The sequence below is a fragment of the Desulfosporosinus sp. Sb-LF genome (assembly GCF_004766055.1).
Classification (GTDB): Bacteria; Bacillota; Desulfitobacteriia; order Desulfitobacteriales; family Desulfitobacteriaceae; genus Desulfosporosinus.
This window is the reverse complement of the sequence record NZ_SPQR01000008.1, coordinates 57,672-115,342: the sequence shown is the minus strand read 5'-3', so window position 1 is coordinate 115,342 and position 57,671 is coordinate 57,672. Positions and strand designations below refer to the sequence as shown.

The 57,671-nt window shown below is 43.2% G+C and carries 62 protein-coding genes, 1 tRNA gene and 1 riboswitch (2 of these 64 cut by a window edge); of the genes, 8 read left to right on the top strand and 55 right to left on the bottom strand.

Going from position 1 to position 57,671, the window contains the following annotated elements; all coding sequences use genetic code 11:
- A protein-coding gene (locus tag E4K68_RS13455) for a hypothetical protein (RefSeq protein WP_135379454.1) crosses the window boundary here: on the bottom strand, window positions 1-196 show its 5' portion. 50 nt of this gene lie to the left of the window's left edge; 196 of the gene's 246 nt are visible here — the first part of the coding sequence; the start codon lies at window positions 194-196; the stop codon falls past the left edge of the window.
- A 417-nt stretch (window positions 197-613) separates the two neighbouring features.
- Between E4K68_RS13455 and E4K68_RS13450 the strand changes: the two genes are divergently transcribed.
- Complete coding sequence (locus E4K68_RS13450) at window positions 614-874, top strand: hypothetical protein (protein WP_135379453.1); 261 nt, start codon at window positions 614-616, stop codon at window positions 872-874.
- Between the two features lie 54 nt (window positions 875-928).
- Here the strand turns inward: E4K68_RS13450 and E4K68_RS13445 are convergent, their stop codons facing one another.
- A complete protein-coding gene (locus E4K68_RS13445) occupies window positions 929-1,834 on the bottom strand; it encodes an NAD(P)/FAD-dependent oxidoreductase (RefSeq protein WP_135379452.1) in 906 nt (301 codons plus the stop codon).
- A gap of 355 nt (window positions 1,835-2,189) precedes the next feature.
- On the opposite strand from E4K68_RS13445, the gene E4K68_RS13440 reads away from it, so the two are divergent.
- The 3 genes from E4K68_RS13440 to chrA all read left to right on the top strand — a co-directional run bounded on the left by E4K68_RS13440 (window position 2,190) and on the right by chrA (window position 4,795).
- Entirely contained in the window at window positions 2,190-2,591 is a 402-nt protein-coding gene (locus E4K68_RS13440) for a PadR family transcriptional regulator (protein WP_135379451.1), read from the top strand.
- Window positions 2,588-3,412: an extracellular solute-binding protein gene (locus E4K68_RS13435; protein WP_135379450.1), complete on the top strand. Its 825-nt coding sequence runs from the start codon at window positions 2,588-2,590 to the stop codon at window positions 3,410-3,412. The genes E4K68_RS13440 and E4K68_RS13435 overlap by 4 nt, the downstream gene beginning before the upstream one ends.
- A gap of 120 nt (window positions 3,413-3,532) precedes the next feature.
- Window positions 3,533-4,795 carry a chromate efflux transporter gene (gene chrA / locus E4K68_RS13430; protein ID WP_135379449.1) on the top strand — a complete coding sequence of 421 codons (1,263 nt, stop codon included), beginning with the start codon at window positions 3,533-3,535 and terminating at the stop codon, window positions 4,793-4,795.
- A gap of 118 nt (window positions 4,796-4,913) precedes the next feature.
- On the opposite strand, the gene E4K68_RS13425 is transcribed toward chrA, so the two are convergent.
- From E4K68_RS13425 to E4K68_RS13415, 3 genes are all read right to left on the bottom strand, one after another.
- On the bottom strand, window positions 4,914-5,636 hold the full coding sequence (locus tag E4K68_RS13425) for an amino acid ABC transporter ATP-binding protein (RefSeq protein WP_135379448.1): 723 nt from the start codon (window positions 5,634-5,636) through the stop codon (window positions 4,914-4,916).
- Complete coding sequence (locus tag E4K68_RS13420) at window positions 5,633-6,316, bottom strand: amino acid ABC transporter permease (RefSeq protein WP_135379447.1); 684 nt, start codon at window positions 6,314-6,316, stop codon at window positions 5,633-5,635. The genes E4K68_RS13425 and E4K68_RS13420 overlap by 4 nt, the downstream gene beginning before the upstream one ends.
- A 91-nt stretch (window positions 6,317-6,407) precedes the next feature.
- A complete protein-coding gene (locus E4K68_RS13415; RefSeq protein ID WP_135379446.1) occupies window positions 6,408-7,235 on the bottom strand; it encodes an ABC transporter substrate-binding protein in 828 nt (275 codons plus the stop codon).
- A gap of 149 nt (window positions 7,236-7,384) precedes the next feature.
- Window positions 7,385-7,573, bottom strand: a riboswitch (Lysine riboswitch).
- 212 nt (window positions 7,574-7,785) lie between these two features.
- Here E4K68_RS13415 and E4K68_RS13410 point away from each other — a divergent pair.
- Entirely contained in the window at window positions 7,786-9,435 is a 1,650-nt protein-coding gene (locus E4K68_RS13410; protein ID WP_135379445.1) for a M20/M25/M40 family metallo-hydrolase, read from the top strand.
- A 97-nt stretch (window positions 9,436-9,532) separates the two neighbouring features.
- Here the strand turns inward: E4K68_RS13410 and E4K68_RS13405 are convergent, their stop codons facing one another.
- The 26 genes from E4K68_RS13405 to E4K68_RS20395 all read right to left on the bottom strand — a co-directional run bounded on the left by E4K68_RS13405 (window position 9,533) and on the right by E4K68_RS20395 (window position 29,310).
- The gene (locus E4K68_RS13405) at window positions 9,533-9,919 is read right to left on the bottom strand and encodes a DUF302 domain-containing protein (protein WP_135379444.1); all 387 of its coding nucleotides are present in this window, start codon (window positions 9,917-9,919) and stop codon (window positions 9,533-9,535) included.
- Between the two features lie 70 nt (window positions 9,920-9,989).
- Window positions 9,990-10,163, bottom strand: coding sequence for a hypothetical protein (locus E4K68_RS21110; protein ID WP_243450363.1), 174 nt, complete (start codon window positions 10,161-10,163; stop codon window positions 9,990-9,992).
- Complete coding sequence (locus tag E4K68_RS21105) at window positions 10,156-10,356, bottom strand: 4Fe-4S binding protein (protein WP_243450362.1); 201 nt, start codon at window positions 10,354-10,356, stop codon at window positions 10,156-10,158. The genes E4K68_RS21110 and E4K68_RS21105 overlap by 8 nt, the downstream gene beginning before the upstream one ends.
- A gap of 182 nt (window positions 10,357-10,538) precedes the next feature.
- The gene (locus E4K68_RS13395) at window positions 10,539-11,174 is read right to left on the bottom strand and encodes a tRNA-uridine aminocarboxypropyltransferase (RefSeq protein WP_135379443.1); all 636 of its coding nucleotides are present in this window, start codon (window positions 11,172-11,174) and stop codon (window positions 10,539-10,541) included.
- A gap of 52 nt (window positions 11,175-11,226) precedes the next feature.
- A complete protein-coding gene (locus tag E4K68_RS13390) occupies window positions 11,227-12,723 on the bottom strand; it encodes a hypothetical protein (RefSeq protein ID WP_135379442.1) in 1,497 nt (498 codons plus the stop codon).
- 1 nt (window position 12,724) lies between these two features.
- Window positions 12,725-13,090, bottom strand: coding sequence for a hypothetical protein (locus tag E4K68_RS13385; protein ID WP_135379441.1), 366 nt, complete (start codon window positions 13,088-13,090; stop codon window positions 12,725-12,727).
- Between the two features lie 12 nt (window positions 13,091-13,102).
- Window positions 13,103-13,795: a cytochrome b N-terminal domain-containing protein gene (locus tag E4K68_RS13380; RefSeq protein ID WP_135379440.1), complete on the bottom strand. Its 693-nt coding sequence runs from the start codon at window positions 13,793-13,795 to the stop codon at window positions 13,103-13,105.
- Entirely contained in the window at window positions 13,792-14,235 is a 444-nt protein-coding gene (locus tag E4K68_RS13375) for a ubiquinol-cytochrome c reductase iron-sulfur subunit (RefSeq protein ID WP_135379439.1), read from the bottom strand. Before E4K68_RS13375 ends, E4K68_RS13380 begins: the two co-directional genes overlap by 4 nt.
- A 41-nt stretch (window positions 14,236-14,276) precedes the next feature.
- Window positions 14,277-15,173 (bottom strand): NrfD/PsrC family molybdoenzyme membrane anchor subunit, encoded by an 897-nt coding sequence (gene nrfD, locus E4K68_RS13370; protein WP_243450361.1) that lies wholly within the window; start codon window positions 15,171-15,173, stop codon window positions 14,277-14,279.
- 23 nt (window positions 15,174-15,196) lie between these two features.
- On the bottom strand, window positions 15,197-15,772 hold the full coding sequence (locus E4K68_RS13365) for a 4Fe-4S dicluster domain-containing protein (RefSeq protein ID WP_135379437.1): 576 nt from the start codon (window positions 15,770-15,772) through the stop codon (window positions 15,197-15,199).
- Between the two features lie 11 nt (window positions 15,773-15,783).
- Window positions 15,784-17,994: a molybdopterin-dependent oxidoreductase gene (locus E4K68_RS13360; protein WP_135379436.1), complete on the bottom strand. Its 2,211-nt coding sequence runs from the start codon at window positions 17,992-17,994 to the stop codon at window positions 15,784-15,786.
- Window positions 17,995-18,027: 33 nt separating this feature from the next.
- Window positions 18,028-18,606: a YeeE/YedE thiosulfate transporter family protein gene (locus tag E4K68_RS13355; RefSeq protein WP_158291419.1), complete on the bottom strand. Its 579-nt coding sequence runs from the start codon at window positions 18,604-18,606 to the stop codon at window positions 18,028-18,030.
- Between the two features lies 1 nt (window position 18,607).
- Window positions 18,608-19,138: a YeeE/YedE thiosulfate transporter family protein gene (locus E4K68_RS13350; RefSeq protein ID WP_135379435.1), complete on the bottom strand. Its 531-nt coding sequence runs from the start codon at window positions 19,136-19,138 to the stop codon at window positions 18,608-18,610.
- A gap of 2 nt (window positions 19,139-19,140) precedes the next feature.
- The gene (locus E4K68_RS13345; protein ID WP_135379434.1) at window positions 19,141-20,004 is read right to left on the bottom strand and encodes a cytochrome c3 family protein; all 864 of its coding nucleotides are present in this window, start codon (window positions 20,002-20,004) and stop codon (window positions 19,141-19,143) included.
- Between the two features lie 439 nt (window positions 20,005-20,443).
- The gene (locus tag E4K68_RS13340) at window positions 20,444-20,893 is read right to left on the bottom strand and encodes an iron-sulfur cluster assembly scaffold protein (protein WP_135379433.1); all 450 of its coding nucleotides are present in this window, start codon (window positions 20,891-20,893) and stop codon (window positions 20,444-20,446) included.
- A gap of 234 nt (window positions 20,894-21,127) precedes the next feature.
- Window positions 21,128-21,982, bottom strand: a complete 855-nt coding sequence (locus E4K68_RS13335) for an Mrp/NBP35 family ATP-binding protein (RefSeq protein ID WP_135379432.1) — start codon at window positions 21,980-21,982, stop codon at window positions 21,128-21,130.
- A gap of 175 nt (window positions 21,983-22,157) precedes the next feature.
- Entirely contained in the window at window positions 22,158-22,538 is a 381-nt protein-coding gene (locus tag E4K68_RS13330) for a NifB/NifX family molybdenum-iron cluster-binding protein (RefSeq protein ID WP_135379431.1), read from the bottom strand.
- A gap of 48 nt (window positions 22,539-22,586) precedes the next feature.
- Window positions 22,587-23,069, bottom strand: coding sequence for a DUF134 domain-containing protein (locus E4K68_RS13325; RefSeq protein WP_135379430.1), 483 nt, complete (start codon window positions 23,067-23,069; stop codon window positions 22,587-22,589).
- A 216-nt stretch (window positions 23,070-23,285) separates the two neighbouring features.
- On the bottom strand, window positions 23,286-23,561 hold the full coding sequence (locus tag E4K68_RS13320) for a metal-sensitive transcriptional regulator (protein WP_135379429.1): 276 nt from the start codon (window positions 23,559-23,561) through the stop codon (window positions 23,286-23,288).
- 55 nt (window positions 23,562-23,616) lie between these two features.
- Window positions 23,617-24,198 carry a lytic transglycosylase domain-containing protein gene (locus E4K68_RS13315; RefSeq protein ID WP_135379567.1) on the bottom strand — a complete coding sequence of 194 codons (582 nt, stop codon included), beginning with the start codon at window positions 24,196-24,198 and terminating at the stop codon, window positions 23,617-23,619.
- Between the two features lie 109 nt (window positions 24,199-24,307).
- On the bottom strand, window positions 24,308-24,922 hold the full coding sequence (coaE, locus tag E4K68_RS13310; RefSeq protein WP_135379428.1) for a dephospho-CoA kinase: 615 nt from the start codon (window positions 24,920-24,922) through the stop codon (window positions 24,308-24,310).
- Between the two features lie 10 nt (window positions 24,923-24,932).
- The gene (gene ytaF / locus E4K68_RS13305; protein ID WP_135379427.1) at window positions 24,933-25,592 is read right to left on the bottom strand and encodes a sporulation membrane protein YtaF; all 660 of its coding nucleotides are present in this window, start codon (window positions 25,590-25,592) and stop codon (window positions 24,933-24,935) included.
- A 63-nt stretch (window positions 25,593-25,655) separates the two neighbouring features.
- Window positions 25,656-27,497, bottom strand: a complete 1,842-nt coding sequence (locus E4K68_RS13300; RefSeq protein WP_135379426.1) for an ABC-F family ATP-binding cassette domain-containing protein — start codon at window positions 27,495-27,497, stop codon at window positions 25,656-25,658.
- A 40-nt stretch (window positions 27,498-27,537) separates the two neighbouring features.
- Entirely contained in the window at window positions 27,538-27,975 is a 438-nt protein-coding gene (locus tag E4K68_RS13295; RefSeq protein ID WP_135379425.1) for a GNAT family N-acetyltransferase, read from the bottom strand.
- A gap of 55 nt (window positions 27,976-28,030) precedes the next feature.
- Window positions 28,031-28,708 carry an alpha/beta fold hydrolase gene (locus tag E4K68_RS13290; RefSeq protein ID WP_135379424.1) on the bottom strand — a complete coding sequence of 226 codons (678 nt, stop codon included), beginning with the start codon at window positions 28,706-28,708 and terminating at the stop codon, window positions 28,031-28,033.
- A 428-nt stretch (window positions 28,709-29,136) separates the two neighbouring features.
- Window positions 29,137-29,310 (bottom strand): hypothetical protein, encoded by a 174-nt coding sequence (locus E4K68_RS20395; RefSeq protein WP_158291418.1) that lies wholly within the window; start codon window positions 29,308-29,310, stop codon window positions 29,137-29,139.
- Window positions 29,311-29,373: 63 nt separating this feature from the next.
- Here E4K68_RS20395 and E4K68_RS13285 point away from each other — a divergent pair, with 63 nt between their 5' ends.
- A complete protein-coding gene (locus E4K68_RS13285; protein ID WP_135379423.1) occupies window positions 29,374-29,640 on the top strand; it encodes a DUF4405 domain-containing protein in 267 nt (88 codons plus the stop codon).
- Window positions 29,641-29,873: 233 nt separating this feature from the next.
- Here the strand turns inward: E4K68_RS13285 and E4K68_RS13280 are convergent, their stop codons facing one another.
- From E4K68_RS13280 to polA, 5 genes are all read right to left on the bottom strand, one after another.
- Window positions 29,874-30,398 carry a hypothetical protein gene (locus tag E4K68_RS13280; protein WP_135379422.1) on the bottom strand — a complete coding sequence of 175 codons (525 nt, stop codon included), beginning with the start codon at window positions 30,396-30,398 and terminating at the stop codon, window positions 29,874-29,876.
- 74 nt (window positions 30,399-30,472) lie between these two features.
- Window positions 30,473-30,880 carry a hypothetical protein gene (locus E4K68_RS13275; RefSeq protein WP_135379421.1) on the bottom strand — a complete coding sequence of 136 codons (408 nt, stop codon included), beginning with the start codon at window positions 30,878-30,880 and terminating at the stop codon, window positions 30,473-30,475.
- On the bottom strand, window positions 30,880-31,083 hold the full coding sequence (locus E4K68_RS13270) for a helix-turn-helix transcriptional regulator (protein WP_135379420.1): 204 nt from the start codon (window positions 31,081-31,083) through the stop codon (window positions 30,880-30,882). The genes E4K68_RS13275 and E4K68_RS13270 overlap by 1 nt, the downstream gene beginning before the upstream one ends.
- A gap of 356 nt (window positions 31,084-31,439) precedes the next feature.
- The gene (gene mutM / locus E4K68_RS13265; protein ID WP_135379419.1) at window positions 31,440-32,261 is read right to left on the bottom strand and encodes a bifunctional DNA-formamidopyrimidine glycosylase/DNA-(apurinic or apyrimidinic site) lyase; all 822 of its coding nucleotides are present in this window, start codon (window positions 32,259-32,261) and stop codon (window positions 31,440-31,442) included.
- 12 nt (window positions 32,262-32,273) lie between these two features.
- Complete coding sequence (gene polA / locus E4K68_RS13260) at window positions 32,274-34,898, bottom strand: DNA polymerase I (protein WP_135379566.1); 2,625 nt, start codon at window positions 34,896-34,898, stop codon at window positions 32,274-32,276.
- Between the two features lie 177 nt (window positions 34,899-35,075).
- On the opposite strand from polA, the gene E4K68_RS13255 reads away from it, so the two are divergent.
- Complete coding sequence (locus tag E4K68_RS13255; protein ID WP_135379418.1) at window positions 35,076-36,005, top strand: DMT family transporter; 930 nt, start codon at window positions 35,076-35,078, stop codon at window positions 36,003-36,005.
- 126 nt (window positions 36,006-36,131) lie between these two features.
- On the opposite strand, the gene E4K68_RS13250 is transcribed toward E4K68_RS13255, so the two are convergent.
- The 6 genes from E4K68_RS13250 to E4K68_RS13225 all read right to left on the bottom strand — a co-directional run bounded on the left by E4K68_RS13250 (window position 36,132) and on the right by E4K68_RS13225 (window position 43,544).
- Window positions 36,132-37,040 (bottom strand): hypothetical protein, encoded by a 909-nt coding sequence (locus E4K68_RS13250; protein ID WP_135379417.1) that lies wholly within the window; start codon window positions 37,038-37,040, stop codon window positions 36,132-36,134.
- Window positions 37,041-37,457: 417 nt separating this feature from the next.
- Window positions 37,458-39,029: a glycosyltransferase family 39 protein gene (locus E4K68_RS13245; protein WP_135379416.1), complete on the bottom strand. Its 1,572-nt coding sequence runs from the start codon at window positions 39,027-39,029 to the stop codon at window positions 37,458-37,460.
- 16 nt (window positions 39,030-39,045) lie between these two features.
- Window positions 39,046-39,948 (bottom strand): UTP--glucose-1-phosphate uridylyltransferase GalU, encoded by a 903-nt coding sequence (galU, locus tag E4K68_RS13240; protein ID WP_135379415.1) that lies wholly within the window; start codon window positions 39,946-39,948, stop codon window positions 39,046-39,048.
- 17 nt (window positions 39,949-39,965) lie between these two features.
- Window positions 39,966-40,352, bottom strand: a complete 387-nt coding sequence (locus E4K68_RS13235) for a GtrA family protein (RefSeq protein ID WP_199241767.1) — start codon at window positions 40,350-40,352, stop codon at window positions 39,966-39,968.
- Window position 40,353: 1 nt separating this feature from the next.
- Window positions 40,354-41,322 (bottom strand): glycosyltransferase family 2 protein, encoded by a 969-nt coding sequence (locus E4K68_RS13230; protein ID WP_135379414.1) that lies wholly within the window; start codon window positions 41,320-41,322, stop codon window positions 40,354-40,356.
- A gap of 17 nt (window positions 41,323-41,339) precedes the next feature.
- Window positions 41,340-43,544 (bottom strand): glycosyltransferase family 39 protein, encoded by a 2,205-nt coding sequence (locus E4K68_RS13225; RefSeq protein WP_135379413.1) that lies wholly within the window; start codon window positions 43,542-43,544, stop codon window positions 41,340-41,342.
- A gap of 339 nt (window positions 43,545-43,883) precedes the next feature.
- Here E4K68_RS13225 and E4K68_RS13220 point away from each other — a divergent pair, with 339 nt between their 5' ends.
- Window positions 43,884-45,239 (top strand): Na+/H+ antiporter NhaC family protein, encoded by a 1,356-nt coding sequence (locus E4K68_RS13220; protein ID WP_135379412.1) that lies wholly within the window; start codon window positions 43,884-43,886, stop codon window positions 45,237-45,239.
- A 49-nt stretch (window positions 45,240-45,288) separates the two neighbouring features.
- Here the strand turns inward: E4K68_RS13220 and E4K68_RS13215 are convergent, their stop codons facing one another.
- The 13 genes from E4K68_RS13215 to E4K68_RS13155 all read right to left on the bottom strand — a co-directional run.
- Window positions 45,289-46,770, bottom strand: coding sequence for a HAMP domain-containing sensor histidine kinase (locus E4K68_RS13215; RefSeq protein WP_135379411.1), 1,482 nt, complete (start codon window positions 46,768-46,770; stop codon window positions 45,289-45,291).
- Between the two features lie 50 nt (window positions 46,771-46,820).
- Window positions 46,821-47,501 carry a response regulator transcription factor gene (locus tag E4K68_RS13210; RefSeq protein ID WP_135379410.1) on the bottom strand — a complete coding sequence of 227 codons (681 nt, stop codon included), beginning with the start codon at window positions 47,499-47,501 and terminating at the stop codon, window positions 46,821-46,823.
- A gap of 290 nt (window positions 47,502-47,791) precedes the next feature.
- A tRNA-Leu gene (locus tag E4K68_RS13205) sits at window positions 47,792-47,877 on the bottom strand.
- 45 nt (window positions 47,878-47,922) lie between these two features.
- A complete protein-coding gene (locus E4K68_RS13200; RefSeq protein WP_135379409.1) occupies window positions 47,923-48,921 on the bottom strand; it encodes an acetyl-CoA carboxylase carboxyltransferase subunit alpha in 999 nt (332 codons plus the stop codon).
- 1 nt (window position 48,922) lies between these two features.
- Window positions 48,923-49,822: an acetyl-CoA carboxylase, carboxyltransferase subunit beta gene (gene accD / locus E4K68_RS13195; RefSeq protein ID WP_135379408.1), complete on the bottom strand. Its 900-nt coding sequence runs from the start codon at window positions 49,820-49,822 to the stop codon at window positions 48,923-48,925.
- 2 nt (window positions 49,823-49,824) lie between these two features.
- Window positions 49,825-50,025, bottom strand: a complete 201-nt coding sequence (locus E4K68_RS13190) for a DUF2007 domain-containing protein (RefSeq protein WP_135379407.1) — start codon at window positions 50,023-50,025, stop codon at window positions 49,825-49,827.
- A gap of 73 nt (window positions 50,026-50,098) precedes the next feature.
- On the bottom strand, window positions 50,099-50,605 hold the full coding sequence (gene coaD / locus E4K68_RS13185) for a pantetheine-phosphate adenylyltransferase (RefSeq protein WP_135379406.1): 507 nt from the start codon (window positions 50,603-50,605) through the stop codon (window positions 50,099-50,101).
- A 77-nt stretch (window positions 50,606-50,682) separates the two neighbouring features.
- The gene (locus E4K68_RS13180) at window positions 50,683-54,180 is read right to left on the bottom strand and encodes a DNA polymerase III subunit alpha (protein WP_243450360.1); all 3,498 of its coding nucleotides are present in this window, start codon (window positions 54,178-54,180) and stop codon (window positions 50,683-50,685) included.
- A gap of 247 nt (window positions 54,181-54,427) precedes the next feature.
- Complete coding sequence (locus E4K68_RS13175; protein WP_135379405.1) at window positions 54,428-55,750, bottom strand: DRTGG domain-containing protein; 1,323 nt, start codon at window positions 55,748-55,750, stop codon at window positions 54,428-54,430.
- A gap of 71 nt (window positions 55,751-55,821) precedes the next feature.
- On the bottom strand, window positions 55,822-56,001 hold the full coding sequence (locus tag E4K68_RS13170; protein WP_199241766.1) for a small, acid-soluble spore protein, alpha/beta type: 180 nt from the start codon (window positions 55,999-56,001) through the stop codon (window positions 55,822-55,824).
- A gap of 1 nt (window position 56,002) precedes the next feature.
- Window positions 56,003-56,143, bottom strand: a complete 141-nt coding sequence (locus E4K68_RS13165) for a cleavage protein (protein ID WP_135379404.1) — start codon at window positions 56,141-56,143, stop codon at window positions 56,003-56,005.
- Between the two features lie 117 nt (window positions 56,144-56,260).
- Window positions 56,261-56,959 (bottom strand): metal-dependent hydrolase, encoded by a 699-nt coding sequence (locus E4K68_RS13160; RefSeq protein WP_135379403.1) that lies wholly within the window; start codon window positions 56,957-56,959, stop codon window positions 56,261-56,263.
- A 29-nt stretch (window positions 56,960-56,988) separates the two neighbouring features.
- Window positions 56,989-57,671 carry the 3' portion of a glycosyl hydrolase family 18 protein gene (locus E4K68_RS13155; protein WP_135379402.1) on the bottom strand. The gene runs 268 nt beyond the window's last position, so 683 of the gene's 951 nt are visible here — the last part of the coding sequence; its start codon lies beyond the right edge, outside the window; it ends in the stop codon at window positions 56,989-56,991.

The window sequence follows — 57,671 nt, the reverse complement described above, 5'->3', positions numbered from 1 at the left end:
GAAATCCATCAATTGGGGTACCAATATTAGAGTGAAGTTGTGCATTGGTTAAAAGTGCGACACCATCTTGAATTCCTCCAAATTGGCCAATCCAGAAGCCAGCATCCATACCTATCCGAAGTGTAGCACCAATTGGATAAGTGTCAAAAAGTCCTACGATAGGCGAAACTGGTGAAAAAGGTACTCCAAACCCCATATTAGACAACCCCTTTTCTTAAATTTTGGCCAATCAAGTGGCCTAGAAGATAGAGCGGACTTTGTCTTGACTTCTAAACAGTACCGGGGTTATCTCTCTTTCTAATTTCATCATATGATTCTTGTCCTAAAAATGTGCAGCTTAAGAGCAACTGCTTACTATTTTTCAGCACACATGTGTCTCTTAACAATCATAATTGAAATAAAGCTTTCCCAACTAATTCTAACCATTGTAGTGTAGCAGGCCTCTGTTTGTAACACCGACATCAATCCGAAATAGATGGACGAAAATACAGCTTGTAACATTATAGGACTCGCTCTCATATGCTGATATTAGTAATAATCCTAATTGGTAAATCCCTAAGTTTTCTAATCTTATTGCCATTTATGGCTAATAAACAGAAAGGGGATCAACCATATGCTTTTTGGAACACCGTTTTCACCTATAGGAGTACCTTGTAGGCCTGCGAAGATAGCATTATTTGACGCTTACCCTATTGGAGCGCGTTTGGCTGTTGGAATGGACTCTGGTTTCTGGGTTGGGAACTTTGGAGGATTACAAGATGGCGTAGCATTATTAACTAATGCGCAACTGTTTTCCAATGTTGGTACTCCTATTGATGGACTTCGCCCGGTGGTTCGTATTCCGATTAGGAATATTACGTTTGTGTCTCAATAATATTGGGTAAGGGTAGGAGAAATCCTACCCTTTCTGCTCTGAAAAATTCCTTGCCTAGAGAATAGGAACTTTAGGATCGGGTGATTTCAAGTTATCTAAATACTTTACGGCTTGCAGCGCGGCTGTTCCGCCTTCTCCCGCCGCTTTAATGAGCTGAAAGGGTTGCCCTGTGCAGTCTCCTGCAGCAAATAGACCAGGCAAATTTGTCTCAAGTTTATGATTGACCCTGATTGCCCCCTCTTCCATTTCCAAGCCGGATATAAGCTGTTCAGCAGGAAGGGTTTCTCTCAGAATAAACACTCCGTCCACCGGCAATTCTTCTTCCCCTACATCAAGCCTTTCTACCGTGCTCTCTCCCACAATACCCTTAACCTTGCCTTTATAGACCTCAATTCGTGGATCAAGCCTCTTAAGATCACTGTAATAGGGAATGTAAAGGACCTTGGAACAGATATCCGCCATAAAATTGGCCTCATCTTCTCCTGCCTGTTCGTAGGAAATGATTGCAACCCGTTTATTTTTGTATAATGGACCATCACATGTTGCGCAATATCCAACTCCACGACCCAATAAGTCTGCTTCGCCAGGAAATAGTTTATTCACGGATACGCCTGTTGCCAGAACAACAGCATCCGCTTCAAAGGATTGATCCTTGCCCACGAGCGTATAAGGCGGCCCGGGATAAACATTTGTAACTTTAAATTCAACAATATTTATCGCTTGTTCTTTCAAGTGATTTAAAAATCGTTGACGCAATTCTTCCCCGCCAATCTCCGGGAATCCAAGCCAATTATCGACTTGTGGGGCTTTCGAGAGCTTGGGGCTGCAAAATCCAGATCCTAATAAGATGAAATCGCGTTTCCGGATTTTAGCGTTAAGAGCCGCGGCCATTCCTGCTGGCCCACATCCAACGATTGCTAGTTCATAGTGTTTTTTCAAAACCTGAAGATCCTCTGACATTTTGGAAAACCTCCTCTGGTATGAATTCCTCTTACTTTATTAGAGTGTTCCCACAATAAAGTTAAAATACCAGACTATATAGCAAAGAATAATAGCTAACAAAATCCTTTCCATATGTAGCCAGATATTATTAGAATTAATTGAACCGTTGTCCATTTTCAATCCGGATATCAGCTGCTCGGCAGGAAGTGTATCTCTTAGTGAACGGAGCAAAGTCTACCTTCATTTCCGTATCCAATTCCGTAATATCTGACCCTGACTAAATCATTTTAACTGTTGACGGATATTATTTGAAGCTGTAGAATATATACAATTTAAACCTATATGCACAGTGATAGTAATTGAGGTGTACACTATGAATGAAGATACAATCCAAAAATTCGAACTCACGATTCCCGTCGAGCGTTCTATCCAAGCGGAATTACTTCTCCTTTTAGGTCAGAAACCTTCACACGGTTATGAATTGATTCAACGCCTCAATGACGCCGATTTTAAAAGCGGAGAGGCGGATGCCGCAACCGTTTATCGTAATCTAAGGCGTATGGACAAAGATGGGTTAATCAAATCCCATTGGGAAGTCGGTGAATCAGGCCCAGGTAGGCGACTTTACGAATTGGCCCCTCAAGGAAAGGAATCCTTAGTGTTATGGTCACAATACATCGCCCAGCAAAAAACAAAATTAGAGAACTTCTTACACACCTATTGCCAATATGAAAAGTCTTTGTCCAAGACGGAAGATGGGGTGAACAAACCATGAGTGGTTCGAATAAGGCTCTTAAAATTATTCATGCTGGCGCCTTGCAACGTGTTGTTGAAACGTGTCTTGAACACTTTTCAAGACAACACTCTAGTCTGAAATTAGAGATAGAAGGGGTTGGTTCAAGGGAAGGTGCCAAACGGTTATTATCAGGAGAACACTACGACATCCTTGCTTTAGCTGACCAAGCACTCTTTGCAGAACTGCTAGTACCCGATTTGGTAGAAACTTATTTCGTCTTCGCTGCTGACCAAATTGTCATTGGCTATGATCGCTTTTCAAGAGGGAGTAAAGAAATCACTCCCAACAATTGGGTCGATCTGTTACTAAAACCTCAAATTCGTTTTGCCCGTTCTGACCATCATCTCGATCCGTGCGGCTATCGAACCTTGATGGTTTGGCAATTGGCTGAAAAAATTTATAACAAACCTGGTCTCTACTCAGCGCTGGAAACAGCCTGTATTCCTTACTCTACATACCCTAAATCCTTGGATCTGGCAAAGGCTTTATTTCAGGGTAAGGTTGATTATGCTTTTTTGTATTCCTCACAGGCAACACAACTAGGACTTCCCTATCTAACTCTACCCTCAAAAATTAACCTTTCCAACCCTGCTCACGCTGATTTTTATGACCTGGCTTCTGTTTCCGTTGAAAGCAAGCTTCCGGGTAACTACATCATTATTCACGGAAAGCCTATAGAATTTGCCATTGGCTTATCTAAGAACAGCCCACACCCTGAACTAGCTCGATCGTTTGTCGATCTTCTGACTGGACCAGAAGGGTCTATAATTTTGGAGGAATGTGGTCTGATCCCCTGTTAAATTCAATTCGGCAAAGATTCTTAAAACCCCAGACCATGTATAGCGTTAGTCTTGGTGACCAGAGATATTTCTCTGATCGGGAAAAATCCTAACTATATTAGTGCGTTAGGGGGCTAAATCATGGAAGACAAACCGGCAAGCGAAATCAACCCATCATCTGAACAACCCAGGTTGGTAAGCCTCTTGGAAATTGCTAAAACATTTCTGCACATCGGGTTTGTATCGTATAGTCTAGCTGCACTTGGGGAGGCCAAAAAGGCCCTGGTAGACAAAAAAAACTGGATGACCGACGAGGAATATTTGAACGGTCTAGCTCTGTCACAACTCCTACCCGGGGCACCTACCGTCAATCTAAACACCTACATCGGATATTTCCTCAGAGGATTTCCTGGCGCCCTAGTTGCGAGTATCTTTTTTGTAATTCCTTGTTTTCTCCTAATGGTCGTTCTCGCCCACCTTTATCTAAACTATAACGACATACCTTTAGTATCCTCGTTATTTAAGGGAGTAGGCGCGCTAGTCGTAGGTCTGGTCTTAAACACCATTTTAGATCTCTGGAAAAAGGGAGTAAACTCCCCTCAATTGACGATTCTGGCTGTCAGCGGATTTATCATGGTGTATTTTTTGAAAGTCAACATTATATCACTCCTTTTCGTTGCGGGAGTCGTCAGCCTAGTCTTTACCTTTCTGACGTTTAAAGTTCCTAGGTGGAAAGCCATCATGGATAAAAAGTTTTGGGTTGCCAAAAAGTCTTCCCCCAGAGCTGTCTCTGCCATTAAGTTTGAGTTCAGCAAAAAGAAATACGTGGTTATGTTAATGATGGTTGCCGTTCTACTGATTATCAATTTTGCGATTAACTTTATCAATCCCACCTATCGACAACTGGGTAATACGTTATTTGGAATCGGTGGGTTAACCTTCGGAAGTGGCTATGCAATGTTACCGTTTATCCAAGATGCCATGGTTAATCAATACCATTTTGTCACAGATAAGGAGTTCGGTATCGCATTAGCCTTAAGTTTACTAACACCTGGTCCAGTGACTGTTATTTCCGCCTTTATCGGCTATAAAGTTGCAGGTATTTTCGGAGCAGCCTTGGCTATGGCCAATATGTATCTACCTGCCTTTACCTTTGTGAATATTATCTCAGATCTCTACAATCGTGCTCGTAAGGTTGATAAATTTAAAATGGTTATCACTGGAGTTGTTGCCGCCTTTATCGGTACACTATGGGCTGTGATCTTTAAATTGACGGGTAGCTCGTTAGTCGATTTGCCGACCTATGGAATGGCTATAGCAGCCTTTGGAGTACAGCGTTTTACCAAGATCGATACGCTGTGGATCATCATCGCCGGAGCGTTGGTGTCGCTGGTTATTTTCTAACAACACATTTGCCTACGGATTAAAGAATTGAGTAAAACGCAATGTCCAAATCAAAACGAAGGGCCCTGACTCAAGTAGATTTATTCCACTTAAGCCAGGGCCCTTTATGAACAAAAACTTATAACACCTGGTTCAGAAAACGTTTGGTTCTTTCATGTTTGGGATTCCCAAAAAACTCTGTCGGATGCCCTTCCTCGATCACTTTACCTTCGGAAAGCATGAGTACTCTATCCGCGACTTCTTTGGCAAAGCCCATTTCATGGGTCACTATAACCATAGTCATTCCGTCCTTCGCCAGATCTCGCATTACTGAAAGAACTTCCCCGACAAGCTCTGGATCTAAAGCGGATGTTGGTTCATCAAAGAGCATCACGTCCGGCTCCATGGCAAGGGCTCTGGCAATGGCAACCCGTTGCTTTTGCCCACCTGATAATTGTTCCGGATAATGTTCCGCCTTTTCTGCCAGGCCAACCTTCGCTAAAAGCTCTAAACCCTTTTTTCGGGTCTCAGCCTTATGCTTCTTCTTGACGTAGATGGGAGCTTCCATAAGGTTTTCGATCACGGTTTTATGGGGAAAAAGGTTAAAATGCTGAAACACCATGCCCATGTGTTCACGAATCATATTCAGATCGGTCTTATGCGGATTCACAAGCTGTCCGTTTATGCTAATTTGACCGCCATTAGGAATCTCTAAAAAGTTGAGACAACGCAAAAGTGTGCTTTTACCGGAACCACTAGGGCCGATGAGTACAACCACTTCATTATTCTTAACTTCCAGATCAACATCTTGTAGAACCTGAAGACTGCCAAACGACTTTTCTAATTTTGTCACTTTAATCATGCCACTGTCACCCTCCCTGCTTTTGAGGTATCAAGGCGGGCCTCAATCTTATTAAGAATAAAGGTAAAGATCAATACGAGAGCTAGATAGTAAAGTCCCACAACAAAATAGGTCTCAAAGGGCATGTAGTTTTCGCCCTGCGCAGATAAAGCGGTATTATATAGTTCTGTTACTGCGATATAGGCCACCAACGAAGAATCTTTAAGACCTATAATAAACTGGTTCCCCAAGGAGGGAATTGCTCTTTTAAAAGCCTGGGGAAATACAATTCGCCGCATTGCCAAAGGATAAGGCATTCCAAGTGAACGAGCCGCTTCCAGTTGACCTTTGTCAATGGATTGAATGGCCCCTCTAAAAATCTCCGCGATATAGGCCCCTGAATGGATACCTAGAGCTAGTGCCCCAGCCGTAAAATCCTGGAGTACCAAAACGCTGGAAATCCCATAGTATAGAAACATTAGCTGTACAATCAAGGGAGTACCACGAACTAAGCCAATATAAATATCCGCAATTTTTTGTAAAACTTTATTATGAGAAATTTTAAAAAACGCAAAGATTAAACCGATAAAGGTAGCAATAATCAATGAGACCGCAGTCAGAGAAACCGTAATACCAGTCGCCTTTATGAACGCCATCCCATGATGTTGAAAAATTGATGAGATATTGTGTAGGAAATTCATTCGTTTCGACCCCTTCAATATACAGTGCGCGATGAACGCGCACTGTAGTTACTTCAACTTGATTGGCATAAAGACTCTGGAAACTCGACAATTACTTCAAAACGTTATAGCCAAACCATTTGTCACTAATTTTTGCATACGTACCATCCGCTACCATACCTTTGATGGCGTCGTTTAATTTCTTCATGAGTTCTGGATTACCCTTGTTAATACCAATACAAATTTTATCTTCAGTGAGCACAGAGTCAATTGGTTTGAGCTTCAAACCTTGTTCTTTGATAGCCGATATCCCTACAATTTTATCGGTAATGACCGCATCAATTCGACCAGAGGGTAGATCCTGAAGAGCAAAAACGTCACTGGAGTAGGGCTTGATTTTGTCTGTGTACTTTTCCGCAAGGTCTTTCCAAGTGCTAGACTGAATAACTCCGATTACTTTACCTTTTAGATCGTCTTTAGTCTTGATAGTCGTGTTCCCTTCCGCAACAAAGATTTGAGCCCCAGAAATATAGTAAGGATCAGAGAAGTCGATTTGTTGCGCACGTTCTGGAGTAGCCGTCATACTTGCGATAATAGCATCATACTTGTTACCTTTGAGGCCTTGAATAATGGTTTCCCATGGATTCGTCACCGGATTGGGCTTTAATCCAATTCTTTTGGCTACCTCGTTTCCGATTTCTACGTCAAAGCCAACTAATTCCCCGTCTTTTTTATAGTTTAGCGGTTTGTAAAGTCCAGTCATAGCAAAGGTTAACGAGCCTTCTTGAATGGTTTTTACGGTTTGCGCTTGTGTGGTCGGTGTTGAGGCGCTTTCCTTAGCTGTTTGCGGTTTGGAGCCACATCCACTCAGCGATAGTAACATCATCCCCGCTATGGCAATTGCTACAACTTTTTTAACGTTCATTTTAGTTTTTCTCATTTCTTTTCATCCTCCCAAGTTATTCTGATTCTTGCATAACCTTAAACACACTTACAAAAATAAAAATCCCCCTTTTTGTTCGAAGGAGGATTAAGCACAAAGTAAGCACCTGAAAAGGTGACAGTTCATCCCCTGCGCCTAATACCTTCATCGAAGATAGCTCTCCACAGCGGATTGGCATGCCGGCTGTGACAGTCTTGCCCCTATTTGGAAACAATCCCAGCCCCTATACACAGCAACGTATAGAAACTTCGGCAACGTATCCTTTCGTTCACTTTCCATGGCTGTGCTGAGCCTCAAGCAAACTACTTTTATAAGCTGCGACCTCTACCTCACCTGAAAACTAGGCGAGGAAACTTATGGAATTCTAACATCTCGATTATAGTCTGAAATAAAGAGCAAATCAAGACTTGATTTGCTCTTATAAGTATGTATATTATATAATTTAACAGAATTCAACAAAAGTCGATACATAAAGGCTGATGATTTACGACAAGTACCTAGTAGCTTATTTGATGATAGAATGCGCTAAAAAAGGAGAACTATTTATATGTTAAAGTGTCTTGATGATGTATTGAAGATTACCAAAGAATTAGTTAAGGTTCCTAGCGTTGTTAATACTTCTGGTGAAAAGGATATGGCAACTAGCATCCATCATATGTTAGAAGCATTTCCTTATTTTGTTGCCAACCCAGAGCATTTGGTGTTAGCTCGCACTGTTGACGATGAAATCGAACGCTATAACGTGATTGCTTTTGTGCAAGGGACTAAAAAAGTATCGACCGATACAGTTATTTTAATGGGGCATCTTGATACTGTCGGAATTGACGACTATGCCCAGTTAAAAAATGTTGCGTGTAATCCTGAGGCATTAGAGACTGCATATAAGTCGGAAAAACTCCCGGCTATAGTTGAGCAACACTTAAACTCTGACAAATGGCTGTTCGGTCGCGGGGTCTTGGATATGAAAGGTGGCTTAGCCAGTCACATTTATTTGCTAAAACACTATTCAGAACACCCAGAGACCTTAGCCGGGAACCTCTTACTCATCGCGGAGTGCGATGAAGAGGACAGCTCCCACGGCATTCTTTCTGCTTTAAAGGTACTGAAACAATGGAAAGAGAGCTATCGTTTTCGTTATATTGCGGCAATCAACGCAGATTTTGTCTCCCCCAGGTATGATGGAGATAAAAATCGATATATCTACAAAGGAACCGTCGGAAAACTCTTGCCTTCCTTCTTCATTACTGGGAAGGAAACTCATGTTGGTTCTTGTTTCGAAGGACTTGATCCCAATTTTCTTGCTGCCGAACTCACTCGAGAAATTAACTACAACCCGTTCCTCAGTGACAAGGCCTATGGTGAGACACCTGCTCCTCCGGTCTCACTAAAGCAAACAGACTTAAAACCTTCCTATACCGTTCAAACCGCTCTGTCTGCTTACGTTTACTATAACTTCTTTATTTATTCATGGAGCCCAAAAGATGTCCTAGATAAGCTCAAACACCACGCAGAAATTGCTTTTGAGAGGGCTTTAGAGACTTTTATAGAACGTTATAAGGCTTATTGTGAACTAAGTGGGGAAACCTATCAGCCTATCCCTTGGGATGTGCGAGTGTTTACTTATGAGGAATTTCATCAGCAATTAATTGACCAAAACGGCGAAACTTATACAAAACACATGAAAGAATTCACTGATGACCTTTTAACGGACGCCACCTTAGATATTAGAATGTTTTCTGCCAGGGTGGTTGAAGAAGCGTGGAAATTTATGAAGGATAAAAGTCCTGCAATGATCCTGTTCTATTCCTCTCTCTACTCTCCACGAATCGAACTCACAGGAAAAACCGAGCAAGAAAAACGGTTAATCGAAGCACTAGAGGGAGCCGTCGCCAAAATCCAGCCTAACTACCCGAACCCCATTGTTACTCGGAACTTCTTCCCCTATATTTCAGACATGAGTTTCGTGGCCTTAAGTGATGATGAAGCTGGGATCCAAGCGGTTTGCTTAAATAATCCAGCATGGGGAACAAAACACTATGTAGAATACCAAGATGTACGGGATATCAATGTTCCCGTGATCTGTATCGGACCGTATGGGCTCGATGCTCACAAAAAGCATGAGCGGGCTGAGATTGCTTACTCCTTTGAGATTGTTCCCAACCTCATTAATGAGGTCATCCAAGATATCTTGAAATAAGTCTCAAATTTCTATTATTTCCCAAGTAGTGTTGGGAGACAAAAAAGAGGATTATTCACTTTCAAGAAAGTGAATAATCCTCTTTTGCAAATATCTGCTAGATCGCCTCATCTATAGCTTTCTTCAACACTATTTCTACCTGTTGTGCAATATTTAGTAGTTCTTCTTGCCCCAACATGCCAATCATAGAAGTAGGACGCATCATTCCCATATAAACACTGTTTTCTTTTTCATACACAACCATTTTACACGGTAAAAAGTATCCAACTTCAATATGACAATCCAATACCTCTTTAGCTTGTTGTGGATTACATACCTCTAACACCTTAAAATTCTGCTTAAATTCTAATCCCTTTTCCTCTAACTTTTCCTTAAAATTGAGCTCCCATAATACCCCAAACTTATTTTCACTTAAGCTTTTTTTCAAATCTTCAACGGCTGTTGAAAAGGTTTTACTAGTCTTTACCTCATATTTTATATCCAAGATAAATGTCCCCCTTAGTCGTTTTCTTTATATTCATGATTAGTCTTTACAGAACTGAGTAATTCAACTATCACGCTGGATTGATTATGCCTAATAAGCGGTCTCGTTCCTCTTCCAAGTCCTCGCGTTCTGCTACCATCTTAGGTTGCACAGAATGAAACGGCCAGCGTGCCTTTAAATCTGCTAACTTTTTTTCTACAGCGTCAAGCTGCAGGCTAAGTTCCTTCTGTCGATCTTCATCCATTCGTTTTTTCCTCCTCTATTGATTTGAATGTAATAGCGCCATGTATGCATACTTCCATACATGCTTCGCATTCCGTACATAGATTGGGGTCGACAACCGTGAGATGTGCGACCATTCTAATCGCTTGAACCGGGCAAGCGTTGACACAGTGTTTGCACCCCCGACACATTCTCTCCAAAATAAACGCAGGCATATTCACTCCACCTTTTAGGCATTTTTATCGACTAAACTAAAAAGGTATTTTCAATAAAAATTTTTGTTATAAATACCAGATCTCTTCTGCCTCCGTGAATTTAATTCCTCCATTTCTCATGAAGCAAAAGCGCATGCGAAAACTAGATCCCCTATAATAACTCATGTGCTTTGCAATAGTCATCAATCTATTTTCGGCAAATGCGAACTTGTGCCCGCCTTATAATGTTTTAGAAACAAATCGAAATATTCTCCAATAATTCGTTCTTGTGCTATTTCGCCTGTAAGTTTTAAAATTTCCATTGCTGCTTCTATCGTACAAATTGTGCCTTCCACCCTGCCCCTTCGCAAACTAAATCTAGATTCATAATCCGGTTTAAGAGAAACAAGGGGCAAATCCTTTAAATAGTCGCTCTTTCGAACTATTTTTCTAGCTTCCTTCCATGTACCATCAATTAACACAAAGGCAACTGGTCCTTCTTCAACCTCACCTACGGATCTAGCTACCATATCCGTACTCTCCGCCGGAAACAACAAATACGCTTTTCCTCGATATTTCTGAATATTCGCCATTAGTCCGGGAGATGGGTTGGTTCGTTCCCATAGGAAAATCTCAGTTGAGCCAGGATTTATCAACTTAAGCAATCTACCTGTACTGGAAGCTCTATAAAACTCTCTTTCACTTGATAGGATCAAAAACTTTGCTTTCGTGTTTATAGGAGAGACGATATTGCAAATGCAAGTTAATGTGGGTAAACCACATCGGTTACAACTCTCGTACAATCGTGTTATTTGTTTAACCTTAATGGGTCTGTTCATTTCTTGTATCTCCTTATAAGCTCCTCGATGACCTCATGAGGGCTTGCCCAATTTATGGGTGTAAGGCACTTCGGTTATGGCATTTATGGCACGAATCCGCTCCCTGTTGCATGAGGGATTGCTGGCACTTGCTTCCATAGACTAAGGGTATTTTGAAGGTCTTGCCTGTTACACGGCTACTCTGTACCCAATCGCTTCCTTGATGGCGACTGAAGGGCAATTCCTCTCCTTTTACCGTCATCAGGATTTCATCCCCATTTTTCAACTCTGGGAATTTCGGATTTGTTATCTTCTCCTCAAACGCTAGGTCATTAGGATCCTCGATTTGCTTGGTTCGGGGAAGGGCTTCCTTGGTACCATGACAATCTTGACACTGCAGATGCACCGCATCATATTGAGAGGTATGGAGCTTGTTATCTCCCATAACGTCTTGTCTTGTGTGACAATCGATGCAGTCCAGACTCACTTCACACTGAGCAAAAATTTCACCGGGTAAATAGTAATCTTTGAGGCGATCTAGCCAATTTATATCTCCAGCTTTCCAGTCGCTAACGACCTCTGTCATATCTGTACGAATAGCAAAACTCATTTTTAAAGGATCATGGTTCCCTTGGTTATGACACTGATTACACTGGGTATAAGGGATTTGAGTCGTTAGACTATGGACCATTCCTCGCCCAATCTTACTGGACTTTATGGTCGTATCGGCACCAATGTAAGTATGAGTAGGATTAGTCAAGACATGACATACCTCACAGCCATTCCCTTGTATATCCTTCGATTCGACCTGTCCCTTACCTTGAGTTCTCTCTGGGTTAGGATTCTTTGTCGATATAGAAGTTGGAAGAACCCCTCCGCTTTGATGACACTGACTGAGGCAGTTCTGTCGGAAATCTTTTTCGTTCGGTCGTCCCTGCAGCGGGTTAGGATAAAGAAATCCTACCTGCCCCTTGGTGAGTCCCGGTATATCCTTGGATTTATCGTATCCGAACATCATTCGCACAACACTGAGTTCTCCTGCCTTCGTGGACATGATCGAGGTCTTCACGAGATCGGCTTCATTTTTGGCCTGTTCATGATTACCTGCGTGACAAGATACCCCATTCGCCCCTGTTCCTCCGCAGCTTAAAGAGACGACATCGAGTGAACCCGGATGCCCTCCCCCATACATTTGGGCATGGGTCGTCGTTTTGTCAAGCGAGAGAGGGTTTCCGCCATGGCACACCGCACACCCAAACGTATTGCTGGGATGAGAGTTCGATATTTCTTCAATTCCAATGTGGCAAGTTTTGCAACGCTCGACCTTTCCATTGGGAAGAACAATGTTGATGATCTCAGGCTTACGCTTTTGATAACTTGCAAGTTCTTGCTGAAGCTGGTCTTTCTTAGTTGGATCGTCTACAGTACCGAGCTGAACTTGCAAGTTTGAGATTTGCTCCGTAAAATATTCTTTTTGATAACGAGTCCAACTTGGCGTGTTCTCTTGGTTCAGTGCTAGAATCACGATCAGTATTAATAAAAGACTTGCAAGCAAGAATGTTTTTTTCATATTAAATCCACCACAATTCTTTGACCATAAACCACAGCAGAAGGAGTAGGACAAATCCGTAGAGAGTGCTGAAGATCACTTGACCCCACTTGGTTCCGATATAATCCACGAGCCAAGGTAACCCTAAAAGTCCGGCTATGATTAGAATCGGGACAATTAGTGCGCCTAACCAAGGAGGAAGGTACAATAAAAGAACTTGAAACGGTCCAAAAATCCAAGGAGCAACGGCATGTGTAACGGCGGAAGCCAAATTGCTCGTTCCGACACTAGGCGAAAATTCTAAGGCCAGAGCAATACAAACTACGAGAAAAAACAGTGTAGCGATCCCTTCTTTTTCCTTGAGGTGTCTTATTTGTGAGCGGGCCATTTGGTTTCCCCCTTAGAGCGGACGAACTCCCCCATCACGACGAATCCGCCAGAAATGATAGAACTGTAGTATCAACGCAATCATAGGTAGACCGACACAATGCCATACATACACCACTAGAGTACTTCCGCTTAATGACGAAGGTTCGCCGAGCGAAATCTGCCCCAGTGCAACACCGAAGCCAGGGATTAACCCCAAAATATTGACGGCCACGGTTGCAGCCGCACCACTTTCTTGGGATCCGATCAGTAAGTATCCGGTAAAATCCAAAACCAAGATGAGAATTAGCAGTCCCACGCCGACCAACCAATTGAGTTGCCTAGGTGACTTGTAGGAATGGGTCCAGACGACCCGTAGCATATGTAGATTTACGGTAACCACCATGAGCTGGCCAGCCCAGTAGTGTAAATTCCGAATGACCCCACCGTATGGAATCACGGAAGCTAACGTTAAAATACTGTTGAAACCAGTGCTTTCTCCTGGTTGATAGTGAAACATTAGCAGAAGTCCCGTTACCCCCAAAACGATAAAGGCTAGGAAAGACAACCCACCTAGACAAAACGTATAGAGTACGGATAAGACTCCGTCAGGGACAAAACGGGGTCTAATATGGTTTACAAAGTTTTTCTTGTAACGTTCAGTTACTTGTTCCGAGATTGATTCTGTTACGATATCCTCACTCGTTATCGTAATTTTGTCTTTCATAGCCATGCATCCAATCCAACTTGTTTCGAAGTATTGATGATAAGAGATCCATCCGCTTTGCGTTCTACCGCCACTCTCGTCATAGCTTTAGGGGCAGGTCCCGATATTGGCCTGCCCTCTGAGTCATAAATGCTACCGTGACAAGGACAAAGCCATTCTTTCTTTTCCGGATGATAATTCACTTCACAGCCCAGATGAGTGCAAGTCGCAACCAAGGCCATAATGCCCGATGTGTCCCGCTTTACCCACACCCGAGAAGCGGAGGTGTACTGCCAGTCACTATTTTCATCAAGTGGTTTGTCATAGAACACTAAAGGAGATCGCACGCGGTCCTCATTACTGGTGAGGTACTCTGCAAGAGGCTTGATTGTCAGGGCACCAGCAGCGACAATTCCAACCCACGCTAAACGCAACACCGCGCGTCTTGTCCATTCTGGCATATTGTTCCCCTGCCTCCTCTCACAAACCCTCACCACTTAAACTAAAACCAGCTACTCCATTGCCCAGCGTAAGTTATAATATAACGTACAAAAAATCCACCAAAAAGAACTAGAAAACTGCTACTGATAGTCACAGGTAACGTCCAACGAACAGGAATTTTGTCCTTCAATTCCAGGTACTCCAACGAAAAGGGGACAAACAACCCGAGTCCGACACTCATAACCCAGAAAATTACTGCGAACTCTCCGTATAACAGACTTCCAAAGGCATTCGAGACGCTAGCCGAACTGAGTCTGCCCATTACGATCATTATTAATAGTATAAAGCATTCCAGAATAATGAGCAAAGCGTCAGCCTTGGTCAAAACATGCAATTCTTTGTGCCTTGCACGTTGCCATGGACTTAGAGCAGCAAAGAAAATCACGGACGCAACCCCTGTCGACAAAGCAGAGACTAAAAATAACACGGGCAACAAGGGAACAGTCCATAAGGGACGTACGGCGGCATTAAGCAGAAGTCCGGTATACGATGCCACACCTACTGATAAGAAAGGCATCCCTTTAGCTAAGCCCTTTTTCCATTTTTCCAAGGATTTCTTCTGCCCAAAAATCCGAAATTTTTCCGGAAGCCAGAGATAAAGATAGATAACACTCAATAATGAGAATAAGAGAATTGCCCAACTTCCATAAGACATCGGGGACCTGACCTGCAACGTCATGAATAAGCGATAAAAGTTAAATGGACTCCCTAGATCTAGTAAAAGAACCCCTAAACCAAAGGAAATGGGGAAGGGTGAAATAAAGGCACCCCAACGGCCAACGCGCTCATAATCTTGGCCGCCATAGAGCAAGGCAAGATTGGACGTAACCATGGCTCCTGCACTTATTCCTGCTGTGAAGAGGTAAATAACAATCAATAAGCCCCATGTTATTTCCACGTGAAAACTCCCTCCTAAGCCCGTTATTTGCCCACGGGTATTTCTGGAACCACGTCATCAATATAATATATATTTGGACCCGTTCCCACTTGTTTAAGCAACTGACGGGTCGGATATTTTTCGATCAGTTTCGAAACGACACTATTCGGGTCATTTAGGTCGCCTGCCTGGCGGGATTTTCCTAAGCATGTTTGAACACACGCTGGCTGAAGTCCTTGCTCCAAGCGCTGTAGACAGAAAGTACACTTGTCAGCCTTTCCCGTTTCAGGATTAGCAAAGCGAGCATCATACGGACAAGCCGTGATACAGTATTTACACCCAATGCATTTACGGGCTTCGACTAAAACAATCCCATCTGGACGTTTATAAGAAGCCCCAGTCGGACATACGGAGACACAAGGAGGATGCTCACAATGCATACAGTTTCCAGGACGAAAGACTTCCTTAACATTGGGGAACTTCCCCTGAACTCCGCTACTTTTCACCCAATTTCGCGTTTTACCAATGGGCACGTCATTTTCCGCGCGGCAAGCCACCATGCAAGCATCGCAGTCGATACAGCGCGAGGTAATGATGACAAATCCCATGCGAACAGCCATATTTTCTCCTCCTACGCCTTACTCACTGTTACAAAGGTTTCACTCAAGGCCGAACCTCCCGAGATCGGGTCTGTGATGGTCTTGTGTAGGGCTGAATCACTTGCTCCAAGCTTATAAGCAGATTTAAGTCCTTTGCTTATGTGCCCAAACCCTCCGACCATGAAGATACAGTCCGGACGTATACCCTCTGTTACATAGGCTTTAATACTCACCTTGCCGACTTCACTCTCCAACACCACTTGATCATCCTTCTTAACCCCGAGCTTGGCGGCTACTGAAGTGTGCAACCAGGCCCGATTTTCAGGAAAGACTTCCAGTAGCCAGCGATTGTTCTGTGTGAACATCTGAGAGTGCTGGGCAGTTTTTCCCGTCAAGAGATAATAGTGATCTAACGCTGGGCGGGGCGGTTCATTCCAGGTGGGTACCGCTTTCTTGCCCATCTGAGCCATTATACTTGAGGAAATTTCCACTTTTCCGCTGCTAGTTTGAAATTCGAAGTCCTTGGAATGGTCTTCCTTTAGATTTTTAACGACATAGTGCCCTGCACGCTGTAGTTCCTCTAAGCTTACTGAAAACGGTTTGAGTTGCCGTGTTAAGAGATCCTTTTCATCCTTATAGGGCAGGAACTCTCCCAGTCCTAACTTATCCGCCAGTTCCTTATAGATCATTAAGCTACTTTTGGTATCATATAAAGGCTCTATCACGGGTTGACGGACAAATATTTTATTCCCAATCGGTACTAAACCGTCATAGCGTTCGAGATAACTAGATTCTGGCAAAATCACATCCGCATAATACGCTGTGTCGCTTGCTTGAATATCGATGACTGCCACAAAATCCAACTTCATAAAAGCATTAATTGTTTTTTGTCGTTCTGGGATCGAGAGGATTGGATTTTGCCTAGAAATTAACCATCCTTTGGCCTCATACGGTTTACCCGTTAAAATATTATCCCGCATCGTCTGGATGACACCATAGGATAAGGGTACCATGGGATACTGCCAAGGAACTCCATCAAGGCGCATTCCCTGAGCCATCGGGAAGGGGGGATGGGACAGAACTCCAAGCTTAGCAGTGTTGATTTCCTGGTCAGGAATGAGTCCGCCCGGCTGTGCCCAGTTGCCCATCAGGGCATTAAGCACGGCAATGGATCGTTCTGTTTGGAACGAATTCACAAAGTTAGACGTTCTCCAGTTAGGATGGGCAATGGCCGCAGGAGCAGCAGCTGCAAACTCCCGCGCGATCCTGCGAATGGTCGTTGCTGCGATCTCACATTTCTGCTCCGCCCATTCAGGCGTATAGTCCTTCACTTCAGTGGTCAGATCTTCGAAACCCTGAGTATACTTTTTGATAAACGTTGTATTGTACAATTTTTCATTTATGATGACATTAATCATTGCAAGGAAGAAGGCCGAATCTGTACCAGGACGCGTTGGCAGCCATTCTGTCGCTTTCGCCGCCGTCTTGCTGAAACGTGGATCAAGTACAACGACCTTAACCCCTCTAGCCACCATTTCGATCATTTCCTGAGTTTCGTTATTGGAAATTCCCTCCGCCAGATTTCTGCCCGTGAAAATCATATACTTGCAATTCTTATAGTCTGTCCCCGGTTGCGGTACACCGTAGGTATACAGAAATCCGGTTGTCATGGCATTAAAACACAAACTTCGCTGCGTGCCGTAATTAGGAGTTCCATAGGCTTTAAGCAGAATCTCAAAAAACGGTTGAGATAAATTATCCGTAGAGTTGAACATCATAGCCTTAGCGCCGTACTTGTCTTTGATTTTCTTCATTTGGTCTGCCGTATAGCTCAAAGCTTCATCCCAAGAAGCCCTACGCCACAAGCCGCTCCCTCTTGCCCCTGCCCGAATCATTGGGAATTTAATGCGATCCGGGCTATACATTGTTTCTATGCCTGCATTCCCACGAGGGCATAGCTTTCCTAAATTATTGGGGTGATCAGGATTCCCTTCCAACTTCTTCACTACGCCATTTTCGACCTTAGCTATTACTCCACACCGCCATACACACTGCTCGCAAATAGTGGTAACCATCTTTGCACCCGTTGCTGATGTCTGCGCTGAATCTTGACTCGCACCAACGCTGGTTCCCGGCGCTAGAAGCCCAAAGCCAGCGGTAGCGCCCAGAGCTGCACCTGCGGCAGTTCCTTTAATAAACTGACGGCGGCTGAACAATTGATTCCAAGTATACACTTTGGACACATGGAGGCCTCCTTTCCTTGGGAGATAGAATGATTAATTCACGTTTAAGTCGTTGACCTGTGTCTTTGAAGCGCCTTTAGACTTCTCCATAATTTTTGAACCCACATAGAACACAATAGTACACAGGACAAAGAGCGAGATGAACAGCCAATGATTGACATTAAGAAGATCTTCCAGAGTTTTTTGACCGTAGGAGCCAATGGTCGATATTTTCATGAAAATCGATTGGTAAGTGGCCCCAAAAATAACCCCACCAACGAGAAAACCTAAAATTCCCGGAATCAAATAGTCTAAATTTCCCTGACCACAACCTGTGATCAATGTACCCGGTCACGTGCCGGCGATGGCCATACCGACCCCAAAAAGCAGCCCACCAAGAAGGTTTCCAACTATATAAGTGGAAGAAACTTGGTCGAGTTGGATAAAACCAAGATCTTTCAGAGTATAGAGACCCACAAGTCCCACTGAGATCCCCGTCATCATAAGTTTCATGATGGTATTATCCTTAAACCGAAATTGATTGACGATCTTATGATAGTGAGCTAGACCCGCCTTTTGAAGAGCGAACGCGAAGAAAAAGCCAATGATTAAGGGGGCAACATACGTTGTCATATTAATAATCACCTCCATACAAAATCTTTGTCGTGATGATACCTGACACGAACAGTCCTGCTATAAAGAGCAGTCCAGCTGGAGATAGTTGCATCGTTCCTGAAATAGCTAAACCACTCGTACACCCTCCGGCAATGCCCGCGGAATACTCGATTATGATCCCACCAAGAAAAATCAACGCCCAACGCTTCAGCTTACTGGGTCCAAAGTTCTGTGTCCATTGCTGATCCGGCATCATTCTGAACTTAAAATCCTTAGACCATTTACTCGACACGAACGCCCCCAGCAGCATGCCTGCAAAGAGTACGATTTGAAAACTAACAACCGGTGGCATCTGGAATTTGAAGTACATAGAATTGGCCAAGTTTAAATGAAATGTTTTTAAAAGGATACTGTCAATACTCTCAATGCCACCTGAAGAGCCAATGGTTTTGTCGACCAAAACATAGGAAGCGATGGCAGTCAGTCCCAAAAGAACTCCTGCTGCCCAAGGGGACCATACTTTTTCCTTCATCTTCTCATTAAAGGACACTGTTAATTCTCCCCCTTTCCATTCTTCTCACCTAACAAGGCCAAAGACTTAAGTTCGTTTTCATCCATCGTTGTGATGGCTTGCAACAATAGACTCCCGTGTTCACGTTCTAGAATTTTTTGGAGAGCCAAGACAGTGTGCATGTCTCCTTTTAGTAATTGGGTGAATACGTCTTGAACTTCCAGTGGCAGAGTGTTAAATGGAACATTCTTGTGCTTTCCTTGCGCGAAGGCCCAGGGCCATAACCCTTTTTTCCATTTCCAGAGCAGGACAGCTAAAACCAAGAGTGCCAAGATGTCTGCGATGACGATCGCCCAAGCCAGCCAGGGTAATTTACCACTTTTGTTGAAATCTAGGATGTCAAAGTTAGGATTTGCGCTGGGCGGAACTTGCGTTGCTGCAGGAGACGGAGTGACTGCTCCAGTCCCTGTCGCGGGAGCCGTTCCAGCCGCTGAGGCGCCTGGTTCTGCAGGGTTAGTTCCTGTAGAAGTTGAAGTTGTTGCAGCTCCGCCATATTTTGCGACCCGAGCTGCTGCATCTGCAGGGTGACAGGATGCACAGGATTGTCCCGGTTGCGCAAGGGGCTTTGCGACGACTCCTACATGAGCTTTAGCCTTGTCCGTTTCCGTTGCTACTCCAACATGACAAGCCTGGCAAAAATCCCCGAAGGCATGCTGGGTATGCCAATCCCCCTTTTTGGAGACGGGATCCGATCCTTGAACCTCATGACAGGTTTTACAGGAGGAGGTTGATGCCCCACAGGCAGCCTGGGTATCTTTTGGCGTCGTTAGCCAAAAAGAACCTAGAAGAACAACACCGAATACCCCAAAGACTAAGGCTAATGTAGACAACTTTTTTCTTTTCACGTTTTCTCCTCACCTCACAAATTGATATTCGTTAGTCTAACGCTCCCCACCCCCCTAGGGAGGGGTATATTTACCCTAAGAATACACCGAAACATTTAAGCGGTCAATATCTTTTTGAAAATCAAACATCTTTTATGGAAATCCTACAAACCTGTAGATTCATGAATACTGCTAAGATGTTTTACTCAAATATATAGCTCCCTGGATACCGTCACAAAGTATGCATCCCAAACTTCGACCTTACGCGAATCCATAGGAGAGTTGAAGGATGAATTGGAACGCCGTAAATAACCGTTTAAAAAGACTGGGACCTCATTAGTGAGGTCCCAGTCTTTAAACGGGCATAATTATTCAACCGTGCCTATTGTATACAATTCCTTATTCATCACACATCATTTTCTCCATCGAAAGAATTTTCACCTGATAAGTCTAAGGAGTCTTAGACTATCTTTTGCCTATGTGCTCTTACTTTCAAGGACGGCTTTGACGTAATGTTATGGTCAATTTGAGAACTATAAATACCCCGTTTTTCAGAATAATTTCCGATGGCTTTGCGCAATACGGCTACTCCCAAATTAGAGCAATACTGTTTATCCTCTGGCAAGCCCTTTAAGGAATTGATGACATCCTGCACGGATATTTTCATTGCTTCGTCAATGCTCTTGCCCTTTGCCAAAACATTAATTACGCTACCTGTTGCTGCAACAGATGCAGTGCACCCCACTGCCAAAAAACTAATCTCTGTGATAATTCGAAACTGTACCTTGACATAAATAGTCAAAGCCCCCCCGTTATTTAGGTCTTCAACAGTTCCTACCCCATCCGCGTCTGGCATACTACCAACATTCTGCGGACAATCAAAATGCTCAACAACTTTTTCTGAATACAATTTCGGTCACCACCTCTATAATTTAATACCTCTAAATATATAGTATGATCTATTAAATATCAATTATTTTTCGTCAATATTCTAGGAAAAAAGATTAATTTGTCGTTTCATGATAGGCTTTAAGAGAAAATCCAGAGGCAAGGTGACCCTACGAAATCTATTGTTAAACGGAAAAGAATAAGATCAGGACTATGTTATGTACGTTGTAACAGTTCCTGATCTTACTTTTTTCAATTAGGCCAGATTCTTATCACCGTTCGATTTGATCTGTTCAGCTAAATGCTTCGCAATTTGATCAAAACCGGAGGATTGGTAATCTTCGATTTTGCCTGCATCCGATAACTCAGCCAATGCTGGGTCAAGCGGAAGCTCTCCCAAATAAGGAATAGAATTACGATCCGCTGCTTCCTGGCCTTTGGGCTTCCCAAAAACTTCGATCCTCTTAGAGCAATCGGGACATTGCACATACGCCATATTTTCGACCAATCCGTAAATTGGCGGTTTATAGTTTCGTACCATTTTGATCGCTTTTCGCACCACCATGTTAGCCAATGACTGTGGACTTGTCACCATAACAATTCCGTTGATAGGTAACGATTGGAATACCGTAATCGGCACATCCCCCGTACCAGGAGGCATGTCAATTAATAAATAATCCAGGTCACCCCAAATTACATCCGTCCAAAACTGGTTGACAAGCTGAGAAATGAGTGGTCCACGTAAAATTACTGGATCATCTTCATTTTCTATCATAAGATTTAACGACATCACTTTAATACCACCGCGGCTTGTTGGAGCAATGATTCCTCCCTCACTGGCACCTGCTTTTCCTGTCACACCGAAGATTTTAGGAATACTTGGCCCAGTTATGTCAGCGTCTAAAACCCCTACTTTATATCCCTGGCGCATTAAGCTTACAGCCAACATACCAGTAACTGAGGATTTACCGACGCCTCCTTTGCCGCTCATGACTGCAATGACCTTGTCAACGTGGCTTGCTTTTTGAGCCTTTGTCTTTTGGGGCTCAGTGGAACAACTTTCAGTGGTACAGGAACCTGCTGCTGAACAGCTATGGCACGACTCGCTCACAGAAAATGCCTCCCTTTCTAATCATCGGCTTTTACCTCTTATAAGGGATAATAAGCCAAATTTATATTACTACCGTGATTCTTCTCTTGTCAAGTTTGTCTCCGTTCCTTCCTTTATTACTTAATTTGCGCTCCTAGGAACTCCAAGAGGATAAAGAAATGCTTAGAACTATAACTTAGTGGTGGTGATGTCCGTGATCATGTCCATCACCATGATCATGTGCGCAGATAGATCCGGTACTCACAATCTTACCCTGGGCATACAAATTTGCTACATCAACCACGTTTCCAGAGGCACCCGATACGACTTCAAGCCCCACAGCATTAAGGCCGTTAATCATGCCCCCACCAATTCCACCGCAGACGAGCACCTCGACTCCTTTACTCTTAAACATATTTGCGAGTCCTGCATGTTGGTGCTGTAGACCTGTTGAACTTAGTAATTCCATAAAACGAGCTTGATCGCCCTCGATTTCGAACACTGAAAATCCCGCTGCTCGTCCAAAATGAGCATCTAGAACTTCACCGTTTGTTGGAATCGCAATCTTTTTTGACATAATGAACCCTCCTATAATAATTATTTTAGGCCCTCTGTTCTAAATCGCTCAAGATGAACAGCATCCACCCTTGCCATGCCCATCATTATGACCACTGCCACAGGCATGCTTAGTCCCATTGTTTAGCTTCATCTTCTTCATGCTCCCACAATTGGGACAAGCGATTTCATATCCGTGTTTACCTCCTAAAGCGCATGGCTCGACCTCCCATACATGGGCGCATCCAACGCACTCAAACACCCGATTTTTCATCAAATAGTTACCACCTCGAATGATAATTGGTCGTCCTTCGACTAAAGCAGTGGCAACTTTCGACCTAGCTGAGCCTAAAATTCGCTGAAACGTAGCTCTGGAAACCCCCATAGACGCTGCACATTCGACTTGATCCAAACCCACTTTGTCTTTAAGACGAATGGCCTCAAGTTCCTCTAGTAGGATTATTATTTCCTGCAAACAGGACTGTCCCAGAGGAATAAATGTTTGGCAAACTATTGCATCGTCGATCAGGCCACAACAACGCTGCCTTGACATTAGATCAGCTCCTTTTGGGCATATGCTCAAATCAAGTATATCCAAAGTTAGGAAATAAATCAATGACAAACCACAAATTCCCTATAATATAACAGTCTTTTATCCCTCATACGTTTAATTTTATCAGTTACGTCGACCCTCAATTCCCAAGATAGTCAAAAAGCCGTCAACTCCGAGAAGTTTGACGACTTAAAACCCAGCTTATAGATATTATTACTAATTGAGTTTCATCAATGTTTCAATCGCCTTGTTAAGAGCCTCTTGACGATTCTCCCCTTGGTCGATTGCCTCAATTATACACGTATTGGCATACCGTTGTGCAACAATAACAGATACTTTATGTATAGCAGAACGAATGGCGACAAGCTGTAGTAATATTTCTTCACAACTCTTCTCTTCTTCCATCATTCGTTCAACTCCCGAAATATGTCCACGCACTGTTTTAAGACGAGTCAGAATCCGTGATACTTCTTCAGGATCTACCTCTTTCACTAGACTTCTTCCTTTCACTACATATGATTAAACCACGACTATTTAAAACCACCAGTTAGTCTCGATAAAGTAAACTATATTTTCGATAACTACTCAAGACACGCCCTACATAATCCCGAGTTTCCCTAAAAGGAATATCCTGTTGAAGCATGTTGGCCGGATCAATTTGACCGGTTTTGATCCATTCTTGCACATGCCCTCTTCCACCATTGTAGGCCGCAATCACTAACATTGTATTATTAGAAAATACCTTTTGCAAACTGGAAAGGTACCAAGTTCCGTATTGAATATTCTTTTCTGGATTATTTAGATCCTCGTCCCGATATGTCTTGTCTCCAATGCTGTCTGCAATTGATTGTGCCGTACTAGGCATTAACTGCATTAGCCCTTTGGCACCTTTATGTGATTCGGATTGGGGAAGGAACTTACTCTCCTCCCGGATCACGGCGACAACAAACAAAGGATCAACTCCATACTGCGCTGCATATTTTTCTATGATAGTCCGGTGTGGATACGGATAAATGATCTTCTCTAAGACTGGGATTTGCAATAGACTATAAGCCGCTAAGATGGTTAGCAAGCTAAAAATGCTTATTCTTTTAACCATCGTCCAACGCTTTGATTTATTTTTACCCATCACCGACATCAGGCGCAGGAAACTCCTCGTTTAAACAAGGGGATGTTACGCCCGTTCCTTTCTATCATAATTTTAGCTATTGGCTAACTGTACTACTAAACATGAGCGATTATGTATCACTGGAGCTTAGCCTTCTCAGTAATTTATTCCACAACTCTTTAAGCTGGCATTCAGTTTCACGCAGATTTCCGGAGTTATCAATTACGACATCCGCTCGGTTACGCTTTTCATCTAAAGACCATTGGGCGGCGATACGGGCTCCCACCTCTGCCTGACTCAGCTTGTCCCGCACAAGAACGCGGTCAATTTGCAGGTTCCGTGGTACCCACACAACCCAAACCTCGTCGACAAACAGCTCGAAACCCGCTTCAAAAAGTAAAGGCACATCCCACACACAAATTTCGATCCCTGTATCCCGAAGCGTGGCCAGCTCATCGTTCATGCATTCCACTACGCGAGGATGTACGACGCGCTCTAAGCGCCTTCGTGCATCCTCATTACCAAAAACTCGAGCACCCAGTTTAGAACGACTAATTTTTCCGTTTTCCTCTAGGATAGCAGGCCCGAATTCTCCAATCAGTTTTGAAATAATCGACAGATCCGATTCTAACAAACGGTGCACCGTTTTGTCGGCATCTAATACCGGAACCCCATGTTTTCTAAACCATTGGGCAACCGTAGATTTACCGCTTCCGATCCCACCCGTCAGTCCGATAGTCAACAAATACCTCACCTCAGATCAATTTACCCAGTCCTATCAAGATTAACACAACGCCCGGTAAAAATTCCGCTTTAGCCGTCCAGTTTTCAGGGATTTTGCCGGCCATCTGTTGGCCTCCACGTAACATCATTATTTGTGTTATGGCCACGACCCCAACGACGGATAGAGTCATTCCTGCCATTGCCGCTCCTATTCCGCTGGCAAAAGCATCCATAGCTAATGCACTGCCAAGGAGCAGACTTTCACGGAAATTAATCCCTCCAGAGCCATCAACATCCGCTATATCCGGTGTCTTTAACACCTGAATCACTAATCCCAAAAAACGAAATTGAAATCGAAAGATCGGCTCCATCACCGGCATCTGAAGTGTCACAGCCATCGCCGGAACCGCTTCCGGGAATATTTCCCGTTTACGATTCCATATTGCCTTGGACAGTTGAAAAACTCCCAGAGCTAGCAAAATGACAGCCCCTAATAAACTTGCTGGAATAAACCTAAGCCATAACATCACCCAACTGCCAAAAAGCATGGATGTACCCATTGCAAAAACGGTACACAGGGCAATGACAATAAGAGAACTCATTGGTATGCGAATGCGGCGTAGCCCATAGGCCAACCCTACACCAAATCCATCTAAACTTAAAGCCACTGCCATAAGTAAAGCTACTCCCATATATGTATCCCTCCACCTTGCGACTTCAGGATAATATATGGGTTTAGACTCTATTTGGTGAAATCAATCGCTACCTGCAACCCATTCTTCTAAGACACTATCTAAGCGTTTCTGAACTTTCTCGGATTCTTCGTGTAGCTTCATGGCTAATTCATAATTAGTATTTGCTAGGGAAAGTTCTGATTCTAAGGTTTGGAGCGCCTCTTCTAGCTCTTCGATTTCTAGTTCCAGTTGCTTCATACGCTTTTTTTCTCGCGCTAAATTACGAGTTTCTTGCTGTTCTTGGTTAATAGGCTTAGAACTTCGTTCGAGCGGTGCTACGACCGTTTCTTCTTGCTGTTTATATTCCTTGAAACCGGTGTAATCTCCTTCATAGAGTGACAGCCCAACTGTTGTTAATTCTGCGATCTTACCAACAACTTTGTCCAAAAAATATCGGTCATGGGAAACAACAAGCACGGTACCGTCATACTCTTGGAGAGCCTCTTCAAGCACTCCACGGGTTTCAGCGTCAAGATGATTAGTAGGTTCATCCAATAACAACAAGTTTCCTTGCTCGAGGAAAAGTTTACACAAAGCCAAACGGCTCTTTTCTCCCCCGCTCAGTACAGAAACGTGCTTAAAAACGTCATCTTGCCTAAATCCATACCGTGCGAGCAAATTCCTAATTTCCGGGTCCTTCAAATTCGAGACATTCCGAATCTCGTCCATTAGGGTTCCCGAACTACCCAAATTCTCATGTTCTTGTGAATAGTAGGCAATCTTTACATTCGCACCTAAGCGAATGGTTCCCTTAAAAGGAGCCTGATGGAGAATCGCTTTCAGAATAGAGGTCTTGCCAACTCCATTTTTTCCCAACAAAGCAACCCGATCTCCCCGTCTCAAATCCAACTGAACTTTTTGAAAGAGGGTACGGGCTCCGTAGGTGATGGTAAGATCATCGATCAAAAGAACACGATCCCCACTTCGTCCCCCACTTTGAAGCGTAATAGCAAGCCCATGATCTACCTTTGTGACCTGGATCGGTTTTAGCTTCTGCAGTTGACTTTCGCGCCCGCGTGCCTGTTTCGAATTTACCCCTGCCTTATTTCTCCGGACATACTCCTCAAGTTTGGCAATTTTCTTCTCCAACCGCTCTGCTTCACGGCCTATTGTTTTACTTTCTATAATGCGCAGAAGTTCATATTCTGAGTAATTACCAGTATATGACTTTAATCCCCCATTTTCCAGGCAAAACACCCGAGAGATGGTACGATCCAAAAAGTAACGATCGTGAGAAACAATGAGCAAGGCCCCCGGATAATCTCGCAAATATCCCTCTAACCACTCTAGAGCAGCGATATCTAAGTGATTTGTTGGCTCATCCAAAATCAGAAGTTCAGGGGATCTAAGCAACAGCTTACACAAGGCTAGTCGAGTCTTTTGTCCCCCACTCAAGGTGGTAACTAGGGAATTTATCTCTGCCTCTAGTCCAAGCCCAGACAAGATTCTCCGGACCAAAGCTTCTAAAGCATATCCCCCCTGCCGCTCAAACAACTCAGTCAAAGCAGCATATTGTTCCATGACTTTCTCACTAGGTGTAAGTGCCATCTTTTCTTCTAATTCACGCAGTTGGTCCTGCATTTGTAACAAATCCGCTCGTTCTTGGATTACACACTCAAAAACGTTCCCCTCATCCTCGACAATCGGAGTTTGAGGAAGATATCCGTACGAGCCAAAAATTTGCACTTCTCCGCTTTCTAAACGTATATCTCCCAAGCAGGCTCGAATTAGGGTAGTTTTACCCGCCCCATTCGGGCCGACCAGTGCAGCCTTTTCTCCATGTTCCAGAGCAAAACTAATCCGCCGAAAGAGCGGATCACCTGAAATATCGACGCCGCAATCCCGGCAAAATAAAACACTCATTTCTCTAGCTAGCCCCTTTTTTTAAAGTGAAGGAGGAAATTTACCGGTTTATCGACATGCTTATATGTTCAATCCCTGCTTCTTCATAAATATCTCCATATGCCTTGTATCCTAATTTCCGATAGAATCCTTCAACTTCCTTTTGAGCATGGACGTGTACTTCACTGGCACCATGATGGATCGCTTTGTCTTTTAATAGGTTAACCACTAAAGCTCCAACATTCTTAGCCCTATGCTCTTTGAGAACTGCTACTCTTCCAATTGAGTATTCTCCATATTTGAAGACTAATCTTCCGGTCCCTATTGGTTGACTATTTTCATAAATAACAACGTGGTCAGAACTCTGGTCATAACTATCTCTTTCTATCGTCTCAGATATGCCTTGTTCATCAATAAAAACTTGCTTTCTGATGAAAAAAGCATCCGTAAGGTCATCAATTCCTCTAAAAAACTTATTGGTTATCATTTTTTCCTCCATTGAGAGCCCATTGAACCTAATCTTTCGCATTTCACTATATCATACCCACTGCTTTCTAACAATCATGCGAATCAGGTTCATCTTGGCCCTGAAAAGTTCCGTTTTGCAAGAAGTTATCTATGAGAATTGCAATATCAAATTTGTGGTGTATTTCCATGTGACCAAACCGTTTGACAATAAAATCTTTCATTCCTTCTAGTTTGGTCGAATCAACTTCAACCCTACCATCATTTTCATTAGGTAGAAGAATCCCTAACAATAGATTACATTTATTGCCTGCTATCACTCCTATTTCAGGACATGGAATATTAACGGGTTTCGGAATCTGAGTACCATTAGTTTTGAGCTCACTTATAGGCTTAAAGACTTTTGCTACTGGTGGGAAAATCTTGTGAGCTAGGTCGGCAAGTTTGGATCCACTATTGGGTGTTGCAATTAATACACATCGACCTAAGTTTGGAAAGGAGTGTTTCGCTAGATAATTCCTAATGATGAGGCCACCCATACTGTGTCCAACCAAATGGATCTGCTGCTGTTTTGCCATGGAAGAAAGCACTTTAACAAGCTCACTTTGTAGAACTTTATTACAGTCGTCTAGTGTCCCAAACCTGGTAGGAAGATTAATTGTAACACAATAGTATCCTAGGTCAGTTAAGTTGGATTTGAGGGTACACATGTCTGATTCATTTTTGTTGAATCCATGGATTAAAACCACCGTCTTGTTGTTTTGCATTTCTTAACTCCTAAAATTCCGCATGCTGAGTCAAAAGTGAAATGCGAGCCATACACTAAAACGCCCTATGTTTGATGGCTACGGCAGATCCTACTTGGAACAAAGGCATTGCATTCCCCAGTATTTTAACAAGAAGTCATTCCAAGGACAATTACTTCTCCTTCGAAAATAGCCTTACAAACAACCAAGCGTTAATTATAAGTACACCGATTGCAATAACTAACGAATAGGGTTTAATGGATGTTATAAACCCCTGCTCCTCTGATTTTCTCCAGATTGATCGTGGGAGACACTTTGCGATATAGTCCCGTTGTCGAGATTTGACTTTGGACATATTTGAAAAAGCTGCCCATCTGGGCGTTTCACATAGGCACTATTGCTAATAAAGGAGAAATTGCTTTCCTTACCGCCGGAATTTACATACCATTTTATACAGGCGAGATCGCCGAGAAGCCCTCAACAATTAGCGCATCTTGGTCTTGTCGAAATGATTCAAATTCTTCTGCGTGTAACATTCGAGTAAGGGCATCTGCACCAAAACTAACTTGTGGAGTACCAAAAAAGAACGCCAATAGCCAAAATGCCAGAAAACACTTTCTCATAATGACCTCCTTTCTCACGCTTTATCTCTTTCAAGAAAGTACTAAACCCTGGCAACCCAAGATATGATTAATTGGGTGGTATATATGAATAAAGCAAAAAGAAATTTCCTAGTAGACACTACGTTAATTTCTTTAATATTAGTCGCTACAATCACCGGCCTACTTGTCTGGCTTGTCTTCCCGTTCCATTCCGGCCGTGACGAACTTACTTTATTACTTGAGGATATTCACAAATGGGCTTCTGTAACTCTTGTCATTGTCACCGTTTACCACCTCGTAACCCATTGGGAGTGGTACAAGAAAACCTTCCAAAACCTGCGGAGATTATAATTATCCTTGTTACTAGCAACGTTCCGAGGGTTTGCGACGTCGGGTTATTACATTCATTCCCCGATGTCGCAAACCCTCTACTATACGAAACCACGGCAATACTATGCCTTCATAGTTAATCACACTGTCTACATGTATTTTAGTATTCGGTTAAATCATCCCATTGTTTTTGTGCGACCATGTTAAGTAAGCTATAAATCTGGCAAAGTGTCGGTAATACGAAAACCTCTCTATCACTCGTCAATCATTACACTGCTCAATTTCCATGTACCACCATCTTGGACATAACCGACATTTAATGTATAAATTCGGTCCACGTATTTGTAACCCGTGGTATATCCAGCATCATACATCTCGTAGATTGCGCTATAATTACCGCCATTCTTCATAAATGCTCTTTGCCTTAGGTTCATTGGCTTATCTGGGATAATAAACTCATAGTCCCCGGCATTTGAACTGGTTATCATTTTTTTGTCCTTAATATGAATTGTCGGGGCTAGATTCTTTTGTGCCGATTCATAATCCCCTTTAGTCAAAGATCTCAAAGTAATATTCAGGTTGCTATCTAAAGTATTCCGTAACTCGTAAAGTTCTTCATGCTCCTTAACCTTGTTGTTTGCAGCTTCGTTTTGTTGTTTCAGCAATTCTATTTTCGTCTTAAGCTGAGCATTCTCCTTAACTTGACCTTGATTTGTGCATCCAGTTAAAACTAAAATGCATATTGAAACTAAGATCGTACTTCTAATTTTTCTACCCATCTAATTCTCCCCCAATGTCAGAGGCCTCAATTGAACGGCGGCCGCTATAAGCGTCTAATAATTTATGATTAGTCTTAATATTTTCTATGGTATATAGCAACAAAAAGGAAATATACGACGGACATAAATACTAGCGTGAAGATTGCAAATTTCTGCACTGATACGCTAATGGCATTACTTAATACTACAGCAATGAAAATATACCGATAGGAAACCCAAAAAGCCGTATGCCCAGCTTTAGAGTTAATATAGGTATTCCGCTCTTCTTTTTCAAGTTGAATGTTCCTACCAAATCCAGCGTGCTTCTTGGCTTTTTGATAAATTAGAAGCATTCCTACCCCAGTTGGAATAAATCCAATTGCAATTCCAATCATCACAGGTTTTTCAAAGCCTATAACGAAACCAGTTAAAGCTATAATGCCGACAAGGATAAAGATAGCCGAATAGATTATTTCTCTTTTCAGATATTCATTTCTTCTCATCAAATATCCTCCTCTTCAAATATAAAGACTTCTTCAATTGGCAAGTTGAACACTCTTGAAATCTTATACGCAAGAAAAATAGAGGGATTGTATTTGCCATTTTCCAGTGAAATAATTGTTTGCCTTGATACTTCAACTTTTTCAGCCAAATCCAGTTGAGTCAAATCAAATTGCTCCCTAAGATTCCTTATCTTGTTTTTCAACTTTAAGCTCCTTCGCACTTGTTATGTGAAGCTCACTTTACATAACAAGTATATGTTGTTTAACCTCTTGCAATGTCAAGTTCACTTTACATCTATATTATAAAGAAAATACGCTTCTTTCTTGCTCATGGACGCGCGGCTTTGCGTTCAAATCTACCTTAGATCATAATGTCCAATTTGCTCGTTAACTAGAGGCTATTTTTTAAGCCACTTATTTTCATGACTGGTTTTTCAGTACTGCAGTTGAGTCAAACCAGAACGAAAAAACAGCTCTCCTTAATCAGAGAGCTGAATACGAAATGTGCCATCTTTTATGAGGCACAAGGCAATTACATAGTTGAGAAAATTCAAGGGTGTTACCTCTGACACCTCGGGCAGAAAACTGTGGTCCTTCCGGCAAGGCGTATTCGTTCTAAGATCTGCCCACACACATTGCAAGGGTCTCCTCCCCTTCCATATACCTGTAGGGCCTTCTCAAACCATCCTTTTTCTCCATTAGCATCTCGATAATCCCGGAAGGACGTGCCTTGAGCATCTATCCCTGCTTGTAGAACGCTTTGAATAGCTTGATGGAGTTTTGAGATTTCTTCCTCGGATAGAGTGTCCACTCCTCGTTGCGGGGATATTCCCGCCAAGAAAAGGGATTCATCTACATAGATATTACCCAAGCCTGCTAAGACATGCTGGTCGAGTAAGGCGGCTTTTATAGAGAGTTTTTTCTTTCCAAAACGTTCTTTCAGAACTGCGGGAGTGAATTCTGCTTCCAAAGGCTCCGGACCCAGTTTGCTAAGAGAGGATTCACTTATACATAATGGGGTGGGTATGGCTTGAATGCGCCCGAATTTCCGCACATCTGAAAAATGGACTTCCCCGTGTTCTAGGCGAAAGACCACATGCGTATGTTTTTCGGGTTCTTGATGATCTCGATAATAATTCAATCGACCAGTCATACGCATATGCGCTATTAACGTCAAATCTTCATCCAATCGAATCAAAAGATACTTACCACGGCGATCTATTGTTTTGATCCGTCGCCCGGTAACTAAAGCTGTAAAGTCCGTATTTTCCCACCCACAGACTGCTGCGGGCCAAAAAAGAGTAATCTCCTCAATTTTTATGTTTGTAACGTGTTCAGCTAATGTCCGTCGAATCGTTTCAACCTCTGGAAGTTCTGGCATGTTGTTATCTCCTTAATCCATAGGCTTGAACGGCTGCATCTCATACCAATTCGGTCCCACTTTACAATCGACTGTCATGGGCACAGCGAGTGGGAAAGCGTTTTCCATTTCTTCAATCAGCATACGTGCCACACTTTCCAAATCCTCTGGAGCCACTTGAAGCAAGAGTTCGTCATGTACTTGGAGTAGCATGGCCGCCCGGAAGGGCTTCAACCCTTCGGCAACATTGATCATCGCTAATTTCATAATGTCAGCCGCTGTTCCCTGTACAGGTGTGTTCATGGCAATGCGTTCTCCCATATTGCGTTGAACACGATTAGGATGAAACAACTCTGGAATACGCCGGAGACGGTTTAACAAGGTACGGACTTGTCCCTCTTGTTTCGCCTGCTCAACGACCTCTTCGAGATAACGCTTGACCCCACTGTAGCGTTTGAAATATTGTTCAATATAAAATTTAGATTCTTTACGAGGAATTCCCAAATCACGCGAGAGGCCGAATTCGGTTAACCCGTAAACCAACCCAAAATTAACTGCCTTGGCACTCCGGCGCATGTTCGGAGTGACTGCTTCAAGCGAGGTACCAAAGACTTCCGCTGCTGTTCTAGTATGGACGTCCTGTCCCAGTGCAAACGATTCACACAGAAGTGGATCTTGAGAATAGTGAGCTAAAATTCGAAGTTCAATTTGAGAGTAGTCAGCAGATAGGAGCACCCATCCTGCTTCCGTGGGATGGAAAACTTTTCTTAACTGTCGACCCTGTTCCAGCCGAATGGGGATATTCTGCAAATTAGGTTCTGTGCTCGATAAACGACCAGTCGCTGTCACGGTTTGTTGGAAAGTCGTGTGAATTCGTCCGTCCTTCACTTGAGCGAGCAGCCCATTGACATAGGTTGACATGAGCTTATTCAGTTGCCGATAGTCAAGAATTTTCTCAACGATTGGATGAGCTAAGCGCAGTTCCTCCAACGTCTCCGCGTTGGTGGAATAACCCGTTTTAGTCTTTTTTGCAGTAGGAAGACCTAATTTCTCAAAAAGAATTGCACCCAATTGTTTCGGAGAATTTATATTGAACGATTCTTCGGCAAGAGAATAGATATCTTGCTCTAATTGTTTAAGAGTTAGACTGATTCCTTCACCGAAAGCAGTCAGCTGCTCTGTGTCAACTGCAATTCCATGGCGTTCCACTTGTGCAAGTACTAAGCTCAAAGGTTCTTCAATCTCATGCAGCAAGCCTGAGAGTCCCAGTAATTCGAGTTCTTCCTTAAATTTAGGAGCCACTTGGGCTAATGCTGAGGCTTCTTCCGCAGCGCCCACGAAGACATCTTGATTATGAACGTATTCTTTGACTAAATCCAGTGGGGCAAACTTAGTTCGCGCGGATTGAATCAAGTAGGATGCTAAACTTAAATCAAGCGTGACACCCTTTAATGTAGTGTCTTCGTTTGCGAGCAATAAGGCCGTCGTTTTACTATCTACCAAAATTTTGGGAACCTGCTCATTACCCAGCAAGTCTAACCACACCTTAACAATACCTGGGGATATTTCAGCACGTTTTAGTGTAAAAGCTTCACCCTGAGTTGCCACTCCCCATTCTAGCCAGTGACCGCCTTGTAAACCAGTACCCTCATAACGGCAGGCCAAGGTGAGTGGGATTTTCTTTGCCTGCCATTGTTCGATCTGGGCAAGCCAGCCTTCTTCCGTCAATGTGCGCTCTGGCCATGCCAGAAGCAATTCATCTGGGCATTCTCTGAGCGATTCCTCATCGTCTTTATGTCGTTCTTGCCATAATCGAGTCACATTCTTGAGATCATACTTTTTTAAAACGGGAAGTACTTTAGTCGCCCTTGGACGGCGGTATACCAGATCATCAATTGAAAACGCCAGGGGTACTTCGGTTAACATCGTCGCTAGTTTTTTACTCAGGATTGCCTGATCGGTATAGTCTTTTAAATTACTCTGCAGTTTTTTCCCAGAGACCTTATTCGCGTTCGCCAAAACTCCCTCGACTGTTTCAAATTCCCAAAGTAATTTCAGCGCTGTTTTCTCCCCGACACCGGGAACCCCTGGGATGTTATCCGAGGTGTCTCCCATAAGACCCTTAAGATCGATGATTTGGTAAGGACGCAGCTGGTAGCGTTCCCACAGGGCATTTTCATCATAACATTCGACTTCACTGATCCCTTTTTTCGTCAGAAAGATGTTCGTTTTAGCAGAGATAAGTTGCAAAGCATCTCTGTCCCCCGTATAAATCTGAATCTCCATCCCCTGTGTTTCCGCCTGTTTGGTGACTGCAGCAATAAGATCATCCGCTTCATACCCGGCAAGCTCAAGCATCGGAACGTCCAATTCCGTTAAGATTTCTTTAAGATAATCAAATTGAGGACGCAGTCCTTCCGGGGTTTCTTTCCTCTGCGCTTTATACCCGGCATACTGTTCAATACGAACCGTTGCTTTGGTTTTATCGAAAGCGACTACCCAATAATCGGGATGTTGCTCTTGTTCTAATCTAAAAAGCATCGTTAGGAAACCATGTAAGACATTCGTTGGGCGACCATCCGCTGTAGTCAACGGCGGTAAAGCGTAAAAGGCGCGATTCGCAAGGCTATTACCGTCCAAAATCACCATCCGTGGCATCATGAAAACCCCCATTCTTTCGCATTTCACTATATCATACCGACTGCTTTCTAACAAACAATTGCACCGCTAACTCGTTTTTTTGCAATTGACTACTTTTCTATAGATTAGTACAATTAGCTGTTAATACTTTAGTAGTAACCTATATTAGGCTAACTATATAGAAGGAGAGTTAAAATGTCCGATAAACAAATCCGTTTGTTAATGGTACTGACCACTGTTTTTTGGTCTGGTGCATTTATTACTGGCAAAATTGCCGTAGGAGAATTCCCCCCATTTGCATTGACTTTCTTTCGTTTCCTTTTCGCTTTGCCCTTGATTTTTGCAATTTTGTATATCAAAGAGCCGGGAAACCTTTTACCACGCGGTAGACAATGGCCCGCGCTTATCTTGCTTGGATTCGTTGGCACTTTTTGTTATCACGCATTGTTTTTTAGTTCACTAAACTATACTACGGCAATGAATTCGTCACTCATCGGAGCTATTAATCCCATGGTCACGACACTTCTGGCTGCCATGTTCTTCGGCGAACGATTAACTCCCTTGAGATTATTTGGAATTTTTCTGTCTTTCAGTGGCGTCTTTCTCTTCATTACGAATGGAGATTTGCAGCTAATATCCCAATTTCAATTCAACAAAGGTGATTTACTGATGCTAATTGCTGTCTGTTGTTTTGCTATCTATTCGCTACTTAGTAGACGATATATGAAACAATACCTTCTATCGCCGCTCATGGTCACTGCCTATACTTTCCTGATCTGTGTTGTTGTTTCCGTTCCTTTCGTTTTGTGGGAAAACCCTGCCACATATCTATTTGCAGCGACAGCGCGGGGATGGCTCTCCATTCTATATATGAGCGTGTTTGCTTCGGTATTGGGTTACCTTTTTCAGATGATTGCCATTCAACGTATTGGTGCACCTCGCACAGCCATTTTTATTAATTTGGTACCGATCTTTACGATTATCCAGTCTGTGACAATCTTAGGTGAGTCGATCACTTTGATTAAACTCATGAGCGCCGCCATTGTAATTACCGGCGTATATTTAGCCACACGACCTGAATCAAGGGTTAATTATTTAAAAAACTCATATAGAAAATCCCTATAGCCTGGCCAAGATTACTACTTTAGCATGTTCCTGAATCAAGACTTAATGCTTCCAACCTTTTAGTTAAACGTTTATTGCTAAACCCCGAGTGTCAATGACACTCGGGGTTTAGCATGTGCAGGATATCTATTTCGTTTGATCAAGCAATTGCCCTAAGAAGCTTTTTTGAAAATCATCCATACTTAACTTGTAGGTTGTTTGGAAAGCTTCGTTTGCGTCTTGTTGCTTTGCTGTTGCAGCTTTTAAGAAAGTAATAAACTGATCGGTACCAAATTGCTTAATCAGGGATTCTACAGCCATAAAATCCTCGTATTCTACATTGTAATTGGCAGTAATGATGTTTTGTTCTGTGGCCGTTAGAGGAAGTAACTGACCATTGCCAACTGCTTGCTGAACTCCTCTTTGTTGAGTTAGCATTTCAAGAGCTGTTCCATAAGAGTCGAGTTGTTGTTCAGCTAATAAACCGTCTCGCCAAGCAGCTCCTTCGTTGACCCATGTAGGCATTTTATCGCCAGACCCTGCTTGGTTAAAGGTAACGTGTGTCAATTCATGGGTCATCACATTAGCCAACTGTGAAATGTCTTGTAGATTATAAAGAGGAATCCAGATATTAGAGCCAATCGTAATTCCACCAGTATTAGCCGTGTAGACAGATATTTCACTAGCTGGGATACCAGCCTGAAGCAAAGCATTTCCGTAAGTTTTAGGACTGGAAAATAAAACAATGTTCACAGCCTGAGAAGGTGTCGAGCCAGCATATTTACTCAAAATCGGCAAAGATGTCTGGTTAATGATCTTTACAGCTGATTTGAGCAAATTATTGGTCACTCTATCGTCCCCAGCTTTTAGCGTAATACTTGAATTTGCCGACTGTGAAAGGGTTGTTTGAGTAACAGATAAATTATTTACATTTCTGCGACGATCCGACACATGTATGCTGGAACTAGGTAAACGGTGAGCAGGTTGTTCTTGAACGGACGGTTGATGTGTATAAATTTGGGCACTTAAAGCGAGTCCAGCAATTATTGATAGCATCTCTCATTCACTCCTCTGATCCGTGATCTATACTCAAACTACATTACGTGTATGTATATTCGACGAGAAAAAGGAGTTTCCTGTGGCTATCTTAAACATTCGCATAGTTTCACAAAATCTTAACAGTTTTTCGTCAGGTATTGAAATATCCTAAACTTATTTGCATTCATAAAATTATAGAGATTGAAGGTCTTTCCCTAATGTGCGAGAGAAAGTCTAAAATCTCTATAATATATTTTCCTATTAGGCATCAAAGTTTTCGAAGTTATGTTAAAGAGGCCAATACCTGTTTAAATATGTCTTGTTGGCCTGAAGGACGCTAGCCAGGATTTCCTTATAGATTTATTAAGTTGATACAATTTCTTCAATCTAAAAAATCCCTCCTTCGATTATTCGTTTACATTAATCACGGTAGTCTTACGTTATTACTTTGCAACATCCCCTCCTTTCCGTGACAATCTCATATAAAACCTTACAAAGGTATACGAACAACAAGACATTTAAGAGAGAGGTGGCGGCCAGAGTCGGGCCAAATGCAATAGAATTTATACCGTTCTGCGTTTCATAAAGAACAAAGTGAGTATTAATATAGATCGTCGTGCTATAGCCAGCGGCTAACAACACCAATCGTTTATCCTTAAGGTAAATAAAGGCTAAAATTGCTAAGGCAACGGCAGGAAACATATATCGTTCATGCATTCTAGTAGAAAACGTGAAGACACCGACGATCAGGAGGAGTGCTACAACAGAAGCATATATCCTGTTCTTTCCTTTAATGAAAAGAAACCATGAGAATGCTGTGATCATGACAATCGCAATCAGTCCCCAGGTATGATAACTGAATACAAATAGTGTGCCTGCATCCTTTACAAAGTTCGCTCCCAGCAAACTGAAAAAGTTAAAAGCGTTAACAGAAGCATAAGGGTACTCCCTTAGCGTACTTGCAAAGAGTTTGAAAATCCAAAGACCGTTCGTATTCAAAGAAAATGGAAGTACAATCACTATGCCCGTAACCAAGGCAGAGATAATTACTTTTATCCAACTCCTCAGAGTTTTTTGCCTAATCAGTTCAAAGAAAAGTACGGGGAGAAAGATAATCCCTTGCGGTTTCATAAGAACAGCTGCAGTAAACAAGACAGTGGCAACGCCGATTTTCTTTTCCGAAAGCAGAACAATCGCGGAAATAATGATTAATGTGAAGAGGGAATCCACCTGACCCCATATCGTTGAATTAATAAATACAGCTGGGTTGAAGGTGTAAAATGCGGCTATCAGGATGCTGATTTCCAAAGAGAGATATTTCTTCGCGAGTTTGTATAACAGAAAGGACGAGGCGATATCCGCAACGATGGATGGTAGCTTTAAAAGCAACGTGAAATAGGGACTCAGTGCAGATAAATTCCCGATTTTCCCAATGAGAAATAAAACGTAGATATACAAAGGCGGATAATCACTGGCGTTACGTCCTTGATAGAATTGGAAGAAATTATTGGCAGCAGTGGTTGCCCAGTTTTTAAATGTACTTAGATCAAAAGGATGGCCGCTAATCAACATGGCCAGAGGAATCCGCAAGAGCAAACCCACACCGAGTATGGTCAGAATCAGTAGTTTTGCATTACAAGGCTGGATTTTAGCCTTTTTCTTAATAACAAGGTAATAGGCTGCAAGGAAAAGCAATAAAAAGATAACAGCATAGGCAATAACTTGGGAGGAATAATTTGCACTCGCATTCGTACTCATACTTTTCATTCCATTTGGCCCACCTGCGTGTGGGGATACCGTTCTCTGACTTGCATCTGAAGGTTGGGACTGCCAGCCTGGTTCTTGAGGTGCATTTTGACTTGCAAACGAGTTACTATAGGCAATTTTAGTTTGAGTGGATTGAGTAGCATTACCGCTATAACTCTTCAAGGTTGTAATGCAAAAGACTGAGGCTAATACTAGAATCACTAACAAGCTTATTTTAAGAATATGCTTCTTGAATACCACTAGTTAGGTGCTCCTTTCATACCGCCGCCTTTTTCGGCCGATTCCTACTATGTTGCTTTTTAAGCACTCGATGCAAATAATCAATCAGCTGTGGTTGTAGTTCTTCCCTCTGTAGCCCCATTTCAATGATTGCCTTCATATAACCAAACTTATCCCCTATATCGTAGCGTTCTCCCTTCAACTCCAGCCCAAGCAGACCTTCCTGAAGACATACTTCTCGTAAGGCATCTGTTAGCTGATACTCGTTCCCCGCTCCTCTTTCTTGGGTTTTGAGAAAAGGAAAAATAGACGGCTTTAAGATATACCTACCCATGATTGCCAAATTGGAAGGAGCATTGGCTAGAGTGGGCTTTTCAATCAGATCTCTTACTTGTAAAATCTTGTTATGTTGTGCCACAGCCGAGATAATGCCATATTTGCTGACCTCCGCCGGATGCACCGGCTGGACGCCAACAACAGTTGTATCATCCGTTTCAAAGACATTGATCAGCTGCTTTAAAGCAGGAGGATCGGAAACCATAATATCGTCGCCAAGCAGAACAGCAAACGGTTCGTCGCCAATAAATTGCTCCGCGCAAAGAATGGCATGCCCCAAACCAAGCGGTTCCCTTTGGCGGATATAATGAATGTTGACCATATTGCTAATAGTTTGGATCTCGCTTAGTAAATCAGTTTTCCCCTTTTCCCACAGCATTTGTTCGAGTTCCACAGACTTGTCAAAATGATCTTCAATAGATTTCTTGTTTCTGCCCGTTACAATGAGTATACTTTCTATGCCCGACTGTACCGCTTCTTCCACGATATATTGGATGGCAGGTTTGTCAACGATCGGCAGCATTTCCTTAGGTTGGGCTTTGGTGGCGGGTAAAAATCTCGTACCCAAACCAGCTGCCGGGATAACGGCTTTTCTAATTTTCATACTATAACCCTCCAATTCTATAGTGAGATTGGCGAAAAAATCCACAAACGGCTTCCTACATAATTAATCCCAAGACTAGCGCACGTTGCCACCAATTTACAGACGATCAATGGCCATGCTAGGGAATTGTGAAAGTAGACTAACAATCCGTAAGTGATTATCAACGTACCTAGATTTAGTACCAAGAATCGGATCAACTGCCCGGAGGATTGACCGCGTCCTCTGAAAGTCCACGTCCGGTTCAATAGAAAACTATTCAATACTCCACAGGTGTAGGAGACACATTGCGCTATTAACAACAGAACACCCAAATTGGAGAGAACAGTAAATACGACAAAATCGACACCCGTATTTACTGTCCCTACCAGGCAGAACTTCATAAACTCCAGAGAACGCTTCGACATATTAGACAACCCTCTTAACATTCCGTTCTTTTTTCATCATTCCATGGCATTCACTCACAATATATAAGGGCCGATCTCTTGTTTCATCGTATATACGTCCGATATATTCTCCGATAATTCCCATCATCGTCAGAAGAATGCCGCTTAACACCAGTTGCATCGCCATAATCAGATTCCAACCTGCGATAACCGCAGGGGATAATATCTTTAGAAATAACAAGACTAACAAGTAGGTTAATCCAGAAGTGATGAGTACGACTCCGGCATAGTTCGCCATTTTGAGGGGCTTAAAGGAAAAGGAAGTTAGGCCGTCCAAACTTAGCTTGATCATCTTTTTCAGAGGATACTTCGTCTCACCGGCCAGCCGTTCATCCCTTTCATACTCAACAGCCGTTTGTCGGAAGCCAACCCAACTTACTAAGCCGCGAACGTAACGGTTTTTCTCAGGCAGCCGTTTTAGTTCTTCACACACTCTTCGATCCAATAAGCGAAAATCGCCAGTATCCGTCGGGATCTCAAGATCCGTGGAAGCTTTCAAAATTCGGTAAAACAAACGGGCAGTTTGTTTTTTAAAAAATGTTTCTCCCTTCCGCTTCGTCCGTTTGGCGTAAACGACGCCAAACCCTTCTTTCCACTTCGCAATCATATCCAAAATCAGCTCGGGCGGATCCTGTAAATCTGCGTCAATTACAACCACAGCCGCACCTGACGCGTAGTCCATCCCAGCCGTAATGGCAATTTGATGGCCAAAATTACGGGAAAACGTTATCAGCTTCACAGCAACATCCTGATCTCTAAAACCTTTGATCATAGCAGTCGTATGATCGCAGCTACCATCGTTCACGAAAATTAACTCATAAGGCTCTTTTGTTAAATCCATGACCTGCTTCAAACGCCGATAAGTTTGGTCAATGACAGCTTCTTCGTTGTAGACGGGAATAACTATGGAATAACGAATATCTGCGTTCATACTCTGCCTCCTACTTTTTAAAATTTGATTTCGTATAAAGTTTGGGAGCCGTTCATACCCTTACCTCCCTGGAAATTCCCATTATTCGTGCTTGACTGCCACTCTGTCTGCGGGACTACTTTCCCGTTTTGGATAATCCATGCCTGAACGTCTGAGCTTCCTCCTCCTGGTCCGCCGGAGGAACTCAAGAAATATTTGACCTCTTTGTTAGCAACCATTTGTTTTAATTTGTCTACGGTGAGGATAGGATCGGAGCCAGAAAACCCGCCCATCGCCATCACTGCCTTACCGGTATTAATAATGTAGGCTTCGGCTGTGCCAGCGTTGGTCGTTGCAAATAGGTATTTTTCACCCGTATTGTTGGCGGTTAGATAAGCAAGTAATTGTGTGTCAACATTTTCTTGGGGCTGGCCTTGTGATTGGTTAGGCGCCTGAACGTGTGTCTGATCTTGTGTTAGATTCTGCGTTTGATCTTGTACTTGAACTTTCGACTGGGCCTGCGCCTGGTCTTGTCCCGGACCTTGGCCGTGCATACCCGCTCCATTTTGCGGTCCTGCTGCTGGCATCATGGCGTTATCTCCGTAGATGAGCGGCGTAGTAGCCCAATAAAGCGGAGCTACTAGTAGTATCAAAATTCCTCCCAAAGCAGCTACTCTGGAGATCGAGATTTTTAGTTCACGCCCCAAAGTTCGAGTGGATAGAGGTAAGCATAGAATGAGGGAAACCACGATTCCTACAACCCCTACAGCAATTGGCAAACCTAAGCCGATTTGTGTCTTATAAGGCAATAGAATATAGATCTCAAAAGCTGTCGTTCCTAAAAATCCCACTGGCAGCAACCATCGTTTCCAGCCTTCGCGGTTGCGGTTAAAGTTAAAGAGTTCTACCCAACCTGCTCCTGTCAGAGCTGCAATAGGTGGAGCTAACATAATTAGATAGTACTGATGAAAAAACCCTGCTACACTGAAGAACCCCATCATAGGTATTAACCAAGCCAGCCAAAATAGGCTTTCTTTCTGCTTATCGGTCAGTGGTTTTTTGGGACGAATTCCAAGCAACAGGCCGACCGCTGCCAACAAGGCAAAAGGAAGCAGCCAACTGATTTGTCCAGATAACTGGGGTTGGAATAAGCGGAGCGGTCCGGCCGTTCCAGTGTTGAACATACCATTGCCTCCATTACCTCCATCGCCCGGCGCTCCACCACCTGGGCCACCATCTCTCATTTGACGGTTTGAATTATTGTCATCAATGGCTGGGTTCTGCCCAGCCGAGTTTTGACTTAATCCACCGCCATCTGAACTTTGGCCAGTCAATGGTTGACCTTGCAGTCCTGTAGGCATCTGCCCTCCGTCATCTTGCCTTTGCCCGGACATTTCCTGCGAAGCAGGAATTCCGCCACCATCTCCTGCTCGATTGCCGCCTCCTGGTCCTCCCTGACCTGTGAGGCGAGAAATGCCGTTATAACCGAATGCCAGTTCCAACACCGAATTTGTTTGACTGCTACCAACATAAGGACGGTTTTCCTTCGGAATGCTGTCTACAATGAGGGGCCATGATAACGATACAATCAACAAGGCTACAGTTGAGGCGGCAAGCACACCCATTTTCTTTTTCCAATTAACCTTGAAAGCAATTAAATAAAATAGATAAAAGGCAGGCAGTACCATATAAGCTTGGAGCATTTTGATATTAAAACCTACCCCGATCGTAGAAAAAGCAGCGATGGACCAACTCCACTTTTTTGTTTTAATAGCCTTGAATAACATCCAAGTTACAGAGAGAAGCGTGAAAACCAATAAACTATCGACATTATTTGAGCGGCTTGCAGCCACTGCGATCGGGGTACAGGCGGCTACTAAAGCTGAGAACCGAGCTGCTGTTTTACCAAAAGATGGTTTAATAAGTGCGTAAATTAGCAGTACAGACCCTACTCCTGCCAGAGCTTGCGGCAAAATGACACTCCAGCCATGCACACCAAACACCGATGCGAACATCGTCTGGATCCAGAATGCTACGGGAGGTTTATCCACGGTCACGAACCCCCCCGGATCAAAGGAAGCGAAGAAGAAGTTGTGAAGACTTTGCAGCATACTAGTGACTGCAGCTGTGTAATAGGCATTAGCATATTGGTCCTTCCAAATACCGTAGATATTTAAAAAAGCGGCTAATAAGCAAATTCCAATCAGTAACGGATCAATATGTTTAGATTTTAATAATTTCATTGTTTCAGAAAACTCCTTTACAAATTAATGTCTGACGTCGCATCGTTCCGTTCTCTTGGTTCTCCATTACTATAACTCTCGTTCCTGAATCGAGCCTAAACGCTACCTGAATGTTAATTGAGTGTTTGCTGAAGATCAGCTGAATGACTATAAATAGAAACAGGCGTACAAAAACGGCTCTATCCACCAATGAATTAGCGAATAGAGCCGTAATTGAGCTTTTGTCTGAATTGTGCACTTCTTCCCTTGTGGATTCTAATTAAACTTATTATACTACACACTGTACATATCAGATTAAATAACCACAGAGAATTCAAAAGTATCATAAGGGGGTAAACCATGAAACAAGGGAATTCATACATTATTATCAGCGTAATTATCGCGTTTGTCCTTCTAATTTTCTGCACCCTTCATGGAATATTTATTGGTTTTCCGCTGGTACTTTGTTTATTGAATTTTGCTTTCATTGCCTGGCTAAGGGGATATCCGATGAAAGATATTATACGAATGTCCTATCAGGGAGGCAAAAAATCGTTTATTGTCTTGCGTATCCTCGTGTTGGTTGGTGCCATAACATCCCTCTGGATGGCCTCAGGAACCACTCCAGCTATTCTTTATTATGGCATAAAGCTTATTGACCCAAAGCTTTTTATAATGTACGCATTTCTTATAAGTTGTTTGGTATCCTTCCTACTAGGAACCTCTTTCGGAACGGTGAGTACCGTAGGCTTATCCTTAATTTTAATGGCTAAGAGCGGCAATATCGATGCAGATATCGCCGCCGGAGCTATTATTGCTGGGGCCTATTTTGGTGATCGTTGCTCCCCTATGTCCTCAAGTGCCAATTTAGTTGCCCATTTGACGGAAACCGATCTTTATCCAAACATAAAGGCTATGTTAACGACAGGAACTGTCTCCTTTATTATGTCAATTTTCCTATACCTATTGTTGTCGTTACATCATCCCTTAACGTTTACAGAAAGCACTATGACCTATGAAATCTCCAACATTTTTGGGCTTCATTGGGTAGCCTTATTGCCAGCACTAGCCATACTCATTCTCGCAATCCTAAGGGTTGACGTAAAAATATCGATGCTCGTAAGCATTTTGCTAGCTTCGATTATTAGTTTTAGCCGACAACATTACAATGTCCTTGAAATTTTAAGAATTGTGCTGTTAGGTTTTAATCTAGACATAGATAGTTCACTTAGGACCATCCTGAAGGGCGGTGGGATCTTTTCAATGTGGAAAGTATCGGTTGTCGTTTTTGTTTCCTGTTGTTGGGCAGGACTTTTTGCAGAAACAAACATTCTGGAAGATTTAGACGAGATTCTATTAAGAGCGAAATCTCGCCCTGCCACGTTCCTGACGACGACGACCGTAAGCATTCTCACCGCCCTCTTAGGGTGCAGCCAAACGATCGCTATCGTTTTAACTAATTCTCTAATGAACAAGGTTTATGTTAAAAACAAATTTGATCATTACCAATTGGCAGTTGACTTAGAAAATACCTGCGTACCGTTGGCAGCTCTGATACCCTGGAATACGGCGGCCTTTGTTCCTTCTTCAACGATGAATGTAAGTCTGACCGGCTTCATACCCTACGCTTTTTTCCTCTATCTTCTTCCATTCACTCAAATTCTATATGTAAAGTTTTGGGCTCAGGGTCAAAAGAAACGGCTCCATTCGCCATAAATCAGCGAATAGAGCCGTAATTGCATTTTCTACCTAATCGTGTGGTCTATTAGATTGCGGGTAACCATACATAAAAGATGGTTCCTTCCTCTGCAAAACTTTCTACCCGTATCGTACCTCCATGAAGTTCTACAATCGATTTAGTGATTGCCAAACCGAGTCCCGCACCACCGTATTTACGAGTTCTCGAAGAATCACTTCGATAAAAACGGTTAAACAGCTTAGGCAAATGCTCCTCCTGTATGCCAGAACCGTTATCTCTCACGGTAAGTTCTACCCCACCGGCGGGAGCGGTTTCCAACGAAAGTCGGATATCCCCCTTCTCTGAATCCGTATGCTGTACCGCATTATGAAAGAGATTTAAGATCACCTGCTTCATCTTATCCGCATCAAAGCGGCATCTCAAATTCGAAGTAAGTCGCAGGCTAACTTTGCGGTTTCCCGCTAATAACCTTAACTGCGGTGCCATTTCCTTCATTATCTCGCCCAGTTCTCCCTCACTAAGCTGGATATTCGGTGATCGATCCAGCTTCGCAAGTAAAAGAAGGTCTTGAACCAGCTTTTTCATGCGCTCAGATTCAGCGTACATGCTCTTCAAAGACCTATGCAACTTATCCGGTTGATTCATCGCACCACGGAGCAGTACCTCTAAAAAACCGTGAATAGAGGTCAAGGGAGTGCGAAGCTCATGAGAGGCGTCAGCGACAAAGCGCCGCATCTGCTCTTTTGCCTCTTTTTCCGCCTCAAACGAACATTCCAGTCTTTCCAACATTCCATTAAAAGAGACTGCCAAACGGTCAATTTCCACTTGCCCCTGTCCAACCGGTAATCGTTCGGCTAGATTTCCGGCGTCGATTTGTTCCACTGTATCCACCATCTTGGATAAAGGAACCAACGTTTTTCTCAACACAGGAATAAAGGCCAACATACCACCGATTAACGCGAGTAATGAAATCGACAGAAACGTCAAAAGTTGCCGAGTTAAAATATCCTTTAAGGGCTTAGTACTTACATCTACCTGCACAACTCCGAGCAATTGACCCTTTGTTTGAATAGGTTGCAGAACGATCAATTGCTCACTTCCCGCTGTTTGGTTCAAGACTTTGTACATCAATCCAGCTTTTGAACCCATGGCGTCTTTATAATCCTGCTCAGCAAGTTTAGAAGGGATTCCACCAGTCGTTAGTGAATTAGAAAGTACCGTAAAAGTCCCATTCGTCTCGTAGAAGGCGATGGTGGAGTCTGGTAAAAAGAAAAAAGGGACACGATTTCGACCGTCATTTGATTCGCTAATGAAGGCATGGTCGTGATCGCTTCCTTCATGATCACCCGAAGTGATCTCTATATTATCTGGGGGGTTACCTGGTGTTTTATCGTGATTATCACCGTCTGTATTATTCACCCATTTTCCCCATGCATCTGGAGGAATTGATCGAATCTGACTTTGTACACTTATTGCTTTATTTTGGTATATAAACTCCCGCATGAAGATATATTGCGAAAATCCGATGATTACAAGTAATACAGCCATGAGCAGTAAAGAACGTGATAGTAGTTGAAAGCGTAGCGAGTTTGTTTTCATTACAGGTCAACCCTGTATCCCGCCCCGCGCAAGGTGCGAATTAAACGATGTTCTTTGTCATTTAACTTTTCCCTAAGCGACCGTATATACACCTCTACAATATTTTCATCTCCACCAAAGTCATAGCCCCATACTTTGTCCAATATTTTCGCTTTGCTTAAAACTAAGCCTTGATTGAGTACTAAAAATTTGAGCAGCTCATACTCGGTTGTTGAGAGTTCCAGAATCCGTTGCTCGTAAAGGATTTCTTTGCGCCTGTCATCAATTCGAAAGGCTCCAATTACAACTTCCCCCATCAAATTGGGGAATTGATTTCGGATTCTAGCATGAATACGTGCTAGCAATTCCTCAAAACTGAACGGTTTCATCATGTAATCATCGGCCCCCAGAGTGAGCCCTTTTACACGATCGTCCACTTCATCCTTAGCCGTCAGCATTATAATGGCCACATCTTCAGTCTTCTTGAGCATTCGACATACTTCGAAACCGTCCATGCCGGGCATCATGACATCCAGTATAATAATATGGGGCTGAAATTGTTTGGCGAGCGTTACGGCTGTCATCCCGTCTTGAGCCGTAAGTACCTCAAATCCTTCATCCTGAAGACCCATCTCTAAAAATTGCAATATATTCGGTTCATCATCGACTAGCAATACTTTGATTCCCTTTAGTTTCTGCATACCTTTACCCCCTAAAGATTAAGGAAAATCTTATTTTCGCCACATTGCCTTATTATGCAATACTCGGCTGAATCGATGCTGAAGGAAAGCTGAAAGTTTCCTGAAAGCCCCATCTCTTTCAGTGTTTGTAAGGTCTTTAGATGTTCTATTTCAATTCCATTTAATAAGTACCTTTTTTGCTTTATATTATCATTTGAAGAGGTTTAAAAGCAAGAACCGTCCCCCGTTTTCGCACTAGTGCTTTACGTACAAAAAAAGAGCCTTTATAGGCTCTTTTTATAAGTTCTTTGTGGTGGGCGAGGGGGGACTTGAACCCCCACATACTCACATATATCGGATTTTGAGACCGACGCGTCTGCCATTCCGCCACTCGCCCAATGTTATTCGCCAGATGTTCAATGACGACTTAGTTATAATACCATCAATCTAGCGACTTAGTCAAGCCTTTTGTTAGATTTAATGTAACTTTTTCTTCAAAAACTCCAATTGAACGCAACTTCTGATATCGCTGATCCTTCAGAGCTTCAGGAGCCTCTGAACGGAGACGCACGAGGTACTTCGAAATGGCCTGTGATAATTCTTCTGCGGTCTGGTTGAGGTTGTTATGGGCCCCGCCTAGAGGCTCTCGTACTATTTCATCAACGACTCCAAGCCGTTTCAAGTCCTGTGCCGTAAATTTCAGAGCAGCTGCCGCTTCCTTCGCCTTAGTGGTGTCTTTCCATAGAATGGAGGCGCAACTTTCTGGAGCAATAACAGAGTAAAAGGAATTCTCAAGCATCAAGACCACATTACCCACTCCAAGAGCGAGAGCTCCACCACTTCCGCCCTCTCCGATCACAGTACTAATCACAGGAACCCGATATCCCGACATCGCAAGAAGACATCTGGCAATAGCCTCGCCCTGCCCACGTTCCTCAGCTGCTAAGTCACAGGCGGCCCCGGGAGTGTCAATGAACGTCAAGATCGGACGTCCGAATTTTTCAGCCTGATCCATCAGGCGCAACGCTTTGCGATACCCTTCAGGATGAGGCATGCCGAAGTTACGTTTAATATTCTCCTTCGTGTCCCTCCCCTTAACCTGGGCAATCACTGTCACAACTTTTCCGTGGAAAAGTGCAATCCCACCCGCAATCGAGCGATCATCCGCAAAAAGTCGATCACCCTTAAGTTCTATAAAGTCTTCAAACAACAATGAAGCGTAGTCATAAAAATTAGGTCGTTCAGGATGCCTAGCAATCTGAACTTTCTGCCAAGGCTCAAGGCTACCGTAAATTTCTTTCTTCAGAAGGACTACTCTCTTTTCAAGGGTAGCCACTTCCTGAGAAAGGTCCATTCCCTTATCAGCGGAGAACTTCTGAATTTCCGAGATTTTCTTTTCCAGTTCCAAAATAGGTTTTTCAAAATCAAACAGTTGCGCCATACTATACCCCTTCCTGATGGTATCGCAACAAACGAGCTAAAGTAGAGCGCATCTGGGATCGCTCTACAATCAAATCAATTAGGCCATGCTCTTGGTTAAACTCTGCCGTTTGTGCACCTACAGGAAGCTCTTGCCTCATGGTCTGTTTAATCACTCGCGGTCCCGTAAATCCAATTAAAGCATTAGGCTCAGCAATCGAAATGTCCCCAAGGGAAGCATAGCTGGCTGTGACCCCTCCAAATGTGGGATCTGTAAGTACGGAAATATACAGCAAGTGATTTTCAGCTAGCCGTCCTAAAGCAGCACTGGTCTTTGCCATTTGGTATAACGAGATAATTCCTTCTTGCATTCGAGCGCCCCCCGAAGTAGAAAACATAACCACGGGTAAACGCATATCAATCGCACGTTCAATCGCGCGAGTAATTTTTTCCCCTACGACAGCGCCCATGCTGCCCATCATGAAACTTGCTTCATTGAAAGCTAGAACAACAGGGATCCCCTCAATCATGGCATATCCTGTAAGCACACCTTCCGTCATTCCTGACTTCCCCTGTGCTTCAAGGAGCTTTTCTTCATAACCAGGAAACTCCAAGGGATCGCGTGTTATCATTTCGGAATCCCATTCTTGGAAACTATCCTCATCAGCCAATAACCCAAGGCGCACCCTTGCCGTAATTCTGAAATGATACTCACATGTCGTGCAAACTCTTGCGTTTTCCTCGAGATTTTTGTTAAACAGAACTTCCCCACACTTCGGGCACTTAACCCAAAGACCATCAGGAAGCTCTTTCTTGCTAATCGTCAAGGGTTGTTGCAAAGGAACATCCGACGGAGCACGTTTCTGGGATGGAGCAGATTGAATCGTAACATACTTAGGTTTTCTGAATATATCTTTAAACATGGTTAGCTCCCTATGGCGCCAGTGATGATTTCATGGGCTTCTTCTGCTTCAGATTCTGGTACAAGAATCTCAACTGAAGCATGATCGCCAAGATGCGCTGAACCAATCGGGCGAAGTTGAACAAGCATCCCTTCGTCGGTGAGGATTGTCTTATATTTTTCAGCGATTATCTTATTGGGTGCAATATATATGACGGTCCACATTCTGGTAAAGCCCCCTTATTAAATACGTATTATGATACCATAGCCTTTTAGATTGTGCAAACAAATGCCCATTCTACTCCTGATCATTTGAATCCGAGCGTATTCCGGAAAATTTAGACATCAATGCTTTTTCGACATGGGGTGGCACAAAATCCGAAATACTAGCATGCAAACTAGCTGTTAATTTAATCGCACTTGAACTAATAAACGAAAATTCACTCTGAGTCATCAAAAAAACTGTTTCAATATCCGGTGCAATTTTTTTGTTCATTAAGGCAAGTTGGAATTCATATTCAAAATCTGACAGTGCGCGAAGTCCTCGAAGAATGGCTACCGCACCACATTGACGTGCAAATTCAACCGTCAACCCCTCAAAAACACGGACACTGACATTAGGCATGTCCTTTGTTGATTCTAAAAGAAGTTCCATTCTCTCTCCGAGCGTAAACAAAGGAGCCTTATTACTATCAGCGGCAATGGCGATAGTCACTCCGTCAAACAATTCTTTCCCCCGGATTAAAATATCGAGATGTCCGTTGGTTACCGGATCGAATGTTCCGGGATAAATCGCTGTACGCACAATGAATCTCCTTTTTATTTCAGATATTTCCATGGATTTCGCCTTAAAAGTTAATAATCCTGCTAGTGGAAACCTCTTTAGGCAAAATTTTTAGCGGGTTTCCAGATCATATTACGGGGGTCCATCACTTCTCGAAGCGCACTGTTAAGTTCATCTCCATCATTAACCCAAAATTCTTGTTTTCCTTCAATAACTTTCTGGTTTTCCTCAAAATAGAAGTAAACCGGTTGATTTCCAGGAAAACGCTGTAAAATATTCAATACTTGCTGCATAAGATAGCTTTTATCATCGGGAAACCTTAGAAAAAGACGCTTTCCTGCCGTTTTAGCAGAGACGTTTTTCAGAATAGGTGAAGGCTCTAAGTCCTCAATTTTTGTGATTTTCTCAGCGAAGATCTTTTTCTCCTCATCCCGAATATTGTACCGCCCTACCACAACGATCACCTGATCATTGGCCATTGAATGGATTTGAGCATAGATTCGTGGGAAAACTAAAACCTCAATTCCTCCTGATAAATCTTCCAAAACAAAGCTCGCCATCATTTCGCCCTTTTTAGTTACATTTTGCCGAAATCCCGTTACTAATCCTCCAAGCGCCACTTTCTTCTCCTCCTCGCCTTCCAGACAAGTCAGGATATCAGACGACATATAAGGCTGTAATTGAGGCATAACGGAGGAAAGCGGGTGTCCACTTAAATAGAGACCTAGGTATTCCTTTTCCATATCAAGAATCAGGCGTTCATGAAAATCTGGAAGTTGGGGTAGTTTAATTCCCTCGTCAAGCCCTTCATCCAAATCGAAAAGGGAAAATTGACCCGAAAGCCTGTCTTTTTGTCGACGTTGCGCTGTATCTAAAACCTGGTCCAAAACAGCCATCGCCTGTGCTCTTGAACAAAACGAACTAAAGGCACCAGCACGAACTAAACTTTCTAGAACACGTCGGTTTAAAACCTTTTGATCGACACGCATGCAGAAATCATCTAGGGATTTAAAAAGGCCATCTTTACGAGCTTCTAAGATCTTTTCCACAACATTGACCCCCACATTGCGGATAGCTCCCAATCCAAAACGGATCGCCTGCTCCTCAGTGGAAAATCCGACTAGGCTGAATTGGACGTCGGGAGGGAGCACTTGAATTCCACTCAGCTTTGCATCTTGAATATAAAACGATATTTTATCCGATGAGCCCATAACAGTGCTTAAAAGAGCAGCCATGAACTCTAAGGGATAGTTTGCTTTTAAATAGGCCGTCTGATACGAAATCACGGCATAGGCTGTTGCATGCCCCTTGTTAAAACCATACTCGGCAAACTTCGCCATTAGATCAAAAATTACTTCTGCATCTTGACGCGTCAAACCAATCCGAAGTGCGCCGGGGATAATCCATGTTCCATCCTCATCTTGTAACCCCTCAATGAAGTTCTGGCGCTCCTCTTCCATGATTTCCTTTTTCTTTTTCCCCATCGCCCGGCGGAGCAAATCCGCTCGACCCAGAGAATATCCACCAAGATCACGAGCGATCTGCATGACTTGTTCCTGATAAACGATAATCCCGTAGGTCGATTTAAGAATCGTCTCCAGTTTTGGATGTAGATACGTGATATTGCCCCCGTGTTTTCGGCGGATAAACTCCGGGATTTGTTCCATCGGACCGGGTCGATATAAAGCCAAAACTGCTATAATATCCTCAAAACAGGTTGGCTTGAGCTCCTTCAAAATAGCGCGCATACCGCCGCTTTCCAGTTGAAAGATTCCCGTACTGTTTCCGGACGCTAAGAGCGTATACGTCCGAGGATCATCCAGTGTCAGAGTTTGAAAATCTAGCTTTAACCCCTGAGTCTCCTCAATCCGTCGCACAGCCTCTTGTAAAATCGTCAAGTTTCGCAGCCCTAGAAAGTCCATCTTTAGGAGCCCAATTTCCTCGACCACTTTCATCGGAAATTGGGTCATGACAAAGTCCTCCGACGTCCTCTGAAGGGGGAGATGATTCATAAGAGGATCTTTAGAGATAACAATTCCTGCTGCATGCGTAGAAGCGTGTCTCGTCATCCCTTCGAGAGACCGAGCTAAGGTATAAAGCCGCTTGATCTCTTCGTCCTCTTCGACCATACGAGCCAAATCAGGAGATGCACTTAAGGCTTTTTCCAAGGTCATCCCTAAATCAGAAGGAATCGCTTTCGCTACCTTGTCCACTCTGGCCAAGGGAATCCCTAAAACCCGCCCCCCGTCCCGAATTGCCGCTTTTGCACCCATGGTTCCAAAAGTAATGATTTGGCACACCTTATCTGAGCCATATTTTTCCGTGACATAACGGATCACACGTTCCCGGCCTTCCGGGTCAAAATCTATGTCAATATCCGGCATCGAGATTCGATCCGGATTTAAGAACCGTTCAAAAAGCAAATCATGGCGCAGCGGTTCAACCGATGTGATTCCTAATAAATACGCCACCATACTTGCTGCCGCTGACCCCCGCCCAGGCCCGACTGCCACGCAGTTTTCCCTTGCAAAACGACAGAAATCTGCAACAATCAGGAAATATCCTGCAAACCCCGTTTGAAAGATAACTTGGAGCTCATAATCCAAACGTTCACGCTCTACTTCCTTCATTTGTGGATAGAAACGCGGAAAGGCACTGCGACATTCGGCCTCGAGAAAACCTTCTAATGTGTACCCTTGAGGAACTTCAAATACCGGTAATAAATTTCCTCCAAAATGGAAATCCACCTGACAGCGTTCAGCAATTCGAAACGTATTTTCCAATAATTCAGGATGTTCTCCGAACTGTAAAGCCATTTCCTCTTCAGACTTGAGAAAGAATTCCTGACTAGAGAAACGCATCCGAGCGGTATCTGACAAAGTTTTACCGGTTTGGATACAGAGTAAAGCATCTTGAACAAGAGCATCCTCACGGTTAACATAATGCACATCATTCGTTGCTACCATCGGAATCCCCGTGCGTTCATGCACTTTCCACATTTCCCGAATGACTTTGCGCTGTTCCTCTAGACCGTGATCCTGAATTTCAAGAAAGAAATTTTCCTTTCCGAAAATATCCTCATAATCAAGCGCGCTCTGCACTGCCATATCCAATTGATCATGTACCAGATAATCCGCTATCTCTCCGGCCAAACAGGCACTCAACGCAATAAGGCCCGCAGAGTGCTTGCGAAGAATTTCTTTATCAACTCGAGGCTTATAATAAAAGCCTTCAGTATGAGCCATCGAAACAAGTCGAATCAAATTGCGATACCCCTGCTCATTCTCAGCCAATAAGACCAAATGATGATGGGAATCGTCCTTCCCAGGTATCCGATCTGTCCGTTTATTGGGGGCTACATAGACTTCACAACCGATAATCGGTTTAATCCCTGCTTTTTTGCAAGCCTTGTAGAAATCGATGACTCCATACATGACCCCATGATCAGTAATAGCCAAAGCGGGCATTTTTAAGTCTACCGCACGCCTGACCAAATTATTGATTCGTGCTGCTCCATCAAGCAAGCTAAATTCCGTGTGGTTATGCAAGTGGACAAATCTGCTATGGGTAGCATCATCAATTATATCTGTATTCACAAGGCTTCACCATCTTTCCCCACATGGATATCCATTCTCTCTCCCATCATAATATTACTTTTCCTAGCACTAATAAGCAAACAATATGTTTGAAGCATGATTATTCGACATTCCTAAATCGTTCTTGTCCCATGGAGGTGTCGGAGAGCTTCAAAAAAGTAAGTCTGAGCACATTAAAGGCCTTGATAAAATCAAGGCCCGAATCTTCAAGCATAATCAGTGGTAGAGATATTATCCAATCATCCTCTTAAAGGGCAGATTCACTGACCAACTTCTTATCCCCAATCCTAGCCGTCATAAGACCTTTAGCAACAATAGCGTTATTCACTGTGACTTCTACTTCAATATTGCAATGCTTTTTGGCCACCAAGAGAAGTTTGGCCGTGACCTTAATTTCAGTCCCCACTGGGATAGGCTGAAGCTGATAAAGCGTAAAATTCTCGGTGATCGCATCCAGTCGATACTTCTTGCGCAACCCAATATAACCAGCCATATTCATGACCGTAACGATAACTCCACAGCTTGCGGAGCCATAGTCATTAACCATAGAATTAGTAATTTCCCCTTCAATCGTGAGATGCTCAGCATCATCGACATACCGGAACCCACTTAAGACTAGATTGTCCACTGTTTCACCAAACTGAGGTTGTTTCTGAACCTGCTGGTAGGCTTCAATGACATCTTGCAAGCTAATAATTCCTATCAGCTTGCCTTGATCTGCCACGACAGCAATCTCCCAGCCTTCCCAAACCATGATTCGAGAAATATGGGTGACCGGATCATCATGACCCACAATAAAAGGGGTCACATTCATGACGTCTTTGACCCTAGTTTTAACATCTTCTCCGGCAACTTCAACCGCCGAAACGATTCCAATCAGAGTCATATCTGCATCTACAACAGGAAATCGGCTGTGGTCTGTGCTCTGCGAAAGCGTGTGCCAATCTTCAACTGTCGCATCTGCCTTTAAAAAGTTTACATCTCTGACCATGATATCTTCCACTAAAATAAGTTCTTTTTCAATTAACCGATCATAAAGAGCACGATTGATCATCGTAGTGACAGCAAATGTATCATAAGGGGATTGAATAATTACTAATTTCTTTTGACGCGCTAGGGTCACTACTTCTTCATCGGGTTCTAATCCCCCCGTAACTAACAGAGAAGCTTGATTTTCCAAGGCACAAATCTGGGCGTCCCGACGGTTTCCAACAATACACAGCGAATCTTCTTCCAGATAACGTCCCATAGACTCTAATTCCATCGCCGCAATCACGAACTTATTGGGTGAGCGATCGAGATGTTCAAAACCGCAGATAACAACCCCTTCGGCGATCTGTGAAACTTCACGCAACGTTAGGTCTTCGATTTGTCGTTCTTTGACCCCTTCAATACGAATCGTTCCTACTTTGGGAATCGACCGGACAAATCCTTTAGACTCCGCCTCTTTAATAGCTCGATATGCTGTCCCTTCACTGACGTCAAGCTCTTTAGCGATAAAACGCACCGAGACCTTACTGCCAATAGCGAGATCTTCAATAAACGTTAGAATTTGTTGATGCTTTGTCAACTGATAAACTCTCCCCACTTATTACTATACAAGCTATTATTGTATCACAACATTCACTATTCAACCATGCTTTAAACATTCTTTCGCCGTCTCTGAGTCATGAGTCCTCCGATTCTCCCCGCATCCTTGGCACTCAAAGAATGCCAACCAGCGCTCTGAATCTGATCGATCAAGCCCAATTCCGCTGCAATCTCCATTTTCAGCGGCTCTAACGGATCTATTCGCTTCACTTTCGGTTTTGACTGTTTCACTTTAGATCCTCCCTCTGCTCATGATATTAAAATCTTCTTCATAATGGGGACAATTCGGTCCCTTTTCTCCTAGAATGTGTTCTAAACGGCAGTGACCTTCGATTCCATAGAGGCAACGAAGAGAACATAATTTTCTTGTCATAATTTTCATCTCCTTTAATTAGGAATCCTTAATTCTCCTCAGCATTAAGTTTTGCCATTTCCTCATAAAAATATCCCGCTTAAAATCAAGCGGGATATTTTTATCATTTAGTTCCTATTAAATTTCCAATATTTCACCAGGCTTTAGCACTTTTCCCTGACTCTCTGGAACCCTGCGCTGAAGGAGATGAACAAACTCTCCCGCATCCTGGGCAATCAGTGGGAACGTATTATAATGCATTGGAATAACAATTTTGGGTCGTAGTAATTGTGAGGCATGTACTGCTTCCTCAACACCCATGACAAAATTATCTCCGATCGGAAGCATAGCAACCTCAAGGGGATGCCGTCGACCGATGAGTTCCATGTCGCCAAATAATCCAGTATCACCCGCATGGTAAAGCCATTTTCCTTCGAATTTAACCAAAAACCCGCAGGGCGGACCGCCATAAATCATGTGCCCTCCGTCAGGGTTCTCAATTCCGGATCCATGTAGGGCTAGAGTAGGCCTAACCCAACCAAAGGGAAACAGGTGCTTTCCACCTATATGCATAGCATGTGTTTCAGCGCCTTGCTTTCGACAATAAGCCGCTAACTCCGCAACAGCAATAATAGGAGCTCCTGTCCGCTTAGACAAATAAACAGAATCTCCTAAATGGTCATGATGCCCATGAGTCACTAAAATCGCATCAAGTTGAGTAAAGTCGTCGGGTTTAGTCGTTGTACTCGGGTTACCTGTCAAGAAAGGATCAATTAGAATTCTCCCTGCTTCTCCTTCAATCTCAAAGCAGGCATGTCCATGGAAACGGATACGCATTCTTCAACCTCCTACCAGATTTTTGGTACTTAAACGTACGTTTGAAGTATTTCCCACAAACTAGGATAACTAAGATTCATTTCCCATAGAGCGACGCCCCGAATATCCTTCTGGGTAGCGAGATTAAGCTTATCTCTCAGACTTCGGGGATCTTCAAAATACACAGTGTGGCGAACCCCCATAACCTCATAACGGAAATACAAACTGTGTTGTATCGCGTCCCAATGTAACGGAGCTCCATGACGTCGTGCAAGCTCTGCGGCCCTTTGATAGCCAATAACTTTAGCTCCCCCTCTCTCTGGCCAATCATAACCATAAAGTGGGATCCCCATGTAGATTTTCTGACGTGGAATATTAGCGATCGCATAATTCAAGATACTCGTAACCCATGGTATTGACGCGACAGATCCTGGAGGACTTGCTGGCCAGTGTTCCTCATAGGTCATAAGAATCACTCCATCGACAGCCTGCCCGATCAACTTATAATCAAAAGAACCCTTCCAAGGATCCTGTGGATCGTCACTATCCTTAGCTGGAACATCAATCGTAACCAGAAAATTTGAGCGGTGAAACATATCAGACCAAGATTGAATAAGCTGACTAAAAAGGGACCGGTCTTGAGGAGCGGCTTTCTCTAAATCAAAGTTGATTCCATCGCATTGATACTCGACCAAAAGATTCCTTATGTTTCGCCAGACGAGGTTCGCAAAGT

Coding starts and splice junctions, on each gene's coding strand:
- E4K68_RS13450 (WP_135379453.1), top strand. CDS start 614: ATGCTTTTTGGAACACCGTTTTCACCTATAGGAGTACCTTGTAGGCCT.
- E4K68_RS13445 (WP_135379452.1), bottom strand. CDS start 1,834: ATGTCAGAGGATCTTCAGGTTTTGAAAAAACACTATGAACTAGCAATC.
- E4K68_RS13440 (WP_135379451.1), top strand. CDS start 2,190: ATGAATGAAGATACAATCCAAAAATTCGAACTCACGATTCCCGTCGAG.
- E4K68_RS13435 (WP_135379450.1), top strand. CDS start 2,588: ATGAGTGGTTCGAATAAGGCTCTTAAAATTATTCATGCTGGCGCCTTG.
- chrA (WP_135379449.1), top strand. CDS start 3,533: ATGGAAGACAAACCGGCAAGCGAAATCAACCCATCATCTGAACAACCC.
- E4K68_RS13425 (WP_135379448.1), bottom strand. CDS start 5,636: ATGATTAAAGTGACAAAATTAGAAAAGTCGTTTGGCAGTCTTCAGGTT.
- E4K68_RS13420 (WP_135379447.1), bottom strand. CDS start 6,316: ATGAATTTCCTACACAATATCTCATCAATTTTTCAACATCATGGGATG.
- E4K68_RS13415 (WP_135379446.1), bottom strand. CDS start 7,235: ATGAGAAAAACTAAAATGAACGTTAAAAAAGTTGTAGCAATTGCCATA.
- E4K68_RS13410 (WP_135379445.1), top strand. CDS start 7,786: ATGTTAAAGTGTCTTGATGATGTATTGAAGATTACCAAAGAATTAGTT.
- E4K68_RS21110 (WP_243450363.1), bottom strand. CDS start 10,163: ATGGATGAAGATCGACAGAAGGAACTTAGCCTGCAGCTTGACGCTGTA.
- E4K68_RS21105 (WP_243450362.1), bottom strand. CDS start 10,356: ATGCCTGCGTTTATTTTGGAGAGAATGTGTCGGGGGTGCAAACACTGT.
- E4K68_RS13395 (WP_135379443.1), bottom strand. CDS start 11,174: ATGAACAGACCCATTAAGGTTAAACAAATAACACGATTGTACGAGAGT.
- E4K68_RS13390 (WP_135379442.1), bottom strand. CDS start 12,723: ATGAAAAAAACATTCTTGCTTGCAAGTCTTTTATTAATACTGATCGTG.
- E4K68_RS13385 (WP_135379441.1), bottom strand. CDS start 13,090: ATGGCCCGCTCACAAATAAGACACCTCAAGGAAAAAGAAGGGATCGCT.
- E4K68_RS13380 (WP_135379440.1), bottom strand. CDS start 13,795: ATGAAAGACAAAATTACGATAACGAGTGAGGATATCGTAACAGAATCA.
- E4K68_RS13375 (WP_135379439.1), bottom strand. CDS start 14,235: ATGCCAGAATGGACAAGACGCGCGGTGTTGCGTTTAGCGTGGGTTGGA.
- E4K68_RS13365 (WP_135379437.1), bottom strand. CDS start 15,772: ATGGCTGTTCGCATGGGATTTGTCATCATTACCTCGCGCTGTATCGAC.
- E4K68_RS13330 (WP_135379431.1), bottom strand. CDS start 22,538: ATGTCAAAAAAGATTGCGATTCCAACAAACGGTGAAGTTCTAGATGCT.
- E4K68_RS13325 (WP_135379430.1), bottom strand. CDS start 23,069: ATGTCAAGGCAGCGTTGTTGTGGCCTGATCGACGATGCAATAGTTTGC.
- E4K68_RS13315 (WP_135379567.1), bottom strand. CDS start 24,198: ATGGGTAAAAATAAATCAAAGCGTTGGACGATGGTTAAAAGAATAAGC.
- ytaF (WP_135379427.1), bottom strand. CDS start 25,592: ATGGGAGTAGCTTTACTTATGGCAGTGGCTTTAAGTTTAGATGGATTT.
- E4K68_RS13300 (WP_135379426.1), bottom strand. CDS start 27,497: ATGAGTGTTTTATTTTGCCGGGATTGCGGCGTCGATATTTCAGGTGAT.
- E4K68_RS13295 (WP_135379425.1), bottom strand. CDS start 27,975: ATGGAGGAAAAAATGATAACCAATAAGTTTTTTAGAGGAATTGATGAC.
- E4K68_RS13290 (WP_135379424.1), bottom strand. CDS start 28,708: ATGCAAAACAACAAGACGGTGGTTTTAATCCATGGATTCAACAAAAAT.
- E4K68_RS20395 (WP_158291418.1), bottom strand. CDS start 29,310: ATGAGAAAGTGTTTTCTGGCATTTTGGCTATTGGCGTTCTTTTTTGGT.
- E4K68_RS13285 (WP_135379423.1), top strand. CDS start 29,374: ATGATTAATTGGGTGGTATATATGAATAAAGCAAAAAGAAATTTCCTA.
- E4K68_RS13280 (WP_135379422.1), bottom strand. CDS start 30,398: ATGGGTAGAAAAATTAGAAGTACGATCTTAGTTTCAATATGCATTTTA.
- E4K68_RS13275 (WP_135379421.1), bottom strand. CDS start 30,880: ATGAGAAGAAATGAATATCTGAAAAGAGAAATAATCTATTCGGCTATC.
- mutM (WP_135379419.1), bottom strand. CDS start 32,261: ATGCCAGAACTTCCAGAGGTTGAAACGATTCGACGGACATTAGCTGAA.
- polA (WP_135379566.1), bottom strand. CDS start 34,898: ATGCCACGGATGGTGATTTTGGACGGTAATAGCCTTGCGAATCGCGCC.
- E4K68_RS13255 (WP_135379418.1), top strand. CDS start 35,076: ATGTCCGATAAACAAATCCGTTTGTTAATGGTACTGACCACTGTTTTT.
- E4K68_RS13250 (WP_135379417.1), bottom strand. CDS start 37,040: ATGCTATCAATAATTGCTGGACTCGCTTTAAGTGCCCAAATTTATACA.
- galU (WP_135379415.1), bottom strand. CDS start 39,948: ATGAAAATTAGAAAAGCCGTTATCCCGGCAGCTGGTTTGGGTACGAGA.
- E4K68_RS13235 (WP_199241767.1), bottom strand. CDS start 40,352: ATGTCGAAGCGTTCTCTGGAGTTTATGAAGTTCTGCCTGGTAGGGACA.
- E4K68_RS13230 (WP_135379414.1), bottom strand. CDS start 41,322: ATGAACGCAGATATTCGTTATTCCATAGTTATTCCCGTCTACAACGAA.
- E4K68_RS13225 (WP_135379413.1), bottom strand. CDS start 43,544: ATGAAATTATTAAAATCTAAACATATTGATCCGTTACTGATTGGAATT.
- E4K68_RS13220 (WP_135379412.1), top strand. CDS start 43,884: ATGAAACAAGGGAATTCATACATTATTATCAGCGTAATTATCGCGTTT.
- E4K68_RS13215 (WP_135379411.1), bottom strand. CDS start 46,770: ATGGCTGTATTACTTGTAATCATCGGATTTTCGCAATATATCTTCATG.
- E4K68_RS13210 (WP_135379410.1), bottom strand. CDS start 47,501: ATGCAGAAACTAAAGGGAATCAAAGTATTGCTAGTCGATGATGAACCG.
- E4K68_RS13200 (WP_135379409.1), bottom strand. CDS start 48,921: ATGGCGCAACTGTTTGATTTTGAAAAACCTATTTTGGAACTGGAAAAG.
- accD (WP_135379408.1), bottom strand. CDS start 49,822: ATGTTTAAAGATATATTCAGAAAACCTAAGTATGTTACGATTCAATCT.
- E4K68_RS13190 (WP_135379407.1), bottom strand. CDS start 50,025: ATGTGGACCGTCATATATATTGCACCCAATAAGATAATCGCTGAAAAA.
- E4K68_RS13165 (WP_135379404.1), bottom strand. CDS start 56,143: ATGACAAGAAAATTATGTTCTCTTCGTTGCCTCTATGGAATCGAAGGT.
- E4K68_RS13160 (WP_135379403.1), bottom strand. CDS start 56,959: ATGCGTATCCGTTTCCATGGACATGCCTGCTTTGAGATTGAAGGAGAA.